This is a genomic window from Gracilibacillus dipsosauri (genome assembly GCF_003176895.1).
Lineage (GTDB): Bacteria > Bacillota > Bacilli > Bacillales > Amphibacillaceae > Gracilibacillus > Gracilibacillus dipsosauri.
This window is the reverse complement of record NZ_QGTD01000004.1, coordinates 171,907-229,577: the sequence shown is the minus strand read 5'-3', so window position 1 is coordinate 229,577 and position 57,671 is coordinate 171,907. Positions and strand designations below refer to the sequence as shown.

Below are 57,671 nucleotides of genomic sequence, written 5' to 3'. Positions count from 1 at the left end.
AGCTTCCTTCATTTGCTCGATATGTTTTCTTAAATAGTCGATTCGGTAGTCATCATGGATGGATCCATCTTCGTCGACTTTATCAAAGGCACCAAGTCCATTTTCCACAATGAATAATGGCAGGTTATAGCGGTTGTGGAAATCACGAAGCGCTACACGAAGCCCTTTAGGATCGATTTGCCAGCCCCAATCTGAGGTTTCGAGGTATTCATTTTTGACCGCACCTTTAATCATATTCCCTGCTACCTCGTCATGCTCCCCTTGAGTAGCTACCGTCATCGACATGTAATAGCTGAAGGAAATGAAATCTACGGGATATTGCTTCAAAATTTTATCATCGCCGATTTCTTTTTCAATCGTGATGTTATTTTCCGCAAAGTAGCGATTCATGTAGCTAGGGTATTCGCCTTTTGCATGAACATCCGTAAAGAAAAGGTTGAGATCATTCTGATGCTGTGCTTCCAAGATATCATCTGGATTATTCGTATGGGGATATGTCTGCATACGTGCAAGCATACAACCAACTTGTACATCAGGAATAATCTCATGAGCCAATTTCGTAGCGAGTGAACTTGCCACGAATTGATGATGTGCCGCTTGATAGGCAATTTGTTCTTTTGTTTTATCAGGGACTTTATCCACTAATATTCCGCCACCAGTGTATGGGCTATGTGTGATCACATTGATTTCATTAAAGGTCAACCAGTATTTCACTTTATCTTTATAACGAGTGAAGACTGTTTCGGCATACTTTGTAAAGAAACCAATCACGCGACGGTCATACCAGCCATTGTATTTACGAGATAGTTCAAGTGGTGTTTCATAGTGTGATAATGTCACCAATGGCTCGATATCATATTTTTTTAGTTCATCGAAGACATTATCGTAAAATTGTAGTCCTGCTTCATTCGGTTCTGCATCATCTCCATTTGGAAAAATACGTGCCCAGTTGATGGAGAGACGGAATACTTTGAAGCCGAGCTCTGCAAATAGCGCGATATCCTCTTTGTAACGGTGATAGAAGTCGATGCCGTCCCTTTTCGGGTAGCGGTCGTTTACTTTACCTGCTAAGACATCTTCAATATAGTCTGCGGTCACATCCATGGAGAAATTGTGGATGCCTCGCTCTTCTTTCGGAATATACTTTACCATATCGGCTGTGGAAAGGCCTTTTCCATCCTCATTATAGGCTCCCTCTACTTGATTGGCAGCTGTAGCACCACCCCATAAAAATTCAGGCTTGAAACCTTTGATTGCTTTTGTCATGAAATGTCACTCCTTTTATATAATTGGAGAGCACGCAAAACATGCCCCCCATTGTTCCTTATTTGACAAGGGATAATAAATGTTCTCCTTCGAAAATAGGACCATCTGCATTAATTGGTAAAACATCCAAGTACTCAGCTGTGTTGGTTACGACAATCATCGTCACGGTTTCGATCTCTTTTTGGCGGATTGCTTCACGGTCGAATTCTACTAATGGTTGTCCGACCTCGACGCGATCGCCTTCTTTAATCAATCCGTTAAAATGCTCTCCTTTTAAGGAAACTGTATCGATTCCTATGTGAATAAGAATTTCCTCGCCATGATCCCCTTTAAGCCCGATCGCATGCTGCGACTCTGGGAAAACCATGATTGTACCCGCAATTGGTGCAACTACTCGATCTTCTTCTGGCTCAATTGCAATTCCTTTTCCCATAATTTCTTGTGAAAAGGTCTGGTCAGATACTTCCGCTAGTGGCACAATGGTCCCTTTTAAGGGAGATTGAACCATGATTTCTTTTCCAGTTGCTTCTGTTGTAGTTTCTTTTGCTTTGGCTACCTCTTCCTTAGGCTGTGTACTTGCTGTAGTATCTTCTTCTATATCCTTAAAGCGGAAGATGAGTACTAGAATAAATGGTAGTACAATAGCAAGAGCAAATAGGACAATCGATACGATGAGACTTACTGATTCTCCAGCTGGATCTGCGAAGACTGGTAGGGCAAAGATACCGATAATACCACTCATTGTATATGCCTTTAATCCGTACCATCCTGCGATAGCACCGAGAATACCTGCGGAGACTAAGGCTAAAACGAATGGTTTCTTCAGCTTCATGTTCACCCCGTACATCGCTGGTTCGGTAATACCGATAGCTGCAGAGATACCACTAGATAGACCAAGCTGCTTCATTTGTCTGTTTTTCGAAATGACAGCAACCCCTAATGCTGCACCAGCCTGGGCTGCGTTACTAATAAGCATCATCGGCATGACCATATTGTCATAGCCTAAGGTCGCTAAGCTTGTAATCGCAATTGGTGCAAAGGCATAGTGCATTCCTGTCATAATAATCAATGGCATAAATCCTGCTAGTAATAGACCTGCAAATAAGCCAGAGAATTCGAATAACCAGTTGAAAATGTCAGAGACAAAGTTACCAATGTTCGTTCCTAATGGTCCAATCAGCCATAGGGATAGTGGAAGAACAATTAAAAAGGCAATCATTGGTGCGAACATTAGCTGAATCGCAGACGGCATGACTTTTTTTACGAGATCATAGACGTATTTTAATAAAATGACACTTAAAATAACTGGAATAACACTTGTATCGTAATTTAATAGAGGAATATTAATAATTCCTAGCCCTAAGAAATCTAGTGTATCAGGACCGCCACCTTCTATTGCATTAAATGCTTCGATTAAGCTTGGATACATTAGGGTACCTGCAACAATCAGTGCGAGGTATTCATTTGTACGCATTTTTCTTGCAGTGGAAACCGCAAGGGAGAACGGTAGAAAGTAAAATACACTATCTCCAATGGCGTTTAATACCATGTACGTATCGCTTTCCGTTGTCAGCCAACCGACCGTTGTAAATAATGCTAAAAAACCTTTTAATAGACCTGCTCCTGCAAGTGCTGGTAGGATCGGGGTGAAAATGCCAGATATAAAATCCATCACTAAGGAAACAACACTTTGTTTCTGCCCGGATTTTTCCCCGTCCCCACTTACGGCGCCTCCGACTAATGGTTCTACCTCGGCAAATACATCGGATACATGATTTCCAATAATGACCTGGAACTGATCTCCGGAAAATTGTGCACCCATTACGCCGTTAATTTTTTTAATTTCCTCTATTTCTACTTTGTCTTTGTCATTTAGGTTAAAGCGAAGCCGTGTGACACAATGCCATGCTTGATTTACATTTTTCGCTCCGCCGATTTTTTCGACCACCTGTTGTGCGGTCTCTTTATGTGAAGCCATTGTTTTTCCTCCTTATGTTAGTTATTTTTTAGGTTTTGTTTGCTAGCAAAAAAAATACCCAAATAGGACAAGTGCTTGGTGCACTTAACCTAATTGGGTAATGCCTAATTGATCATTTCTGATCACAAGTAACAATCCACATTGTTGCTATTCACTTTTTTGGCGGTTTGTGACGCGCCAGATATGCAAGGTTAAATATAGTTTTTCATTGGTTGAGACTGTCCAGCCATATTTTTGCTTTAATAGTGCTGCGATCTTTTCCACAGCCTGATATGCTTTTTCATATTTGGTTTTGACAACTTCTAAAAGTGTCTGGTCCATTTCCTCACTATCAACAGGATCTTGCTTGTACTGTCGGATAAAGAAATAACGCAGATGTGTAATAAAACGTGTATAGTTTAATGATTCTTCATCAAGCTTAAGTTGAAAATGGTACTGCACAATTTCTATGATGCGGTTAATCACTTCCGTCATTTTCAATGTTTCTTCGATTTGCGTTTTTTTAGACTGTTGTCCATTGACGAAGTGATAGGTTAAGAATGTTTCCTCGCTTTTAGGAAGAAGTACATCAAGACGGTCAAATACAAGACGTATGGCATCCTTTGCCGCTTTGTATTCTTTTGGATATAAATTTTTCACTTCCCAACGAGTCGTATCGGCATAGTCAATACTCTCATGTGCTCGTTTGACCGCAAAATTCAAATGGTCAGCAAGTGTTAAATAGATATTATGATTAAAGGTAACCCCTAATTGGGATTCCGTTTGCTTAATGATCTCAACGGATACATCTAAAACCTCAGAATCCATATCTTTTAATACTTGTAGTAAGGGTTTTCGCGTTGGTGATTGCTCTGCTACAAACTTTCGTCTGATGCTAGAATCATCAATTGGATCCCCTTTCTTTTTTTGAAAGCCGACCCCTGTACCCATTACAATCCACTCAAGCCCAGAGGAATCTTCTACTAAAGCCACATTGTTATTAAAGGCTTTAATATATTTCAAAGGTCATTCCCCCATCTTCTAAAACGCATTCTTATCATACGGAAGTGTATTTGGAACATGGTGATGCCTGATCGAATCAGTAACAATCCATCATAATGATATATTAATGGATAAAATGTACCATGCTTCAGGATAAATGTCAAATAAGGGTGGTAGTGAGAAAATGGTAGGAAGAGTGGATGAATAGACGAAGAAAGAAAGTTCACAAAATGTTCACTTATGAGAAAAGTTGGTTCTTGTTATACTGATGATCTGTTTGATTTAGAAAGGATGGGAACTATGCCAACAAATAAAAAAGAAAGTATCATCTTCGGTCTTATGATGTGCTTTGGGATGGTCGCTGTAATGTCTACCTACAATCTCCTCATAAGTGGGAATATCCAACATTTAACCTTACAAAATATAGTTATCGAAGTCGTTTTAGGATTTATCATCGCATTATTTTTAGATTTTTTTATTGTCGGACCATTTGCTAAGAAAATAACATTAAAGCTACCTTTTGCTCATTCCAGCAAACTATTATTTGTTCTTTGTATGTCTACATTGATGATTTTGGGTATGGTATTTTTTATGTCTATGTTTGGTTTCCTCATGTCCTATTTTGGCCAAGGTTTAGAGGGAAGAAGTATGATTAGTGCTTATGGAACTATTTTTATTCGAAATGTTGTCCTGGCACTTCCATTGCAGCTATTAGTAATGGGACCAGCTGTACGATTTATCTTTTCGAAGTATTTTCAAAAGAGAGGGGTAGAGTTGTCTAGCTAGGGGAAGTAGAAAGAGAGATAATCTGATTTTCCCTTTTTCAAGGAAAAATGTATTAGGTTGATGTTATAATGGAGCTAACTTTTGAACTTCCAGCTAAGCCTTTTTATTTCGATGAAATACGCCATGATGGTGTTTTCAAATAAATTCCTAAATCAAACATTCTTAGGAAGGAGAGAGTTGAATGGCGACCTTAGATACCCAAGAAACGATTCGTCAGTCGATTGATCATCTTTATCAAAAGAAGGATTATCTTCCGGAATTAACAGAGGAAGAGCGTGTGAAGAGGTTTGAGTCTGCTAAGGAGGTTTTGACAACTACGGATAAAGTCATCAAGGGTTACCTTCGTGTCAGAAGAGATAACAGTCAAATTGTACGGATCCCCGCATATCGTGTTCAGCATAATAATATTGCTGGTTTTTACAAAGGGGGCATCCGTTTCCACGAGGCCGTTCAAGAAGAGGAAGTAGAAAATTTAGCGGTATTGATGACATTAAAGAATGCACTTCATCGTCTGCCTTTTGGTGGTGCGAAAGGTGGGGTAGTCATTGATCCGAATTCATTTTCGGATCGTGAATTATTTAGAGTTTCTCAAAAATATGTGCAACGCTTTGCCAATGATTTAGGCCCGACACATGACATTCCGGCACCAGATATGGGAACGAATGAACGTGTCATGGATTGGATGGTAGGGGAATACAAAACGATTCATCCCGGTCAAAATTATCAAGGCTCCTTTACTGGGAAAAGTATTATCAATGGTGGTGCGAGAGGACGTAGAGAGGCGACGGGAAAAGGTACATATTTTAGCTATTGGTGGCTTGTGGAGAAATGTGCGCGTCAGTATGAAAATCGTGTGGAAGCTATCCAGAGTGATGTTGGAAGGGAGCAGATGCAATACCTTCAGTCCCTTTATGGAAAAAGTGATCGTGGGGAGTCGATTTCCTTTGCAGTACAGGGCTTTGGTAATGTTGGTGGAGTGGCTGCATTAGAAGCTTATAAATCAAGTGATCTTCATCATCGTGTGGTTTCTGTTAGTGATGAGGGTGTCATGCTCTATCATGAGAAAGGGTTGGATATTCCTCGATTAGTTGAATTTGCTCGGGTGCATAATCATTTACCGAAAACAGAACAGCAGCTACAGGATGCGGGAGTAGAAGCAGAATTACACAATCGTGATGATATTTTGACCATCGATGTAGATGTATTATTATTAGCTGCACTTGAGGACCAGATTACTTTAAACAATGTAACAGATGTTCAAGCAAGAATTCTCATTGAAGGTGCCAATGCACCTATATCTGGAGAAGCAGATCAAGTGTTGAAAAAGTCAGGCCGAATCGTTATTCCTGACATTCTAGCCAATGCTGGTGGTGTGATTGTTTCCTATCTAGAATGGAAACAGGGGCGGATTATTGAACGGTATTCAGAAAAAGCGGTTTTTGGTGAGATGTATCAGCATATGGAAGAAAGCATGCGCGAGGTTTTTGACAGCTACTTTCAAGGAGAAGATTTGAAAAGCATCCGAGACATATGCTATATCAACTCTGTGCAGAGATTATTTACCCTGCTATATCGACATGGGAAATTATATTAGAGAAATAATAACAGAACAGCTCGGCAATTGCCGGGTTTTCTTTTCGTTATATAGAGAGCTCTTATTGTGGCGCGCGAGATGGTCAGGATAGAATAGCTGTATCTAGGCGAAGTCCTCTCACAATCGCGAGATAACCAAGATATATTGTTTTGTCTAGGCGAAGCCCCCTCAAATCGCGAGATGACCAAGATAAACATCTAATAAAAAAATCCTCCTCTTCATACGACATTAGCCGATACTATACATTAAATTAAACATATACTTATAATGTATATGTTTATGTTGAGCAAAAAGGCAACCGTATGAGTTAGAGAAATTGTTCCAAGAGGCAGGGGTAGAAGTATGCGAGATAATAAAAATTTATTGCGTGACTTATTTCGTCGTGGATACAATGCATTTAAAATAAAGGACTACGAAAAAGCATATGAATTGTTCGCAGAGGCAGTTGCACTTGATCCTCAAAGTGCACAAGCGCATGCATGGCTTGCGGCTGTTTATGGACGTCAAATTGATGAAGCATGGAGTTTGGCGGATAAAATGGATCTTTTTCAAAAAATGGAACAGAAGATTACGATTGCTCTTGAAAAGGACCCGACATTGCCACTAGCTAGAAGGATGAATGGTTCTAAACTATTAAATGCACCAGATATGCTTGGAGGAGATCCTGCTGAAGCCGCTAAAGAATTCCGTTACTGTATCGAGCAAGGAATGAATGATGGAGAAATATGGGCATCCCTTGCTAAGTGTTATCTTAAAGCGGCTGACTACAGAAAAGCAGAGGAAGCTGTAAAGGAAGCCCTAGCGATCGAGCCAGATAATGAAGAGGCATTGCAAGTATGGCAAGATGTTCAAGAAAAAAAGTAAAGCCATGAAGAAATCACCACAGCCATTGTAGCTATGGTGTTTTTTTATTGTTATTGGTTGTCTGTTTTTATACAGCACGAAATAACCACATGATGTGGTGGTGACTGCTTGACCAATTTTTCGTAGGTCAACTACCTACTGGGAGGAGTCTTTCTTTAATCCATTCGACAGCATTTCCTTTCCCGATGTCACCGCACCATTGCGTAAGGTAATTGCCATCTTTCTTAAGAACATTTTCAACGACTGATCTTCATCGGTTACGACATCATCCATTTCCGTTCTTATCCGAGTGACGCCTTTCATTAATGCATCGGTAACAATCGGCTCTGAATACTCTCTTGCTTCCTTTATGACTTTTTTTACTTTATCATTTGCCATTTATCGCCTCACCTCCCTTCTAGTACGCCCTTTTGCCTAAGTTGTTTGCTGGGAATTGTCTGGGATTTGATTCTGGGCTTCATTAACAATCCTTCTGAGTAAACTAGCAAACGGTCCTTCAGGCTCTGTTCTAGTCTCAACAGCAGGCTTCCCTTCCACTAGCTTTAATTTTGATAAAAGAAGGCGTTGAAAGGCTGGGTCTTGTGTTTCATTTTTCAGCTTTCGCCAGCATATACCAGCATCCTGATTACGGCCCATTCGATAGTAAACCTCACCTAATTCATAAATGAGCTGCCAATATGCTTTCGAATTAAGAAATCCTTTGCCACGCTCATGACTTTTGATCAAAAACGTATAATCATCAATAGCTGTGTGCCCTCTGTTGAAATGCTTTTCCGGTAATTTATGGGCAGCCTTACCTCGTAATAAGCGGATCATGAAGTTTTGCGGGGAAAAAATTACCGCATCATCTAACAGCTTCAGTCCTGCCTTCGACCACCTTAATTTCTCTAGTGGATTGGTTTTGTCTCTAGCAATTAAAATCATGATGCTACCATGATAGGCATTTAATAGAGGGATGTTAGCATGGTTAGAACGCACCTGTTCGAGCGTTTGATGCAGAGCTTGCACAGCCTTTTCATCCCCATTTACGGCATCCTTGTATAGAGAATTAATTTGAGCATAAGCCGTCTTTATCTCTTCTTCACTTCTCATTGCCAATCGCTTCTCCTCCTTTCTTTAATATTCGATCGTTACTTGGAGTAGCGCTCTAGAACACGATCTGCTTCGTCAGACTTCCCCATATTCTCGTAAGCTGTTCTTAAATCCCTTTTTAAATCTTTTACCTGGTTTTTTGTAAGATAGCTAGAGTCCTTCTGATAGTGATTTAGTAGAAAGGTAATATCCTCCACCGCTGTCTTCGAGCATTGGAAAAAAGATTCCGGTAGACGTAAGCATACATTGGAGCGTAACATACGAATTTCCTTGTCTCTAGGATCCATTGAAATAGCTTGATTTAAGGCGTCTAATCCTTCTTGTGCCTTATCTGCCTTCTCAAGAGGCTGAGAGGCGTCTCTTCCCAAAAGTGCGAGAGTGCTACCATAATAGGCTTCAACTAGCGCATTATTAGAAGCAGAGTTACGTAGCTTTAAGAAAATATGATAGGCTAGCTTAACTGCCTTTTTATCTCCATCCACACCTTTCATAAAAAGCTTCTTTCCTTCTTCAAATTGCTTCATTCCCATTTACTCCTTTTTGAAAATATTTGAGCCAATGACCATTATTTGATAGACCTGTAGCGCTGGTAGTGGTATAAAGCGTGAAATTCTAAATTGAGGATCATAGACATAGATTCCTCCATCCAACGTACAATTCGAGAATTCGTGAGGAATACGTAAGATGTGTCTCATCCTACTTTGACCGATAAAGAGTGCCTTTTCTGTTATGCCTAGGCCACGAGTAAAGCCTGGAAGCTGGATCGGGGTACCACTTTCTACTACGGCACGAAAGGACATCGAGTCACAATAGGCTAATTCATTTTGATGCATCATTACTGAATGTGGCATATACAGGTCCTTTACGACGACATGATGCTCCGGAGTGAAACGAAGCTTACTGGTAGGATCAAAATCTGTTAAATCAATAGATATAATGGCACCGTTTTTCTTCATTGGCTGCATAAACCATTTGCCAAAGGGGGAAAACATCGAAACATACAATGTATGGCCATCTAACCAGATGTCATTGATATGATGGACGTCTTTATCATCTACATGAAATCGGATTTCACCTAATCGCTTTAGTGTTGCTGTATCATAGCATCCAATTGTATTGTTAGCCGTTTCTACCACTAGCACAACTTGATCATTCAACCTGACGATATCGTGGAAATCGAGCTTTGAATATTGTTTTTTCTGAATGACTTGGAACTTCTGGTCCATCACAATAAGCTCATTATTATCTGAAGCGACAAACAGCTGGTTATTTACTAGTGTCATGCCAGAACAGCTTCCGGTATAGAGTTTTTCCAGCCTGTTTTGTTCGAAATCTAGTAAAAATAGGCCACCCTGGTCAGATTCACTAGATGGACAGCTGACTAATAGACGTGTGTCAATATGTTGAAAATCTGGATCATTCTCCAATCTGTATAACAAACGGTACTACCTCCTCCTTAAAAAATAGTTTGTGCTAGATACGATATGTTGGGAACGATGAATCGTTTGGATGAAATACCTGATTTGGATTAATTGATATATTTGTCCGAGTCAAGTCTCTTCTTCTGTGCATTTAATATGGAGTATAGCAGTGATAGAAAACCAATGAGTATGTATGAAATCACTAAGGAAATTACCCTTAGACATTGGGTTGATTGTCATAGGGTATCTTTCTATGTATCTATGTGTTGGCTGTAAGTAGAGTGGAGATAAGTGTTAGAAAAGTAGACAGAATGGAGGAGAAAAATGGAGAATTTTCAAACACATAAGATGACGGTTTCTGTAGATAAACATTCATCCCATCTAGAGCAATTTAAAGATTTTTATAAAGAGCTAGATGATCAAGGGAAGACAATTGAAAACCTACCTCATGAAAAAATAGAGGAATATCAGCTCAAGGCTATCAATGCAACACTTGAGCATGTTTGGAACGAGAATGAATACTATCGTTCAAGGCTAGAAGAAGCGGGATTCACTGAACCTAAAATAGACCATTTGGAACAATTGGCAACCGTACCAATGCTGAAGAAGGACGTCATTCGGGGAGATAAAGAGAAAATCTTGTGTGTGGAACCAAAAGAAATAGGCCAAGTTCATCTTACGAGTGGTACATCTGGTAAACCCATTTATACGTCCTATACGTTGGCAGACCAATACGTATATGATTTGCTGCCAAAATACCTGGAGCTGTTCAAGGAAACAGAGGAAGATGTTGCGGCAATTGCACTTCCATATGAGTTTGCCCTACCAGGTCTTGGATTTCAACGATTATTCCAGTTTGCCTTCGGTACTGCGGTGCTTTCGTTAGGAAAAGGCGGTTACATGGCCCCAGTTGATAAGTCACTAGAATTAATGAAAGAATATCAAGCAACCGTGCTTACTACTACACCATCCTACGCATCACTGCTTGCAGAAGAAAGCGAAAAGTACGGGATTGAGATCGGTAAGGATATTAAGCTCAAGAAAATTTGGCTGACAGGGGAAGGCTGTTCCTCTACCTTCCGTCAACGATTAGAAAAATGGTGGGGATGTGAGGTTTCGTTTTTCTATGGTTCCACCGAGTGTGGAGTAATCGGGGTAGAGTGTAGCAAGCATCAAGGATATCACGTGATGGAAGGCCATATTAAATTAGAAATTATTGATCCGGATTCTGGAGAAGTACTTCCTTATGGGCAAACAGGAGAGATTGTAGTCACAACCCTCTTACGTGAAGGAATGCCGATGGTGCGCTATCGATCCGGAGATCTAGGAAAATTACAAAAATCTCAATGTGATTGTGGAATTGCGCTGGATGTTCTCGAGCTCCGGGGAAGAATGGAGCACATGCTCCGCATAGGGGATGAGGATTATTCCCCATTTATGATCGAGCATTTCCTTATGGAGCTACCAGATGTAGGTTTATGGTACCACTTGAAGCTAAATAAAGGGGAATTAACGATCGAAGCGGAAAAATTCCGAACCGATCTAAGTGATAAAAAATTGGCGAAAAAGATACGAAAGCATATGAAAGATCGTATCGGGATCGATTGCAATGTCGTCATCAGAGATGATATACCTCGTACATTTGGTAAAGCGACGAGAGTATTTAATTAGACAAAGAATAAAAGAGAGAGGAGGTGGCATATGACCGACATGGAACAAGAGAGAGCACGGAAATTTCAGGAGATGTATAAACGAATTCAACCATCACCTCTGTATAAAAAGAAGCTAGCAGATAATCCCACAGGTGAGGTAGCGTTGGATCAGATCCAATCTCTTCCCTTAACTACAAAAAAGGATTTAAGAGAAGCAGGTATTTTTGGCCACCTTGCTGTCGGCAGAAAGGAAATTGCTCAATATCATGAATCAACAGGTACGACAGGAGTGCCCGCTGCCTCTTGGTTTACGAAAGAAGATATGCAGGTCGGTGGAAGACAACTAAAGGAGTGTGGGGTGCATTTGACAGCAGAGGATCTAGTGTTGATTCGCTTTCCCTACGCACTCGCACTCCCAGCTTTCTTAATGCAGCATGCAGCGTGGCAAACAGGGGCAGGGGTTGTTCCTGCTAGCGGACGAACAGTCGTTACACCTTATCCAAGAGTTTTAAGCTTGTTGAAGGATTTATCTGTTACCGTAATGGCGGGACTCCCGCGTGAGATGGAGCTGCTAGCCGAAGTGGCAAGACTAATAGGTGCCAATCCAAGTAAGGATTTTCCTGCTCTCCGTGCCATATGTGTGGCAGGTGAATTAATGGGGGATAATCGCAGACGGCATATCGAAAAGCTATGGAATGTGCCTGTATTTAATATGTATGGTTCCACTGAAACAGCTAATATTGCCACAATGTGTGAGTATGGCAACATGCATATTGTAGAAGAGGATTTTTTCGTAGAAGTACTAAATGAGGATGGGACAGATTCCGTAGCAAATGGAGAAAGGGGCTTTGCAACAATCACCACGTTATCGCATCAAGCATCTCCACTGTTACGTTATTTTAATGAGGATATTATATCTGTAGAACCAATTACCTGTAAATGTGGCCGCACCGGTGCGAAACTCGTTCATTATGGCAGGAGCAAGGAACGCATTTATTATCAAAATACTGTCCTAGATTCGAAGGATATTCAAGAAGCCGTATATTCATTGTCTCCTGCTCCGGATGCTTGGAAGGTCATCGAGCAGGAAGCAGGATTACACGTTTTACTAGATTCTCATCATTCGGAGAATTGGGCAAAAGAGGAAATCTGTTCCTTCCTATCTTCTCAGCTTAAGGTGCCAGTCACGGTGGAAGTAACGGAAATGATGGATCGATCCGCTCTTATAGATAACACACCATCAACCAAGCCTGTCTATATTCAAAAACGAAATGATTAATGAATTATAGAGATCAATAGTTAGAAAGGGTGTTTACCTTGAGTTCTCAGTCAAAAAAGTCGCCACTTCTTGTAAGTCGTGACCATAAAAATGAGGATACCATCATTAAAGTGAAGCAAGCAGTTATTGGTGGTGACTCGCAAACACTTATTGCAGGACCTTGCTCGGTCGAATCAAAGGAGCAGCTAGAAACAGTTGGTTCCGCATTAAAAAAGGCGGGACTGACAGTGCTACGCGGGGGAGCGTTTAAACCGAGAACCTCTCCCTACAGTTTCCAAGGGCTTGGTGAAGATGGATTAAAGATAATGAAGGATGTTGCAGATGAAATGGGATTGGTGACGATTAGCGAAATTATGAGTCCTGATCAAATCGATGTTGCTTCTAAATATATCGACATCCTTCAAATAGGTGCTCGTAACATGCAGAATTTCGAATTGCTCAAAGCGGTTGGACAAACAAAAAAACCAGTGTTGCTAAAACGTGGCCTTTCCGCTACTTTAGAAGAGTTTATGCTAGCAGCAGAGTATCTTCTGCATCATGGAAATGACCAGGTAATGTTGATAGAACGTGGTATTCGTACCTTTGAGACGGCAACGCGCAATACGCTTGATATTTCTGCTGTTCCTATCTTAAAACAAGAAACCCACCTCCCTGTGCTAGTGGACGTCAGCCATTCGACTGGTCGAAAGGATATACTCCTACCTTGTGCAAAAGCAGCACTTGCTGCTGGGGCAGATGGAATAATGGTGGAAGTACACCCAGATCCAAAAAATGCTCTTTCAGACGGAAAGCAGCAGCTCACGATGGATGAGTTCCAAGCGTTCTGGGAAGGGGTTCGTGAATCCGGCTTGTACCAATAAAGAATGTTCTATTTCTGCCACTGATCCTGACACCATAGGTGACGGAGGTGAGAATATGGTAGACTCACAGTTTGAACGTAAGGCGTCCGACGTATTACAACGAATATTACTTGATCTACTTCTCGTGACGGATGGACGAACAACAGATTTGTTAGAGCTGATAATGAATGAGAAGGTGAGAGTGGAAGTGATTCGGCAAGAACAGATCACGGAAGACGCAAACATAATGGGTGAATTCTCAGGAGGGCCCTATTATGTAAGAGAGTCCGTCTTAATCGGTGAAAAGAGTGGCTTTGTCGTTTCACACAACATTGCCCTTATTTATTCAACGCATGTCCCCCCTGCTTTATTTGAAAACATTGCTCATCGGCAGCAAGGAATTGGTAAAGTGATGAGCTCACTTGGCATCCGTTCCCTTAGGGATGTTGCCGATTCCGGATTCATCATCGGAGAGGATGCAATAGATCTTTTTAAAAAGCCGATTAAGATCCGCTTTCCTGATCTACACCATCCCATACCTTACAAAAGGTACTTCATGTATTTTGGTCGTAAACCGGGGATTCAAATGCTTGAATATTACCATCCAGATCTCCTGGCACATCGTCTGCAGCAAGAGTTCAAGCAAGAATAAAGCGAAAGAGAATGACTGGCTCTTTAGGATGTGGGGCATCCTATTGTGTCAGTCCTTTACATAAGAGGAGTTTGCTTAATGACGTTTATTTTTATTAGACTTTTCTTTCATTGGATCGACTTCCTCTGCACCGAAATCGACCAATTGCTTTGCGGCAAATAATACACCTTTCTTAAAGGCCTCAAAGGATTTCCATACGATCTCTTCAAAGGGTTGATCACGATCTTCTACCGCTTTTTTGATGTCTTTCCCTGCAACGCTTGCGCCGTTCTTTACGGCTGTCTTATAGTTCTCGGTAAACATTCTAAATTTCATACGAATGAATCTTAGCATTTCTGTAAAAATTTTATTCTTCGACAATTTTATCGCCTCCTTAGGATACGTCAACGCTTGCGCACGATTCTTTTCGGGTTTTCGGAAGGGGGCTCTATTGTTTTGACGATTTCCTCCTCTTCTTCGTTCATCCACGATATAAGCAGTGCCACCATCACACCAACTACCAATACGAAAAACAACACACCACATAGGCTCATGCCTAGAATGAATAAGATTCGTTCACCGATTCTCATGCTATCTGTTTGCATTCTACTTCACCCTTGCTTTCTTAGACTAATTCAGTATATGTATACATACCCTAGATTTTCTAGGTAATAATCTATTATTCTATAAAATCCACTACAGTCTAAACAAGAATCATTTTATTTCATAAAATACATAGAGAGATAATCAACGAAATAAATGAATTCCAACTATAAAAGGAGGTTTTCAATCATGGATCAGAAGCAAGGGAAAACCCAATGTAATAAGAACGAGCAAGAAGGGCTTTTGACCGTTTCCAATCAGACAAATGACGAGGAATGGGATCAATTTATTCAACAAGAGATAGAGAAACAAACGACTTTGCTAGGAAAAGAAGACTCTAAAAAGGATTCCATACTTAATTCTATAGTTGAGAGAATTCCTGTAGAAAAGATGGTTAACTCCGCAACGGAGATGATTAAGGAAAAGGTAGAAGCGGAAATAAAGAGGAAAAAGAAAAAAAGGGAAGCGAACAAACAGGAAAAACCGTTGGAAACAGCAAAAGGTGAGGAAGTACAAGAACCGAAGAAAACCGTAGAACCAGCAAAAAGTGAGGAAGTACAGGAACCGAAGAAAACCGTAGAACCAGCAAAAAGTGAGGAAGTGCAAGAACCGAAGAAAACTGTAGAATCAGTGAAAAGTGAGGAAGTGCAAGAGCCAAAGAAAAAAGTAAAACAAAGGAAAAGAAAGAAGACAAATTATCAACAAAAGACAGTAGATAAAATCATGAAATTAAAAAATGAGAAAAATAAACCAACAGAAGATACGCTACCGAAAGAGAAAAAGCAAGGCTATAAAAGTAGACGAAAGGAACGCAGAAGGGAATTATATAGAAGAATCTACGGCTAAGAAAAAGGAGCTATCCCATCAATGAATGATACACCTTTATTTCCAAACAGCACAGCGCGGTCTGTTTTATCCATGATCTTATTCGCGACACTTCTGATCTTCCTACAATTACACAACTATCTACTAATGATCGTTTGGGGAATAGGTGTAGGGTATAGCCTAATCAATAAAAAGATGAGACCCTTTATCGCGACAACACTCACCTTTGCTATTGGATTTTTTCTATATAGCTATGTAAATTCTTTATGGATCGCTGAAATAAATGCCCAGGAAATACGGATAATTTTTAATAGGCTGTCATTGCTTGTTCTCCTACTCCCATTCATAGTTTTATCTCTTATTGATAGACAGCGTTTCATGTATGGTTGGCTGAAGCCTCAATGGACGGAAGTCGTTCGAATACCATTTATATGGTACGGCTTCCGTCAAACAACCGTTAGTGTATTTCTCGTTGTTGCGATGATCATGAATTTTCTCATGTTTTTACCGTTTGTTGTGCTCCATAGCGAGAAATTGGTTCAAGGTATTTGGGGTTTTCTGCTCCTTTTTTCTATCCTTAATGCATTGCTAGAGGAAATGATCTGGCGAGGTATTCTTCTTTATCGTTTTTCTACATTTTTTGGCAATCAATGGGCGGTATGGATAACGAGCATTGGATTTGGCCTACAGCATTATTCGTTAGGCTTCTCTTGGTGGGGCTGTCTGTTATTTAGCATCGGTGGCTATTTCTTTGGAGCTATTACGGTCCAATCGAAAAGTATCCTTCCAGCTGTAATCTGGCATATGCTATTCAATGCTATGATGGTCCTAAGTGGTATGATATTGGATTAGAAAAGAAGCGAGAGTGCACGGATAGTTTACTCTCGCTTGTTTGAATTATGCATTCCCTGATTGATCCATGTGGAATACTTCCCAAATATGCCCATCAAGATCCTGGAAACCGACCTGATACATATAGCCATAATCACGTGGCTCAGATGCATAGCTACCGCCAGCAGCAATCGCCTTTTTAATGATGGCATCTACTTGTTCTCTGCTCTCAACCGCAAAGGACACTAAACACTCTGTTTGCTTTGTTGCATTCACGATTTCCTTATCGGTAAAATTTTGAAAATGTGCTTCTGTTAGTAGCATGGAGAAGGTATTGTCATTGATGACCATAGAGGCAGCGTTTTCATCGGTGAACTGTGGATTAAACGAAAATCCAATTTGCTTGAAGAAGTTCATTGATTTTTCTAAGTCTTTAACAGGAAGGTTAATAAACGTCATGCTAGGGCTAAATGTCATTTTTTATCACTCCTTAAATTTTAACTTAACAAATGGTAAGTTAAAATAATGATAAAAGATAACTTACCTTATGTCAAGTAGTATTTAGTTAGACTAGGATTTGGCTCGTTTTATTTCTAGATTTATATACCGTTACAAAAACCCAAAATAAAAAATCCTAAAATATAGGATTTTTTGATCAAGCTCTGTTTTATATGTGATATTTGTTAGCATCCGACAAACACAGATAGAACATGAGCCATTGGTAGCTAGGCTGTTCAATGGCCATTTCTATATTACCCTGAAAACTAAAAATAATAATTTCTTAAAATTTCCCAGCACATTGATAAAAAGTTCTAATATAATCAATAAAGTCCCCTTTAAATATTTCCTATTGAGGAGTTGTCCCAATCCTAAAAGAGCGGTACTCCATAATTCATGATCTTTCTAATCCTTATTTCTTGCTAACTTGTCTCGATCAGCCGATTTCGGCGGGTGCTCCATCCAGCCGTTATCAATCATAATATTAGCCCCATCCTCGGCGTACTTTCCGATTTCAGAAGTTAGACGACCATAATGGGTCTGGATATCACGTCTTAAGGTTGTTGCCATACTTGTTCCGTAGTAACCCATTCCAATTGCAATCAAACCAGTCGTTAGGAACATCATCAGTTTGTCTGAAAATGGGGAAACAGTTGAATCTGTTACCTCCATATCCCATGACATTGGAACAGGTAAGTCATCTTCACGTAAAATGGAGCCAAATATTTCAACATGCTTCGCTGCAATTTCTTTACCTCTCACCATATATTGTCTCACCTTTTTTGAGCTAGCCACCTGGCTAAACCCTATTAGGGTTGATACACCTAATGCATTTCGCTGAATATTGTCATACAGATTCGTAACTTCTAAAGAAACTAATGGTCTACGATTACCAAACCATCCTGTAAGGAAACTTTGCTTATTCACAAATTCCACTTTATCTGGTGTTGGCAAATATGGTGGACGGATATAAAGTCCCTTATTTAATAATAAATCAGTCACCATCTTATGAAATTTTGTATATTCAGAAAGGCACTGAGAAAAGTACGTATGAATATCAGACCTTGCTGATAGTGCAACAGCCACACTAAAAGCATTAATGCCTAATTTTCCCAACTGATATAAATAGTATAGTATATAGCTATCTGAATATAATCGTGGAGCACCTACATTAACATCATTGTCGGTAAATCCTTGAGGAACAGGATAGCTTTCATTATTAAAGAAGGCAGTTAGTTGTTCAATATGGGATTCTGATAGTTCTAAACCGTGTTGTACAAGGGCTTTAATATCCTGATCTTCAACGATTGCTGAAAAATATTGAAAAAAACACTTTGAAATAGTGGCATTTTGATATGCTCCCCAAATTTGTGAAATTTCTGCTGCTGTTAACTTAATATTATTGTGTTGGGTGTCCAATATGATGACCTCCATTTTAATTGAAAATAGTTAATTTTGTGTAAAGCATCTTAACTTTATCATTCACTTTTTCTTCGCTAATTCATCACGATCACTTGCAATTGGGGGTTCCTCTAACCAGCCGTTATCAATAAGGATGTTCGCACCATCTTCCGAATATTTCAGAATTTCATGTATGAATCGATCATAGTGTGCTGTTAAATCACGCCTTAAACTAGTGGATATACTTGTACCGTAATATCCAATCCCCAATGCGATTAAGCCAGTGACGATAAATAACATTAAGCTGTCAGAGAATGGAGAGATTTTCGATTCTGTAACATAAGTATCTGAAGTCATTGGTACAGGAAGATTATCTTCCCGTAATATAGATCCGAATATCTCGTTATGCTTTGAGGCAATTTTTTTTCCTCGTATAAAGAATTGTCCAACCTTTTGTGATTTTGCTACTTGACTGAAACCAATCAAAGTAGCAGTCCCTAAATCATTACGTTGAAAATTAGCATAAAGATTAGTTATTTCCAATGATAACAGTGGCCTTCTTTCACCAAACCAACCTGTTAGAAAATTTTGTTTCTTAACAAAGTCTATTTTTTCAGGATAGGGGATATATGGTGAGCGTACATAAAGCCCCTTCTCCAATAGAATTTTTTTAACCGTTGTGTCCATATCATTCACCTCAGCCAGACATTGCCCATAAAATTGGTCAATGTCTGAACGGACAGATAAAGACTTTGAAACGCTATACGCATTGAGTGATATCTGAGCCATCTGCTTCATGAACTGTAGCATATAATTGTCGGTAAACAAGCGTGGAGCATTTACATTTAAATCTTGATCTTCTGAAAAGCCTTTTGGTAATGGGTAATTCTCTTTTGTGAAAATGGAAGTCAGTTTTTGGATATGAGTTTGAGATAACTGCAAGGCATGTTCTAAAATTGGACGAATATCCGCATCTTCAACGGTCTTCAAAAAATGCTTTAACACACATATAGAACCACTGTCATTTTGATAAGAAGCCCAAAGTTGGGAAAGTTCTGCAGAAGTTAGTTTTATGTTTTTTTCTGTTTCCACTGTTTTGACCTCCATTAAGTATTTAACTTTCCAATATTATTTGGACATATAGAATAGAATATTCATTTTTATTTTTTTTTTTGGATTTGCTTATTATTGCTTACGTTTGGTATTAATGAATTAAAATTCTATTAACTCAGTAAGGGTAGGTGTGAATAGTTGAAACGGGAAATTAAGATTTTCATTCTGTTTTCTATTGCTTATTTTGCTTTTTTGGTTATATTAGATTATATTCTTTCAGGCATGTTTAATTGGGGAGAAAATGCTATACAAGCAGTTTTTACTTTATTAATTGTAAAACTATTTATGTGGGGATTTAACTCGAATAATAAGAAATCCTAGTCGCTTTTCACTCTATTGAGTTTTCCTAATCATACATTTCTTTTCAGACTAAAGCATAGTTGACTTTTCACAAGTAGGTGATTATGATGGCATACATAAAGAGAAATTGGGTGGTGGATGACAACAATGGGTGAAATACGAAATGCGGAACGTACCCGAAAGAAAATATTGGAGGCTGCGAAGGAAGAGTTCTTCGAAAAGGGCTATAATGGTGCAAGAATCGAGTCGATTGCTAAAAGAGCGGGCGTGAAAAAGCAGCTTATTTATCATTATTTTAACGGAAAAGATGATCTGATTAACCAGATAATCGATCATTTCGTATCTGCAGTCCCTACAGGTAATTTAACCCTGCCGACGAAGCCTGAGGATATCGCGGCTTTCCGGTTAAAGGTGAATATCGATCATTTAAAAGATTTCCTGAAGTACACTGCTTGGGAGGCAGTGGAGAAGATGCCGAAGGATTCGAATGGGGATGAAACGAGAAAAAAGGTGCTACATTCCTATAATACGGACATGGTAAAAAAACAAGAGGAAGGACTAGTACCAAAAGAATTAGATCCTGCGCTTATTACCTTAATGATGTCTAGTCTTACTGTTTATCCGCTACTCTACGATAATGTCACCCAAATGATTACAGGACATACGCTAGAGGAACCAGAATTTCAGGAAAAGTGGGCAAAATTTCTTCAAGAAATAAGTGAGAGAATTTTTAGACAGGAGGAGTAAAGCTAGGGCGACTGTTATATAGTCACCCTGACTGGATCTCCTTCTGTTTTTTCTTTGGTAGTGATGGAAACACTAAGGAGTAAGATTCGTCAATAAGGTGTTGAATGAATTCAAATGTGATCTCTTGGTTCTCATAGCAGATGGAATTCCAATGGGTTTTGTTTAAGTAATATCCTGGATTAATTGCCTCATATTCAATTCGAAGTGTCTCGGACTTTTCAGGATCCCCTTTTAAGGAGATGATGGACCGCTTCTCTTTGTCCTTGCCAATTATTGCAAACATTTTTCCCCCGACTGTATAGTTCCAGGCATTCCAGTCCTTGATAAATTTCTCCTGGCAGCCTGTTTGTGCTTTGCAGTATTCTCTTAACCTTTCCTTCATACTATCACCCCTTTCTAGATTCTACACGGAAATTTATGTGCATCATTGTAAAAATCCGACATGTTTTCTTTAAAGGTTCTAGGGGTTAAGCCAATCATTTTGTGAAAGGTAGAGATCATGTGAGATTCATCAAAAAAACCTGAGGCATTGGTTAGCGAAGAGAGGGGGAGATCTTGCTTCCTTTTTAATCGATGAATCGTTTGATTGAACTGGACAATGGATGCATATTTTTTTACATTGATGCCTACATGCTGTTGAAAACTTCTCTGTAGCTGACGTTCACTAATATAGTGCTTGTGCGCAACCTCTTTTACTCGAACTGACCCTTCATGCTGTAGAATATATTCCATACTGGATAGAATAAGCGGATTTAAATTGGAATGGTGTTCATGTAGCTGGAGGAATAAATGATTCATTCTGGAAGCAAATGAGCTTAAACAGGTGGTGGATCGTAAGGCTTCCATTATCCTCACCGAAAGCTTCTTGTTGATATCTTCAAGATTCACGACTTTGTCCCTTAATTCAGCAAGGCCCATGCCGGTAAATGCCCGTAAGCCGCCTGGTAAAAATTCTACAAAAAAATAAGTGCGGTCAGCCAAGCTATTTTCTACCTTTTTCACTTCTGTTGTTGGTCCCCAAAGCAAGCCCTGCATCCGGTCCTCGTAGCAAGTGAAGACGATACAGCCACTTGCGTCGGGAATAATAGACAAGGTTGTCGTTATAACACTGTGATAAGGATTTGGCTTCATATAAAAGACATAACAGGAGATATATCTTTGTAGCAATGGATGGGGAGATAGGAACAGCCTTTGCCTATTATCTAGCTTTTCTTTCACCTTTTGGATCAAATCAGCATTCATCATAACGGACCCTCTTTTTCTACTTGTATTCTAACTCTAATATAGTAAAATTTTGTGAGGATCACAACAAAAGCTAATATTCATTTTTCCAAAGAATGTAGAGAAGAATAAACATAACAATATCTAATCTCGCTTCAAAGAGAAAGGAAAAGACGCCAGTTGGTAGAATGGGTATTTTTGTAAGAATAATGGCGGTGACGATAATGATTAGTAATGGAATGGTGGCTCTTTTTACATAATAATTTGCTAATATTAAACCACCAGCTATTAATTCTGTTATTCCTACAATCCAGACGGTTATTTCCGGAAAAGGAATTCCAAAGCTTATAAACGCACTGGTAAAGTCAGCAATGGCTAGCTTCATAATGGCAGAGACAATAAAGACAAAACCAACCATATATCTAATCAGCTGATGAGAGGATAGTTTATTTGGCATAAAAGCCCTCCTTAACTAGTCGTTATTCTAAATATATGCTAGAAGGGAGACAAGCTATGCCAATTAATTTGCTAATTTCCCCATACAATATCGAATCGATTTTCCGATGTGATAAGAAGCAATGAAAAGAAGAATAGAAACACCTAATGACAAAGGGATGCTGAACATAATCGGAAGCTCCACACTTGGCCATATGCTCATTTTGATCTGCTCAAAGCCAAATGTTCGAAATAAACCAGCAAGAATAATAAGAATCGCACTGACTAAGAGTCCTGCATAAAGAACCGATAGCACTGGAATGGAGAGTAGTAACCAAAAGCGTACGAACCATCTTAGTACTATCACTATTTCTCCCTCCTTATGACTTGGTGAACTTCTGATTTTGGTGAAATCCGATAATCTTCTGTGTAATATAACGTGTGAATACTACAATTTTTATCGATGATGACAGTGTCTCCTTCCACGATATCTGCATGAGTGTAGGAAAGGTACAGCTGTTGCCCTTTTATATATTCGCAAAGGAGTCTTTTTTTCAATAAGGAGAGCGATTTTTGGTCCTTTGATATCTGTGCTTTTTCTGTGACCAATCGTTCGATTTTGCTTTCACTTGATAGCTTTAATAGACATTGCTTTGCATGGATTTCCTTTCCGTGAATCATGCCTATAGCGCTTAAATCCTCTGTCTTGAGCAAGTACTTGATGGTTAAATTCCCTGAACTGACTACAGATGTTATGTGGCCGGTATCTAGCTTTAAGCTTCCATTATTCAACAACTGCTTGGCTTGACAGCAGTCTTCTAGGACACAAGCTCCCGAACTGTGTAGCTCCTCTACAGTAACCTGAGAGCGAAATAAACCATAACCATGGGTTGAAATGCGGTTTAAGTGAACAGCTGAAAGGATCGAAACAGACCCGCGTATTTTTAATACATCATACTCTTCTGGTAATTCGAGATTAGATCCACTTGTATAGGTTATGCTACGTAATTTGGCACTTCTCGCACTTTTCATCTACGGGCAATCTCCTTGTTTAATTAATATATATTTTAATAATTGAAATATATACTCATTAAAATATAGTTTATTTACTTTGTCAAGCGGGCTTTGATAACAGATATTTTAAGAGCTAATCAACATGGAGGTGAATTATATAATGGAAACATATAGTATAATTGAAGGGATACTTGTTTCGTTAGCGACGCTGGTTAGGGGGGGAAGAAGAGCAGCATAAAAAAATGAAGGAGGGAATGAAATGAGTAATACTACAAGAGACATTTATAATAAGTTAGCCTCTACCTATCAGAACGATATTGACGAGGGCAGTCCTTATAACGCTTATTATGAACGCCCAGCTATGATAGCAGCTTTGCCCTCTGCATTAAAGGGAAAAAGGGTGCTTGACGCTGGTTGTTCTGCTGGATGGTTTTCTTCGCAATTATGGCAACGTAAAGCGATAGTCACTGGTGTAGATATAAGTCCTGAAATGGTGAAGGCAGCGAATCGACGTTTGAGGGGGGAAGGGACATTTCTTTGTCACGATCTTCAAGAACCTGTTCCGTTTAAGGATGATTCCTTTGATGTGATTGTAAGCTCGCTCACGCTTCATTATCTAAAGGATTGGACTTCCACATTTCAAGAATTTAACCGTATTCTAAAAGCAGGCGGAACCTTTTTATTTTCCGTTCATCACCCATTTATGGACTTTACAAGATTTGATTGTGAGGATTACTTTAATACCCAATTATTATCAGATACCTGGAATAAACCTAATATTACAATTGATGTCAGCTTTTACAGAAGACCTCTAAATAGCATCGTAAATGAAACCATTCAAATTTTCGATCTCGATAAGTTGATTGAACCTAAACCACAAGAGAGAATGAAAATGGCAAATGAAGAATCTTATGACTATCTCATGACAAACCCTCACTTCCTTATAATAAAAGCTACATCAAAAAAGGTATGAACATTTTTGGTACCAAAGGAGTGTTGCAAAAATGACAATGGATAAAGATGCTCTTGGCAGAACGTTACTAGAATTGGAGCAAAGTCATTTAAAACAGGAAAATCGGACATCTAGTGAGTTTTTTGAAAAATTATTGGCAGATGACTTTTTTGAGTTCGGAAGTTCGGGGAAAGTCTTTTATAAAAAGGATTGTGTGGAAGCGGGAGGTGTTGGAGCTCGAGACTTGTCTCTTTACGATTTCGAAATTCATCCCTTATCTTCAGAGGCGGTGCTAACTACCTATCGAGTGAAAGACCTAACACAAAAAAAAGACACATTACGAAGCACCGTTTGGAAATTTATCGATGGTAGGTGGCAAATATTCTTTCATCAGGGGACGATAGTCAAATCTACCTAAATGGGCTGTATACTTTAATACAATGGAAAAGAGGATAAGTAGGATGAATATTCGTGTATTAAATGAAGCTGATGCGCTTCTCTATCAAGAATTACGATTGAATGCTTTGAAGACCGATCCTGGGGCATTTGCTTCAACATATGAGAGAGAAGTGCAATTTTCAATCGAAACAGTCATAGACAGAGTAAAACCATTAAAGGACAAATTTGTTTTAGGCGCTTTTAATCAAAAAGGTTCATTATGTGGAATGGTTACTTTTGTACGAGAAGCTAATGAAAAAATGGCTCATAAAGGAAATGTTTTCGGTATGTATGTGGACGTAGTAGTCAGGAGACAAGGAGTTGGAAAATCACTTCTTCTTGAACTTATAAAAACCGTAAAAAAGTGTGAGGGAGTAGAACAAATACATTTAACAGTTGTGTCTAATCATCAATCTGCCAAGAAACTATATGAATCGATCGGGTTTAAGGTCTATGGAACCGAGCGAAATGCAATAAAATTTAACGGGCAATACTATGATGAGGACTTAATGGTGTATTTTATATAAGTTATTTCAACTAGACGATCATCAAATGAGCGTCTCTTATCTTGGCATAAATCTAAAATGAAATAATGGAATATTATGCTAATATAGAGTGAGTGGACAACGGGCAGTTATGTTTAATAAGACAATATGAAATTTGTTTTATTGGGGGCTTTAATGTTGCTAAGGAAATTTTTAGGATCTGTTTTAACCACTTTGTTAACTGGATTATTTTTTAACTTTTATTTTGCAATAATGGATAACTACGATAAGTTTTTTGCTGCACTTGGTATTCTTCTTCTGGGTGCAGCTCCATTTATATTTTTTATTGGCTTGCCAGTATCTATCTTATCTGATTATTTAACAAAGAATTTATACGGCAAACAAAGATATAAAAAGGCACTGTTGATTCATCTTATTTTTGGTCTTATTGTTGGATTAGTTCTTTCTTTCTTTTTTGAACATCTATTTATTGTTGTAATAACATTAATAGCCTCATTTCTTTTCTGGTTAGTTGATGAAATTTTGAGAAAGACAATTAAGGAGAATAAATAATACTTGTTCAACAAACTGGTGCTTTAATTGAACAAGTATTTATTTTTGTTTGATTTAGGCAAGAAAAGGGTCCTAATCATTTTTGATGATCTTTTATAATTTTAATTGGGACAATATGTTAGAATTTAAGAGTTAACCCTTAGTTAACGGAGCAATTTAATGTAAAAACTTTTACACATAAATGAAAGCGTTATCATATGAGTTTTCTTGTTTAAAAGATTATTTATTAGGGGGAGGAGAATGATGGGTTCAAGAATAATGCATTCCATTATTGGTGATAAAATCGCAGAAGCTTTATCCATGAGAAGGAATTCATAATAATGAAGAAGAATTAATACAAGTAGAAATGGAAAATAAAAGGAGATAGTCGTTTTTATGAAATCAATAGATAAATTCACAGACAAAGCGGAAGTATATGCAAAATATCGCCCCAGCTATCCCTCTGTATATATTGAATATTTAATTTCTGAAGCTGATTTAAATGAGAATTGTATGATAGCAGATATTGGCTCGGGGACTGGAATATTAAGTAGGCAGCTTCTTGATAAAGGATTTACTGTTATCGGGGTAGAACCAAATGATGATATGAGAACACTAGCGGAACAAACTTTAAAGCCTGATTCCCATTTTATTTCGGTTGATGCCGTGGCTGAAAAAACGACCTTAAATGATAGTAGTCTAGATTTAATAACAGTAGCACAGGCATTTCACTGGTTCGATATCGAGCAGTTTAGATTAGAATGTCAACGGATTTTGAAACAGGATGCGAACGTGAATCTTGTATGGAATAGTCGGGATGGTGCAAGTGATATAAACAAGGAAAGTGCTGATATTTGCCAAAAGTACTGCCCAAATTTTAAAGGTTTTAGTGGAGGTATAGAGGAAACTCCGATTCCATTTCAGGATTTCTTTAGAGATGGAAAGTATGATTTCAAAAATTTTCGAAATGACTTGCAACTAAATTTAATTGGATTTTTAGGCAGGTATTTATCGGCCTCCTATTCCCCAAAAAAGACTGATAAGGAGTATAATCCCTTTATTTCCGCATTATCTAATTTATTTGAAAAGTATAGCAACAATGGGAATATAGTCATTCCTAATATTACAAGAAGCTATTTGGGTCAAGTGTAATTGAGAATTCACTTGTGAGAAGGGACCTGTTTGATTGTAAATAATGTAATCAATTATTAAATAATTGGGAGGAATTATAAATGGGGAAAATCGTTGGATTTGAAATGAGTAGTCAGCAACCTGAAAAAGCAATAAAATTTTACTCTAAGGTATTTGGATGGGAATTTTCTGAACCAAACTGGGATTATTGGGGTGTATCTACAGATAAAGGCATAACAGACACGGGAATTAACGGTGGAATAAGTAAGGGTCCAAGTGATTATCCACACGGCACACGTATCCAAATAGAAGTTGATTCAATAGATGTTACTATTTCTAAGGCAAAGGAGAATGGTGCTCTAGTAGTTAGAGAAAAAATGGAGTTCAGTGATTTTTTTCTTGCCTATTTAGTTGATCCTACGGGAATTGGTTTTGGGCTTATACAAAAAAAATAAAAGCAGTTCTTCAATCTATTAATAATAAACCGAAGAAGTTATTTTAGAACTTCTATCTATTCAAGTAACGGCTTCCACTACTCTAGTATCCATTAATATTTTTAACTAAAGGCCGCAATCAGTGGGAATAGCTTTTGGGCAATGTTGGATTCTGTGTAGGAAATAACCTACTCTTCCAGTCTTTTATCATGCATAGAGCTAAAATGAATGGACGGAATTAATTGGACAGCCCCTAGTAAGTTGTCATTATAGCTTCCTTAAATTAAAAGGAATTTGTGAGTCAAGGCCACAGCAAACGATGTCCCCAATGTTCATCATTACGCTGATATTGTACCCTAACGTGTTTTCGCTCTGAATCCGCTTGCCAGAATTCAACTTCGTCTGCAGCGACTGAGTACAACTTCCAATTAGCGCTTACTGTATCAGGAGCTCCTTTTACAAGTTTCTTTATTTTTGATAAAGCATCATCTAAAGTCTGGCGTTTTATTAATTCTTTACTCTGGTATTCGATTAAAGCGACTGCCCTAGCCTCATCCGATCTTTCCAAAAAATCCTTTGCACTCGCATCTGCTGACATTTCAGAAGTTACACCACGTATCCGAACCTGTCTGCCAATTTCCGACCAATAAAAAGTTAAGGCAACATTTGGGTTTCGTTTCAGTTGCTCCCCTTTTCTACTTGTGGCCGATGTTGCAAAATACCATCTATTACGGCTCACATCCTTTAGGATCAATACTCTGGCGTCAGGAGCACCCTTCTCGTTAACAGTGGATAATGTCATCGCATGAGGTTCATGAACCCCTTCCTCAATGGCGATGTTCAACCATTCTATGAATAAGTCTGACGGGTATTCGGGCAAATTTTTTGGATAAAATTTTGGAAAAGGGCCGACTAATGATTTTAAGTCTTTTAATAAATCCTTTGTTATCTTCTTCATCCTACTCCCACCTTTACGAATAGTAGCTTCTTATTCTAAAATAAAGGAAATCATTCAATAAATCTAATATATATTTTTTGTTTAATCATCAATATTATTTATGAATGGAGTGGGTCAAGATGAATCTCCATGCGTTGCGTATATTCACGCAAGTAGCTAAATTCGGTAGTGTTACACGTGCAGCAGAGAGTCTCTTAATTAGTCAGCCTGCTGTGACAGCTCAGCTCCGCAAATTAGAACAGGAATTGGGAATGAAGCTGATTACCTCGAGTGGACGATCCATTCAATTAACGGAGGCAGGTGAATTACTTGCTAATCATTCAAAACGCCTCTTCGCTCTGGAGGCAGAAATTGAAACAAAGATGGCTGATTATTCCACTGGAAAACGAGGAAGTTTGCGTATATGTTCAACCCAATTACCTGCAAGCACAGTCCTACCACGTTGGATTGTGAAATTTAAGCAAAAATACCCTTTAGTAGATGTTCAAGTGTATAAAGGAAACACGGATTGGACTTTTGAACGACTACTGGACTATTCTGTAGATGTGGCCTTTGTTTATAGTGAACAGAAGGGAGAAGGGGTTAAATCGCACACTTTACTTGACGATGAGCTTATTTTTATTGTGCCGAGTGAACATCGATTAGCAGGAAAAGAAGTTACACTTGAGGAGCTTATGAACGAACCTTTTATTTTACGTGAAAAAGGAAGTGCTACAAGAAGAAGTGTCATCAATTTATGTGAAGCAGTTAACCTTGAAATGCCGAAATCCTTCATCCAAATGGAGGGACTGAGAGAATCGATTGAAGCTGTCAAAACAGGCTACGGAGCTGCACTAGTTTCTGCACTTGCAGTGGATAATGACCTGTACAACGGTAAGCTTGGAAGAGTTTTTGTTAAAAATCTTTTTATTAAGCATCCGATAAGACTTTGTACGAGAAGTGATGAAGAATATTTAACAACCACCACTAACTTTATTTCACTGATAAAAGATGAACTAGCAAATACCTGATCAATAATTATAGCTGAATCAATTTCTTGTTAGATCATTATATAGGAAAAAGCCTCTATACTAAAAAAAGCCCCTAATACAAGAAATCAAATTAATATTAATAATATTTTATGATAAATAAACTGTGAATGAGGAGACAATTAACCATGAATATACACGCTGCTTTTTACGATAGGGAGGTACTATCGGAAGTGACGTTAGGATGGCATATTCAGAAGAATTTGAACCTATTACAAAACCAATTAAGTGATCATTAAGTGAAATAAAATTGAAGGGGTTGGGAACAGAAAATGGAGATAAGAATGGAGAAAAAAGGCCTTTTTACGATTGCTGGAGTGTCCGTTTCGACCACATTAGAAGATACCAAAACAAATTCGACTATTTCAAAATTAATGAATGATTTTTTTGAAAACAGGGTAAGTGAATTGGCGGGGATAATGAGTGGAAAAGGTGGTTTTGGAATGTTTATTGATCCACCTAATTACAATCCCACAACTGATGAATTTCAATGGATCGCTGGGGTAGAAGTAAATAGTCACGGGGAACTTCCCGAAGATTTTGTACGAAAGACAATACCTGCACATACTTATGCTGTAATTACCTACACGGGTCATGTGGCTGGACTCGGAGAAGCGTACAACCATTTTTATCAAACATGGCTACCAAACTCAAGCTATGAACTAGCAGATTCGTTTGGTTTTGAATATACCGATGAAAGTTTCAAAGGTACTAATGCCACCGACAATGTTGTTGAACTTTATTTCCCTGTAAAGAAAAAATAAACAAGGGGTTAGGGTTCATTGTATGTGAAGAAGCAATTAGATATAGATCCGTAATGCCATCATATATAAACTTGTACGTGATATTGATTTTTACAATTACTTCTTACACTAAAGCAATAAATTTTAACTGACATAATAGAATGGAGTCACGAGGATGATAGTCGAACTTGGGCTGCAGCTTCATTAAAACATTTTATTGAAGGTTGGATAACCGATAAGATTAGTATTTAGTTGAATTGAAAAAATAGAGTTTGAAAAAAACTATACTTAAGCAAACGAAGTCGAATATTATGTGTCGAATAATATGTTAACGTTATAAGATAATTAGAAAATTATTCAACATTACTGGTTGAAAAAGGAGGGATTTTTGTTGGATAAAAGAGAACCAATTATTACACCACCAAAACACATTGTTTCAGCTGCAACAATTGTACTCAATGATGATAAGGAAATTCTATTAATCAAAGGACCCAAGAGGGGATGGGAAATGCCAGGTGGACAAGTGGAGGAAGGCGAGTCTTTAAGAGAGGCTGCAATAAGGGAAACTAAAGAGGAGTCAGGTATTGATATTGCAGATTTAAGGTTTTGTGGAATTTTTCAGAATGTAAAAAAATCGATTTGTAATACATTATTTTTAGCTAAGCCAGTAGGAGGGAAATTAACAACCTCATCAGAAAGTTTGGAAGTTGGATTTTACCCGATTGAACAAGCATTAGAAATGGTGACTGTAGGAAATTTTAGGCAAAGAATTGAATACTGTCTGGATGAAAATAGTCACCCATTCTATAAGGAGTTTTAACATTTCTAGATCCTGATATACAACCAGCCAAAGAACATAGATGATAAGAGGAGCAAGTTCTCCTCTACTTTTTTAGAATGCAAGGAGGCATTTATGGAGATTAAATTAAGATATTTTAAACGATCAGATTTTCAACAATTAATTAATTGGGTGGAGAACCCGCAATTCTTGCTCCAATGGGGAGGTCCTAATTTTAACTTCCCCTTAACGGAACAACAATTGGAGAATTACCTCAAAGATGCAAACAAGGAAAGTTCGCATGCTTTAATTTGTAGTGTGATAAATACGGAAACAGGGTCTGTTATAGGCCATATCTCATTGGGGAACATTGACAGAAACAACAAGTCGGCAAGGGTAGGAAAAGTGTTAGTTGGTGACAAAAATGGAAGAGGTAGAGGAATCGGTGTACGAATGATGAAAGAAATTCTTAGAGTTGCATTTGATGAACTTCATTTACATAGAGTTAGCCTCGGTGTTTTTGATTTTAATACTTCAGCAATCGCTTGCTATGAAAAGGCTGGATTTAAAAAAGAAGGGTTATTAAGAGAAATCAGAAAAATAGGTGACGAGTACTGGAGTTTGTGGGAAATGAGCATTTTAGAAGATGAATGGCAGGTAATGAACAAGGGTTAACACATTTCAAGAAAAATACGAAATGTAATCATGTTGAAAGTCATCAATGCTACTAAAAACTATGTCGAAATTCTCTATTTAGATTTCTAACATGTTATAATAGATTTATCGATAGATCGACTTCATATGAGGGGTGGCGCATCTGTAATACCTTCTTTGAACTATGTTCAAGAAGGGAGGTGACGCCTGTGACAGTTTTCGAAAGCCTAGTGCTTTGCATATCTTTTGCATCACTTGTTGTGGCTATACTGTCGTTTTCACATAAAAAATAACCCCTCATATGCCTGGTAGCTATTAGGGGTTATTTCCACTCTTAATGCGCCGCCCCTCTTATCGGGGTTCGGTCTATTGTAACCGTAGACGTTGGAGCGTCTGCGGTTTTTCATAGTATATGATTTTCTAAATATATTATACCCGATTATAGGGTTTTTAACAAATGTCTTATATACTATGAATAGTGTTCAACGTTTTGTTACTTCATTGACTATCCCTTTAACTTAAACAGTTATATACTTTCTATGGAGGTAATATTAAACACTTATACTAAGCTCACATGTAATGAATCTTTACATACAAGGAACAGAGGTGAAGGAATGCCAGCTACAGCAATAGTATTACTTTTACTACTATACCATTCCTTAAAACACACTACTCAATAAATGACTCACTTCTAACAGCACCTTCTTTATCTCCGCCAATTCCTCTTGAGGAAATTTCAAGAATAGCTCGTGAACCTTTGCTTCACCATCTTCTGTTAGCATCATCTTGACAACGCGTCTATCTTCGCTTTCTCTGACTCGTTGGATGAGCTGAAGCTTTTCTAATTTATCGCAAATAGAAGTAACTGCTCCGGGGGTAACCCCTAAAAACTCTGCAATTTCGAAGGCCTTCATCCCATTATTAATTTTCATTTGGATCAGGAGAATGAGTTGAGTTTGGGCTAGTGATTCACCTTCACATAGCATGTCAGCAAAACGTCGAGATTTCTGTTGGATTGCGAGCATTTCTCTCATGATAACTTCTATATTATTTTCGGGCATTTTATCACAACCTACGTTTTTTCAAGATATGTTAAGTATATAACGAAAACAGCCTACTGCCAATATTGTTACTCCTTTGAATGCTTGAAGGAGACGAGATGATAGGCAGTGATCGCTGCAGCAATAGGAATCACTAATGCTACTCCGATGCCTGCTGTAAGAATCGTGATCATCTCCTCACTAAACACTTTGGAATTGACGATTTCTCCCATGGAGTAGGACAAGTCCTTGAACCAAATAATTAGCCCCATATATCCACCGAAAAAGGCAAAGAACAAGGTGTTACTACTTGTCCCAAGAATATCTCTGCCAATCCGGATTCCCGACATAAAAAGGTCTTTTCTTGTAATATCAGGGTTTTGCTCGTGGATTTCTCGCATTGGCGAAGTGATGGAAATGGCCGTATCGACAATCGCTCCAATGGTACTCATAATAATAACGGAAGTAGCAACCTTAACAAAATCAATTCCGATACGTGATGAAAAAATCGTCAAGGAATCCGATTCTTCTTCGCTAAACCCATAAATCATCGATTTTTCTGTTATGAAAAAAATAAAGGTTAGTAATAACAAGCTTGTTATAATCGTCGCCAGAAAAGCCATTTTTGTTTTACTATTGATCTCATTGATATAGAATAAGCTGATTGCACTAATGATTCCACAGGCAACTAATGTAAGTAAAATAGGGTTCGCATTAGGATCATTCATCATTAGGACAGTTGCAATGACGACGGCAAAGTTTAATAACAATGCGATAAAGGATTTGATCCCTTTTTTCCCACCAACAACCGCCATCAGAATAAATAAAATTGTTGCTAATAGAATTAATACATTCATAGCTTCGCCTGCTTTCTTTTAATAAAGAAAATCGAAATATAAAGCGTAATCGGAATCGTTAATACGATCCCAATCCCTCCAGCTAGCGCGCGAGCTAGTTCCACAGATAGGTTCATGGATAAGGTGAACCCGAGTGGAGATGCATTCTTGAAATACAACAGTAATGCTGGGATGGTTCCACTGACATAGGCAAAGAACAAAATGTTCGTCATCGTGCCCATGATATCTTTTCCAATCTCAAGACCGGATTTTTTTAATATACTTAGCTTAATCTCGTTATTCTTTTCGAATAATTCAAAGATAGAGGAAGACATGGTGATTGCCACATCCATAACTGCCCCTAATGAACCAATTAACAATCCACCCATAAAGATGATTTGCGGGTTTCTTGTGAGAAAAGCCATCTCTTCATAGCGAATACCTTGCTCCTTCGTTACTAATAATGCGACATAGGCAATTAATAGAGAGGCAAAAGTACTAAGCAATGTCGCTATAATCGCGGTATAGGTTTTTTCGTTCAGTCCACTAGCCATGATTAAGGAAAGGACAGTAAAGAGAATAATACTTATTCCACAAATGATCAGTAGGCTATTATCAGAATTGCGGATATAAATATCTAGTGCTACCGATAAAATAACGGCATTCACTGCAAGGCTGACAACAGATAATGCACCTTGCTTTTTACCGACAAGGAGCAGGATGATAATGAATAGCCATGCAACTAATACGAGATATTTATCCCTTTTTATGTCACCAACAGAGCTACCATCCTTTGCTAGAAAAAACTCCGTTCCTTCTTTTAGTTGGAAATGGGTGGCCTGTGATCCCGAATATTGATTTTCTAGCTCTATCGTCTTCCCTTTATCTTCCCCGTTTTGGATAACCGCCGTAATTTTTTGGGTAACGAGATAGTCTTTATTTTCATAGTTGTCGGTTATTTCTATACGGTCTGTCTCGATTGTTTCGGTTACTTTAAGTATCGTCCGTTCATAGAAATCATGGTTATGATAGACGAATAGCATGGAACCAATAAAGCCGAGGAAGACAAGTAAATAGAGAAGGTATTTCTTCTGGAAGCCTTTATTCATAACATTCAACTCCAACACTTAGATTCTATTATGATATCATGATTCGCTTCTTGGCTAAAACGAAAAGAGATCCCTCTTCTTACGAGGCATCTCTTTTTACTAGCATTTATTTTGTATAATTATCAAAATATCCTTGAATATAAACGATTGGCGTTCCTTTGTCCCCACTACCTGAGGTCAAATCGGATAACGAACCAATCAAATCTGTTAATTTCCTAGGAGTAGTGCCCTGTGCTTCCATCGCGCCTACGAGATCTTCATTCTTGTTCTCGATATATTCTGAGATAGCTTGCTTTAACGCATCTCCCTTAAGGTCTGCGAAGTTGTTGTCCGCAAGGTATTTTAGCTTGACTTCATTTGGTGTACCGTCTAATCCTTTAGTGTATGCTGGTGATACAACCGGATCAGCAAGCTCCCAAATTTTACCGACAGGATCCTTGAATGCCCCATCGCCGTATACCATGACCTCGATCGTTTTCCCTGTTTCATTTTTGATTTTGGCTTGAATGCCATCTACTATAGGCTGACAGTTATTCGGAAATAGTTTCACACTTTCCTCTGTTGCTTTATTGGAGCCTAAGAGGCCATACTCTGTATTAAAGCCACTGCCATTAATCGATTTTGCAAGGATATCATCAAGACCATATACGTTCTGTGCACCATTATCTGTTAGAATGCGTTTTGTTCGAGAGCGTGAGTGGATATCACAGGTTAATACGTTCTTCGTATAGTCTAGGATTGTTTTCGGATTGTTGGAGAAAATTACTTTACATGTTGCTTTTTCGGCTTCGATTAGGCTTTTGTAATAGTCAATATAATCAACACCAGTAAATGGATGCTTCTTATGACCAAAGTGTTTGCGAAATTCTTCTTCTGTTAAGACGTCAGTCCATGGGTTAATTCCTTTTTCATCTAATTCATCGAGGTCTACAAGATGGTTACCTACTTCATCAGATGGGTAGCTCAGCATCAAGACAACATTTTTAGCTCCTCTTGCAATGCCTCTTAAGCAATTCGCAAATCGATTACGACTAAGAATAGGAAAAATAACCCCAACGGTTTCCTCTTGGAATTTTTCTCTGACATCTGTTGCGATATCGTCAATTGTCGCATAGTTCCCTTGCGCACGAGCTACGATAGACTCTGTGATCGTTACAATGTCTCGATTTTCTATCGAGATCCCTTCAGCTTCTGCGGAATGTAATACGGTATTCACGACAATATCCTCGATGTTATCTCCTTTATGAATAATGGGTCCACGAAGACCACGTACAACTGTTCCAAGTGTTCTTTCCAATCTAATCTCTCCTCTAAGTGTTCAAATATTTTCTATTTGTTCATCCCTATGCTACTATACCTTGTGAAGCGATATTAGTAAAATTAAGATTAATAATAGATGGTATAAGGAGAAGTTATATGATTGGCAAATTGGATTTATATCGTATTTTTCATGTGGTAAGTCGTAACAAAAGCTTTTCTAAAGCAGCAGAGGAACTATATATGACACAGTCTGCCGTTAGTCAGTCGATTTCAAAGCTCGAAAAGGAATTAGACATAAAACTGTTTAACAGAACGTCTAAGGGTGTAGTCTTAACGAGTGAAGGAGAGCTGTTACATGACCATGTGGACTCAGCGTTATCAATGATTCATGTCGCTGAGGATAAGATGCTAGAATTTAAAACATTGAAAACAGGGGAGCTACGGATTGGAGTGGGAGATACGATTTCTCGTTATTTTTTACTGCCCTATTTGGAGGATTTCCATGCAAGGTATCCAGGCATTAAATTAAATATCATTAATGGTACGACAACAGAGATTTGTAGCTTTATTAAATCAGGTAAGGCAGATGTTGGCATTTGTAATTTGCCAATCCAGGATGAGCAGCTTCAAGTGATGCCATGTAAGGAGATTCAGGATATCTTCGTTTGTGGAGAGAAATACAAAAAAATTACGGAAAAACCAATTAGCTTAGAGTTTTTAATGAGATTGCCTTTAATCTTTTTAGAGAAGAAGTCCAATTCGCGTATGTATATCGAGCATTTTTTTGAAAAAAGGGGTTATCAGGTATCGCCAGTATTTGAACTAGGGTCCTATGATCTCGTCTTGGAATTCACTAAAATTAATCTCGGGATTTCCTGTATCATTAAGGAATTTTCCAATGATTATTTAGAAAGAGGCGATCTGTATGAGGTGATGCTGGAGGAGCAAATCCCGAAAAGGAGTATTGGTATTTGCTATTTAAAGAATGTCCCCTTATCACGTGCGGCGAGGAAGTTTGTGGAGAGTGTTAATCGTTGATCGTTAAAGGAAGTGGCTGGGACAAAAGAGTAATAAATTAGGGAAAATTCGAACATTGAGATTTCTGCACTATAACCACCACCGTCAAAATACTCCGCTTTCCGTGGGCACGGCGATCTGCTAACTTTGCAAAGAAAACCACTTTACAAAGTGGATCTTCAGCTCGTGCTGTTCCTACTGGAGTCTCCGTATTATGACTACGCTAGGTCAGAATATTGTTCGGATTGTCATTCTATCTATTTAGTTTTGTCCCACTCTCTTTTCGTTTACTCCCCCAACGCCCCCCTCAAATGCTGATTAACCTGATAACTATTTAATAATCCAATATGAGAGACGCCATAAACCGCAATATTCTCTGCTCCTGATAGAATAGAAAGATATGGTCGAACAATTAAATCATTGGTGGAATAGATCGATGTAGTGTCAATCCCGCTCGGGGCAAAGCTTGTTGTGAGTCGATTTGCACCACCTAATGTGACTAGCTTGTCTACCTTGGAGTCGCCACCTTTATGTAAGATGTAATATAAACTGTTGGCTCCTCCCATGCTATGACCGACTAAGTTAACCTTATCACTACCTGTTTCATTTCGAACATTATCAACAAAATTTCTAATGGCAGCGGAATTAAGTTCTTGATTTCCTTGCTTGCTTGGAAGGTCAATGCCATAAAGGTTATCACTATCCCAGCCTTGTGTTCTTAAATAGCGTTTGATAAGGGCAAAATTCGTATCGGAACCACCTAAGCCATGAACGAATACAACCGGGGTATCTGTTGCGGCTTCGACTTTAGAAGCTTGTCCAAATGTCGAAATGGTAAGGATAAATGCAATACTAACGAATAATACAGATAAAAATTTTTTCATCATTTTCTCCTCCTATAAAATGAAATTTCGATCCATTTTTGCTCATTCAAACTGATTGTTTTCTTATTACAATTACCCCCTTCATTACCAAAAATAACCTATAAATCTATCATAATAAGAAGTGGAACAAAATGTCAAAGAATAGTAGAAAAATGATGAATGAAGCCTAGCTAATTAGTAAAATAGCCCTTATAAAAACAGAAGTAATATGTCAACCTTTTATAACAAAAGGTTGACATATTTAACTTGATTGCTTAAGATAAAACCGAAAAGAATACATCAGAATAGTTAGGAGATTAACAAGTGAAAATTAAAGAAATTACCTTAGTAGCAGTGTTTGCTGCCGTAATGGGAGCTATGGGACTAGTTCCGCCGATTACACTCTCTTTCACACCCGTTCCGATTACCCTACAAACACTAGGTGTCCTACTTTCAGGAGGAATATTAGGTGCTAGATTAGGAGCGATGAGCCAGCTGGTCTTTTTATGCATGGTAGCTGTAGGAATGCCACTACTATCTGGAGGACGAGGGGGACTAAGTGTATTTGCCGGGCCAAGTGTTGGTTATATCCTTTCATGGCCAATTACAGCTTGGTGTATTGGATATCTATTATCACACTTTCGAACGATGAAATTACAATATGTGCTATGGATCAATCTCACAGTGGGGATTCTTCTCATCTACTTAGTAGGAACTCCGATTCAAGCATACATGATGGACATACCTGTATTAAAGGCAGTAAATCTAAGCTTAGTATTTATACCGGGAGATGTGATAAAAGCCATTTTTGCTTCCGTTTTGGTATACAGACTAAGAAAACATCCAGCACTATCTCACTTTGCTCAAAAAGCTAACACAGGTTTCCAATCGAAGAAGGCACTCTGATGTTAAAGTATGTTAGGCTAGTTTTAGAATAAAGAAAGACATAGTAGTAAAATAAAATATGTGAATTCGATTTTTTTTAGTAGGTGATCCGTTATGGGAAATATTACAGCAACTTATCCAACTTTCGCCACATTAACTCCAGAAAAAGTTGCGATACATACGAAAAATCAACAGATCCGTTATCAAAAATGGGATGTAATGGTCAATCAAACAGCAAACTGGCTAAACTCCTTACCAACAGTTAATAAAACGCTAGGAATTCTCCTTCCAAACGGAATTCCATTTCTACAATTATTCGCAGGAGCAGCTAGAGCAGGATGGGTTGTCGTTCCTTATGATAGGAAATGGAATCTGAGGGAATTAGAGAATAAAGTGAAGCTTTCTAGACCTTCTGTTATAGTGACAACGAAAGAGGAATACGCGCAGTCAAATCATATGAAAGCTAATGTAAGAATAGTGGATGAAATTTTACAGGAAATTTCTCTATTTAGCTCGGAATTTCACGAAGTAGAAGGAAATCCTCTTTTTTATATTGGTTTTACTTCTGGTACAACTGGGAATCCAAAAGCATTTGTTCGTGCCCATGATTCATGGGTGGCAAGCTTTGATTGTTCTCGCTTTGATTTCGAGTTAGAAGATACAGACAACGTGCTTATTCCTGGTTCTTTTATCCATTCTCATTTTTTATATGGAGCAATCAGTACATTGTATTTAGGTGGAACCGTTTATTTGTTAGAAAAATTTACACCGACTGAGGGAATGTTATGGCTAGAAACACACCCGATTACAGCCTTGTATGTGGTTCCGACAATGGTTGATGCCTTCTTAAAAGTAGGAATTCCCATAGATAAACCTCTAAAAGTCATTTCATCTGGTGCGAAGTGGTCGGAAAAATCGAAGAAGGCTATTCGTCAGCTTTTAATGGATGTGAAGATATATGAGTTCTATGGAGCTGGAGAGATGAGCTTTGTTACGGTTCTTGCTGATAGAGATGGGAGACGGAAGGTAGGAACTGTTGGCAGACCTTGCCGTGGTGTGGAGGTACAAATAAGACGTTCCAATCAAGAATTAGCACAACCAAATGAGACCGGAAAAATATATGTCAAAAGTAAACTGCTAATCGACGGATATTTCGAACAACCAGAAGGACCTATTCACACCATTCAAGATGAACAAGGATGGGCAACTGTTGATGATATCGGGTATTTTGACGAGGATGGCTTTCTATATATTGCTGGGCGGGAGCATAATATGATTTTATATGGAGGTATCAATATTTTCCCGGAAGAAATAGAAAAAGTGCTATCCTTGCATCCAGATGTAGAGGAGGTTGCGGTGATGGGAATAGCTAATGATTACTGGGGTCAGATGGTAGCTGCTGTAGTGAAAGGAAAGAGCAGCTCGCTTGAATTAAAAAGATTTTGTAAGAAGCATTTATCCTCTTACAAAATCCCGCGTAAGTGGTTTTTTCGATCCGAAATGCCGTATACCACCAGTGGTAAAATCGCTCGTGCGAAATTGAGGAAACAAATAGAAAGCGAGTTGACCTGTAATGAATCGAGCGGTAATCGTTAATGCGAAACGAACTCCTATCGGAAAAAAGGGAGGGCTTTTGCAAAGTGTGGAGCCTCATGAACTTGTTGCTCCTATTCTCCAACATTTATCAAGTGGCATAGAAGGAAAGATCGATGATGTTATTTTAGGAAATGTGGTTGGACCAGGAGGAAATGTAGCTAGGCTTGCAGCACTGGAAGCAGAACTTCCGCTCACTATACCTGGTGTCACCATTGATCGCCAATGTAGTGCAGGGCTAGAAGCGATTCGTATGGCAAGTTATTTTGTTCAGGGTGGTGCTGGCCAATGTTATATCGCTGGGGGTGTGGAAAGTACGAGTACTTCTCCATTTCCATCTAGGGCAAGATTTTCACCTGACAAAATAGGTGATCCCGAAATGGGGATTGCGGCAGAATATGTCGCAGAGAAATATTCTGTTTCTAAAAAGCTTCAGGATGAGTATGCCTTATTAAGCTATAACCGTAGCTGGGAGGCCTTTGAACAAGGGTATTTAAAAGACGAGTTACTTCCAATTGAAGGAAAAAGTCAAGATGAGGAGCTTTTGAAGAAAAGAAAAATGGACGTTCTTCTCCAAAGGGCACAACCGATATTCAAAAAGAATGGAACAGTGACAGTAGCCAATAGCTGTGGAATCCATGATGGGGCTTCGGCTGTACTGGTCATGGAGGAGACCATGGCATTAAACCATGGCTTCCAACCTATTTTTCGATTTGTAGATAGTGAGGTAACTAGTATTGATCCTCATTATCCGGGTGCAGCTCCAATCCCAGCCATTCAAGCCTTATTAGCTCGGAATGGGTTAACGATTGCGGAGATAGATTTGATCGAGATTAATGAAGCTTTTTCTTCTAAGATAGTTGCTTGTGCTAAAGAGCTTTCCATTCCTTATGAAAAGCTAAATGTGCTCGGTGGTGCGTTAACATTAGGACATCCTTATGGTGCCTCGGGAAGTATGATGATTACAAGACTTTTTTACGAGGTGCAGAGAAGAGCGGATATTCAATATGTTTTAGCAGCCATGGGAAGTGGTGGTGGTATCGGTAGTGCTATTTTATTCAAAGTAGTAGCTTGAATTTTCACGAAAGAATTTCTAGCAATAGATGATTAAACTTGTCACGCTCCTCCCAGAAGCCACCATGTCCACTATAATAGAATGGAATAAGATGGGAATGTTTTATTTTCTCGTGAAGCTTCTGTGCTTGTGTAAAAGGAATCACTTGATCATGTACACCATGAATAATGATAGTAGGGGTATTTATGGCCGAAAGGTCAGCGGCAACGTTTTCGTCTCTCAATAAAATAATGACAGATGCAGTAGACCAGCTCGCTGCCTGTAATCCTAATTGTTTAAACCATTCAGCAAAAGAATGGGTGATATATTGAAAGAAGAATTCATTCGTTATCCCTTGTAGCATGTTTGGACGATCATTGTATGTCTCCTTGAGAAGTTTGTCTGCAGTTTCAGCGGTAAAGCCTGTTGGAGCTGCTGCATCTACAAGGATGAGGTTAGATACACCCTTGCCATTATACCTAGACATATATCTAATTGCTATTGCTCCACCAGTAGAATGCCCAACAAGTACGAAATCATCGAGTTGAAGAGCATCTATTACCATGCGAATATCATCAGCAAGACGATTATAAGTATAGCCACTAATAGGCTTATCTGATTTTCCAAATCCCCTCCAATCAATTCCGATACAGCGATAACCCATGGCAGGCAGCACATTATATTGATATTCAAACTGTTTATGATTTAATGGCCAACCATGGATAAATACAATGGTTTTCCTACCATTTGGATTTATATCCTCGACATATAAATTTACCCCTTGTTCGACAGGAATATAGTAACCCATGAAAATTCCTCCCCTTAGTTAATCACCTTAGAATATTCAATAAGGTAGACATAGGTGAATATCTACTTTTAGCATTCAGAACATAAAGCACAATCTATCCTCTAAACTCTGCCCTTGACTATGGTGTCACTCCATACTTTAGGATATTCTATATCGCTTTAAAATATAGGAGATGACATACATGGTAGCAAGAGAATTAAATAAACCATACACACTGAAATCACTATTAGGATACGCTGCTCCTACAATTGCGGTAATGTTATTTGTTTCTATCTATACGATGGTTGATGGTATTTTTGTTGCAAGATATGTAAATGCAACAGCGTTGTCCGCAATTAATATTTTCCTACCGATTTATACAGTGATATTTGCCATTGCTTTGATGATTGGTACTGGAGGAAGTGCGATTATCGCTAAGAAAATGGGGGAAAACAAATATGGGGAAGCAAGGAGTAACTTTACCTTTATTGTACTATGTGGGATTTTCATTGGTCTACTAATCTCGGTTTTGGGATTAATATTTATTAGGCCATTGTTAGAATTTCTTGGAGCTGGATTAAGTGAACAGCTTTTTGAATATACGTTAACCTATGGGAAAATAATATTACTATTCAGTCCGTTTCTTATTGTACAGATGATGTTTGAAAACTTTTTTGTCACATCAGGAAAGCCAAAATTAAGTTTGGTCATTACCCTATTTGGTGGGATAGTCAATATTGTTTTAGATTACTTTTTTATTGTAATCTTAGACATGGAGATCAAAGGAGCTGCTATTGCAACGGTTATTGGAATAGTTATTCCATCATCTATAGGGATTGCGTACTTTATTTTATCGAAAAATAGAGGGTTATATTTTGTTAAGCCACGGATCGATGGTAAGGTTTTTCTGAACACTTGTCTTAATGGTTCATCTGAGATGGTAACGAATCTTTCTTCTTCTGTTGTAACGTTAGCTTTTAATCTTCTCATGCTACATTATATAGGAGTAGATGGAGTTGCTGCTGTAACAATAATGCTATACTTGATGATGTTTCTTACTCCAGTTTTCATGGGGTACTCAGTTGGAATAGCACCTATTATTAGCTATAAATATGGAAGCCAGCAAATTAATCAGTTACAATTTATAGTCAAGAAAAGCTTGTTTATTATCGGCATAAGCTCGTTTGCCATAGTTGGACTTTCCTATGTATTAGGACCAGTACTCATTGAGGTTATGGTTGGTAAAGGAAGTAATGTATATTCTATCGCAATAGATGGCTTTCGCATCTTTTGCATCAGTTTTTTATTTATGGGCTTGAATATTTTTACATCGATGTTATTTACGGCACTTTCGAATGGGAAAATATCAGCAATTATATCATTTCTAAGAACATTAGTATTTGTTCTAATTGGTTTACTGTTGCTCCCCTTAATCTTTGGGGTTAAGGGCATCTGGATAGCCATCCCATTAGCTGAATCTCTATCAATAATAGTTTGCATCTACTTTTTAATAAGAAAGAGAAAAGTGTATGATTACTTTTAAGAATTAAGAGAGGACAAGCGTTTTATGGACACAAATCCACAAATTCATTTAACGACTGGGCAGTTTGCGAAATTAATGAATGTAAGTAAGGATACTTTATTTTATTACGATAAAATTGGGATATTTTCACCAGAAATTATTACTTCAAACGGCTATCGGTATTATTCTGTTTATCAATCGGATGTTTTTAATGTAATTTCTACACTTAAAGAATTAGATATGCCACTGAAGGATATTAAAACATACCTTAATAACCGCTCCCCAGAAAAACTGATTCATTTACTGGAAGAGGAAGAGAAGGCACTTACGGTGAAAATTAATCAACTCGAAAAAATGAAGAAATTAGTAGTAGAAAAAATAAATATTACACAAGATGCAAGAGAAGTAAATACTTCCGAAATTACGATAGAATATAAAGAAATGGATGAATATATTGTTGTAACGGATTCAAAACCATTAACTAATGAAAAAAATATCTATGACTCTATACAGCGTCACTATAAGTATTTAGAAGAATTAAACATTTTAACATCCGTAACTGAGGGATGGATGATACATGTAAAGAATATTCTGAATGGAGAAAATGTTAAGTATGACTATCTTTATTCGAAAGTAGACCATTCTAATCATGCTAATTATAAAAAGGAAAAAGGACATTATTTGACCGCCTATCATGCTCAAGGATATACAAGGATTGAGCAAACCTATAATAAATTAGTAAAATATGCGAAAGATAATGATCTAGTCTTGAAAGGCTATTTTTATGAAGATATAATACTAGACGAGCTATCTGTAAAAGGATTTGATAAATATTTAATAAAACTTTCTGTGCAGGTACTTGAGTAATGTTATCAAATGGTAATAGGTAAGTATTTATTTACCTAGCCTTATACCATTATGAATAAATATGTTTGAGAATCATAAAATACCTCATTATTCAAGTAGGAAGCGGATCAGTTACTTATTACCGGGATTGGTTCGGTGAAAGAAAACACTAAAATTATTATTAATTCAAATAAAGCGGGCTAAAATACTTGGGGCAGTGATGAAAGTATTATCATTGCCCTTTATCTTTCATTCGAGTCTTCAACTACTTTAAGTCCTCACCATATCCCTCCCTTTAGTATAAATACATATTTATACTAAAATACCAATAAATATTCCGTGATTAGACTCCCGTGTTACAAGCATCTGAGAAATTTGATAAGATCATAGTGATCATTATTTTAAGCATAAGTAGAAGAAGGTGTAATAAACATGTCAGAACATCAAGAATTTAGAGTAGTAGAAGGTTTGCAGAAATATGAACGAGATATTTCCTATCATGAATTAAAATATCACCATAAGCGAGTTCTTGTCAGTAAAGAATTCACATTTGATGCCTCTCATCATCTCCATGCATATGAAGGGAAATGTAAGAACCTTCATGGGCACACCTATAAAGTGATCTTTGGTATTAGCGGATTTGTGAATGATATCGGAATTGTCATCGATTTTGGAGATATCAAGAAAATCTGGAAGAACGAGATAGAGATCCATTTAGATCACAGATACCTCAACGAAACCTTGCCAAAAATGAATACGACAGCAGAAAATATGGTCGTATGGTTATATGAAAAAATGGAGGAATCTATCAAATGTAAGGAATACGCTCTGTCCGAAGTTAGAGTGGAATTCGTCCGACTCTATGAAACTCCAACAAGTTATGCCGAAGTGAAAAGGGAGTGGATGGAGCATGAGTAAGATCCCTGTTTTAGAGATATTTGGCCCAACGATTCAAGGAGAGGGGATGGTCGTCGGAAGAAAGACGATGTTTGTTAGGACAGCTGGTTGTGACTACCAATGTTCCTGGTGTGACTCTGCCTTCACATGGGATGGCTCGGCTAAAGAGGAAATTCGCCAAATGACGGCTGATGAGATAATGGATGGGCTCCATCAGATTGGCAAGGATTGCTTTGATCATGTAACGATTTCAGGGGGGAACCCTGCACTTCTTGCTTCCATTGGTGAATTAGTAGCATTATTGAATCAGAAAGGGATAGAAATAGCTTTAGAAACCCAAGGGTCTAGATGGCAGGATTGGATGAAGGATATTGATGATTTAACGATTTCCCCTAAGCCGCCAAGCTCTGGTATGAAGACAAATTTTGAAATACTAGACCAAATCATTGAAAAACTAACCAATTCACAAAAATCCACTGGCTTATTAAGCTTAAAAATCGTAATCTTTGAGGAGGACGATTTTGAATATGCCATAGGTATTCATGAAAGATATAGAAATATACCCTTATTCCTTCAAGTAGGAAATGATGATACGATGTGTCAAAGTGATCAACAATTGGCTTTGATGCTATTAGAAAAATATGAGTGGTTAATAAATAAAACGACGTCTTCGTCCAAATTGAATAATGTACGTGTATTGCCTCAACTACATACTTTGGTTTGGGGAAACAAGAGAGGTTACTAGAGTGATAGGCTCTGCATTAGATTGCAGGGCCACTCCTAATCGGTTTAACTCCGCACATTTTAAGGATATAAACCATCGCTAAAGGAATAACACTCATATTTTTTAAAAAGAATAAATAGGCATCATGTGCGTGGCTATACTCATAAGCTTGTAAGCCGATCATTCCCATTAAAGGATCTAAGGTTTGGTTAACTATTAGGCTAATTAGAAAATTACCTAATCCAAATAATAAAACAACAAAAACAATGATTTGAGCGATAAATCTATAGGGCCAATTTCTTTTCACTTGAATAGTGCAGATTTCTACAAGGTTATCCCAGAAGCTTCTTTGCCTTAACCGTCGGAAGCTACTTTTTGACATAAGTCTAATCATCAATAGGATAAGGACAACTCGTGTTAATTCCACAATGATTTCTAACCAAATAGGTGTTTGGTCATTCCACATTTGATAAGTGCGGAATAATGCCGGTATGAGGGAGAGCGATAGTAGGGATAAATGACTGTAGAAGAATTGGAGAGATAATAAAAATGTTTTCAGCCCAGTTTTTCCATAGCGCCAAATCGTCGAAAGCTCCATCGAACCACTCCTTTTTATTTGTTAAGACTTTGCATAATTGATATCTTTCTATTTAATCGTATATAATCTTATTTAGACTAGATTGCCGAATATCTCTAAAATAAAGCATCTCTAATTTAGAGATAATTAAATCATAATGGGGAGTAGGTAAAATGTCAACAGTAAATCATCATTCGGAACAACAGGATTCTATGCATTTAGGAAAAGAGTTCAGTTTGGCTTTAATTATGTTTCACCAAACTGCAGCAGAAAAAGTCGGCTTAAATTTAACAGACTATAAAGTTTTAGGTTTAATACCATCAGAAGGAATGACTGCCGGTGAGATAGCTTCGAAAACTGGCTTATCAACAGGAATGGTAACAACCGTTGTCGACCGACTTGCAAGGAAAGGTTTTGTGTTTAGAGAAAGGCCTACAGAGGATCGAAGAAAAGTTATCATTAAAGCAAATGTCAAAAAAGTAGGTTCAGAATTAGGAGCGGTTTTTCAATCATTTGGACAGGAAATGGGGAAAGTGGTTGCTAATTACAGCCCGGAAGAGATAAAAGTGATTAATGATTATATCGAGAAAAGTATGGAAGTTTTTAAACAAGAGATAGAGAAAATGAAGTAAAAATTAGTGTGGTTGTTTATGCAATGGTAAGATAAACAAATTGTTTGCCTTTTATTTGATGTTTCTTTATAATCTATTACAGACATTAAAGGTCTATAATAGATTTTTGTAGGAGAATGCGTGATGAAATATTCAAGAGCAACAAATTATGCGTTACACACCATGGTATATTTGACGTTAACCGAGAAGAGGGAGTCCGTTGGAGTAGAGCAATTGGCTAAAATCCAAAACCTTTCCCCAACCTACCTCTCTAAGATATTAACGAAGCTTGTCAAAGCAGGTCTGATTGAATCAACCCCAGGTGTTAAGGGAGGATACCGTATTGTAAGAAACTATCAGGAAATTTCCTTCCTTGATGTGATCTATGCGATAGAAGGGAAAACCACCTTATTTAGCTGTTCATTGGATCATGAGGAACAAAGAAATGAAGATTGCCTCATTGAAAGGGAAATGATTAATGCAGAGAAAAAGATGAAAGATCAATTAGACAAGACGTATATTATCAATATTGCGAAAAAAATGGAAGAGACAAGCAAATAAAAAAGGTGATGCATCATCACTATCCCCTTATCAATACGCTAACCATTAGTGGGGAGAATGCAACACTCCACTGATGGCAATCTCCCTTTAATCCAATTATAGATATTAAGAGTCTTTAATGTATTTTATTTAAGGAGGTAATAGAAATGCTGTATGATTGTATCATTATTGGTGGTGGCCCAGCTGGTTTAAATGCTGCGTTAGTTTTAGGAAGAGCAAGAAAGAAGGTTATCTTATTTGATGAGGGCAAGCCTAGAAATGCTGTCACAAATGAATCTCATGGTTTTATAACAAGAGATGGAATCAAGCCTTCAGAATTTAAACAATTAGCAGTACAGGATTTAAAGAAATACCCCAACATATCTATTCATAAAGAGCGAGTGAAGGATATGAAGAAGGAGGGTCTGTCTTTTCAAATTCAAACAGATAACGGGCAATCCTTTTACGCAAGAAAGGTAATTTTGTCGACAGGACTTAGAGATGGCATGCCAAATATAGAAGGTATTCACCATTTTTATGGAAAGAGCGTCTTCACCTGTCCCTTTTGTGATGGTTGGGAATTAAGAGATCGCCCATTAGTAGTCATTTCAGAAGACGAACGAATCTTTCATTATACGAAAATGATCTTCAATTGGAGTAAGGATTTGGTTGTTTGTACAAACGGGAAAAATCACTTTACTGATGAACAAAGACAATTATTAGCAAAAAATGAGATAAAAGTGATAGAGGATGGAATTAAGAGTTTACAAGGAGAAAATGGACAGCTGCAAAGGGTTATCTTTCAAAATGGGCAGGAAATCGAAAGAGAAGGGGGCTTTGTTGCAACAAGGCTCGAGCAAGCATCAACATTAGGACAGACGATAGGTTGTGAGATCAATGAGATGGGTGGCATCCAAACAGATAAGGTCGGACGCACGAACATAGAAGGAGTCTATGCATGTGGTGACCTATCTTTACAAGCGCCTCCTCAACTAATTACTGCTGCTGCTCAGGGCAGTATAGCGGCAAGTACGATAGTGGGAGACCTTGTAAATGAGGATTTTTAAAGAAAAGGGAGGAAGACAGGATGGAAGGAAAAAAGCATTTTATGAAAAAGGTTGAATTTCTCGAAAATCCGGAAAAAAGAGGAGGTATATTGCCAGAAGAGCTTTTAGATATGCTACCTATTCAACAAACTGATACTTTTTTAGACCTTGGTGCAGGGACAGGATATTTGACAATTCCAGCAGCTAAGAGGGTAAAAGGGTCTGTGTTTGCACTGGATATAGATGACCAAATGCTAGCATTGATCCATTCCAAAGCAAAAAAAGAGCATCTCACCAACATTCAAACAATTAATAGCCGAATCGAAGATATTTCATTACCAAGCCATTCTATTGATTTCTCGATAGCTTCTTTAGTACTTCATGAAATTGAGCCATTATCTGAATCACTTCAGCAAATTAAGCGAGTGCTTAAATCAGGTGGATATTTTGTCTGTGTAGAATTCGAAAAAAAGGACAGCCCTGCTCCTCATCATCCGAGAATTTCCTCCACCATGATGGAAGAAAAAATACGAAATACTGGACTCGAAGTAATAGAAAGATATCCGAAAGAAGAAATCTACATTATCGTTGCGCAAAAGCCTTAACATGAAAGAGAGGGTAGAGCTATCCTCTCTTTATTATTTATTGTGAATATAATCACAATAAATGTTAATTATATTCCTACTATCACATCACTTAAAACACGATAAATGTAAGTGTTTACTAATAAAATGCTTATAATCAAAAAAACAAAGTTCACAAATTTCTCACAAATATTGTGAAATATTTCACAAATAACATGTTATACTAATGTTGTAGAAAATAATTCATTTTTGGCCATTATGATCATGATAGAAGATTTGACTGAAGGGAGAAATTCATTATGTTTAACGAAAAAATCAATCGTGTCGTCTTAATTGGTGCTGGAGCAGTAGGCTGTAGCTATGCTTATTCAATGATTAATCAAGGGGTAGCGGAGGAGTTAGTTCTTATTGATGTTAATGAAGCAAAAGCAGAAGGGGAAGTAAGAGACCTCAATCATGGCATGGCCTTCTCTCCTTCTCCATTAAAGGTTTGGAATGGGAGCTATAAGGATTGCAAGGATGCCGATCTCGTTGTGATCACGGCAGGCTTAGCCCAAAAGCCAGGGGAAACTCGCCTGCAATTAGTCCAAAAAAACACGAGGATTTTTAAGGAAATCGTCCAAAATGTCATGGGAAATGGATTTGATGGGATCTTTCTAGTCGCCACAAATCCTGTGGATATTTTAACTTACGTCACGTGGAAGGAATCTGGACTTCCTAAAGAGCGGGTCATCGGATCTGGAACCGTACTAGATTCTGCTCGTCTTCGCTTCAGTCTTGGAGAGTATTTCAATGTTGATACGAGAAATGTTCATGCCTATATTATTGGTGAACATGGAGATACAGAATTACCAGTATGGAGCAGTGCCATGATAGGTGCTGAAAGATTAGAAACAATGATTGCAAAGAGAGAGGAAAATCAAGCTTGCTTAGACGAAATCTTTACGAATGTACGTGATGCGGCATATCACATTATTGAACGAAAAGGAGCCACGAACTACGGGATCGGGATGTCCCTTATGCGCATCACCAAAGCGATTTTGCACAATGAGAATTCTATCTTAACTGTATCTGCTTATCTAGACGGAGAATACGGTCAAAAGGATGTATATATAGGTGTCCCTGCTGTTATTAATCGAAGTGGGATTCGAGAAGTGATGGAGATTGAGCTAAGCGATAAGGAAAGAGAACAATTGGAGCACTCTACAGCTGTATTAAAGGAGACCATCGCACCACTAGAATAGTAAAAAGTTAGAAGGGTGAAGAAATGAAAATGAAGAAAAATGCCCGAAATGGTTATTTTATGATGGCTGTATTATGGCTAGCCTATGTGACATTTGCAATGAATTGGGTAGCGGGGTCTTCTTTAACCCCGCAAATTACCCAAACTTTTTTTAATGGCCCAGTTGATCCGCTGATAGCTGAGTTAGTCAATTATTCCATCACAACCGCTCGTGTTTTTGCCAATATATTAGCAGCTGTCGTCTTAATGAAATTAGGTCCAAAAAAAGCTGCAGGCATAGCGATTGCTTTGTTGACGATGGGGCTTGTTGCTATTTATTTGCCAAACTATTGGGCTTATACCATTGCTAGAATGATAATGGCTGTAGGTGGATCCATGGTTATCATTTATATGAATCCAGTAGTAGCACACTATATTACTAACCCGAAAACAAAGCTCCGTATCAATGCAGCAAATACGGTTGCTTATAATGCGGGTGCCTTTATCGTGGCGATGTTATTTACTCTATTTTCCAATCAAATGATTGCGAATTGGCGCCTTACACTTACCTTTTTTGCCTCACTAACACTCGTATTTTTTATTGGTTGGCTAATCAAGGCAGAAAACTTTGAAACAAAAGAGGCATTCCAAGGCGACAGCTATGGATATAAAGATGCACTGAAGGATAGTTTTATTTGGCGTTATGGCTTAGCCTTTGCTGCGTTTTTAACCTTATATGTTTCCTCTCTTGTAAGCTTTAAAACGATTTTTGATCAATATACATTATTAAATGGCTCTCTTACGAACCTATTAATCTCTGGTTTTGGAATAATGGGGACATTTGCTGGAATCCGAATTGGAAATAAAGATATCGAGAGAAAACCGGTGCTTGCTATTTGTGGAGTTGTCATGGTTGGTGCATTCGGCTTGGCATTAATGCTAGCGAATAGTGTACCAGTACTAGCCTATATCTTAATTGCTGGATCCGGGTTTGCGATGTATATTCAGTATCCAATTTTTTTAAACCTTCCCCATGAATTAGCGGGGATGACGCCACAGAAATTAACGATTATGTTCGGTCTGTTTTGGGCATTAGCCTATGCAGGACAGACAATTGCTACGATTATTTGGAGCTTTCTTTTAGGCCATGCGGGCTACGCACCTGCTATGATTTTCTTTATTGCGGTAGCTAGTCTTTATATTGTTTTAGTGGCTACCTTCCCAGAAACGAAGAAAAAGGTAGAGGTACTAGCCGTGGAAAAAGCAGTGTAGTGCCAAGGATGATGGGTGCCCACCCTATTTCGCGCTGAGCACCCAATTTACCGTCTTGAACTCACATTTCATTTTGTGAGCTTACATAATATTGGGCTGAGCTCACCATTTAATAACAGGACCGCACAATATAAGAATAGGATATCACAACCACATATCCCTCTCACCTGTCTAATAAAAATGTAATCGTTATCACTGTAATAGCCTAAAAAATGTAATGTTCCCCTTGTTAAAATGAGGATTAGGAGGTGGCATTTTCACCTAAAGCCCCCCTAGAAATGGAGGAATATAGATGAAAAAAATTTGGTTATGTCTTTTGGTTTTTGTATTAGTACTATCCTCTATACCATTTACAGCATGGGCAACCCCATCACAAGACCCACCTTTTATCGATGATCACTTTGAAGACCTAGATTTGAATAAAGCACCAGAGGATTATCAGATTGGACCAGACCCACAAAATGATATAAATAAAGTGATGGTTGCGGAGGTGCCGCCAACATCAATCGGCAATGATTCCGAGAAGGCAATGAAGCTACATGATGAAGGTGGGACAAATGTGACAGCACAGAAAGTTTTTCAGCAACAAAATGGTACGATAACTACAGAATTTGATTTTATGCAGCCAAGGATGGCAGGGACCTCCAAGTTTTTTCAACTAAAAAATGCTGAAGGGAATAAAACAGCTCTATCCTTAGAATTACGAAAGCCGGCTGGTGAAGAGGAGTATACCTTTGTTTATTCCGATAATGGTGCCTATGTAAAATTAACCGATCCCCCTATAGATCATCAGTGGTATCATTTCAAAATTATCGCTAATACCGTTACGTCAACAGTAGATATATACATAGATGGGGAGCTTGTAGCAGAGGAGGTTGCTTTTTTAGATGACTTTTCAGAAGACGGGATTGCGCGGATTGCTTCTGCAACTCCTGGCAGTGGGGGAGGCCATCTTTATTTTGACAATATAAAAGTGTACCCTGCTCCCACCACTGCACCCGAAGGATTGAGAGCTATTAGTGGTAATGAGAAAGTACAGCTGTTTTGGGAGGTAGGTGATGGTGCGCTTTCCTATAATGTAAAACGGCGGGAAGCAAGTGGAGAGGCCTTTGTGACCATTGCATCCGATATTAACGATACAACGTACGTTGATACCGAACTTGTCAATGGGACAACCTATTATTATGTGGTTACGAGTAATGGGGAAAAGGGAGAGAGTGAATTTCCAGAAGAAATCGAGGTTACACCTACAGATACACCAGAGTTACCTGGGACTCCAGAAAATATAACAAGTGTGGCTAGAGACACCCAAGTCAATCTTCAGTGGGAGCCTGTCGAAAATGCCAATTCGTATGTTCTAAGGCGGGCAACTAAGCCTAGTGGTCCTTATCAAGTGATTAATGAGAAAATTACGAAAACAAGTTATACAGACACAGGCTTAGTCAATGGTAGGACGTATTATTATGTTCTATCTGCCAAACACATTGGTGGGGAAAGCCTCCCTTCCGAAGAATTAGCCGTTACTCCAATCAATTCCCTATCAATGCCTGTAGATGTAACAGCAAAAGAAAAGGATCGTAGCGTGGCATTGAGCTGGGAAGCAGTAGAAGGTGCTACAGTATATGAGGTGAAACGGAAAGATAGTGATCAGGGTACTTTTCAATTGCTGAAAACGGTGAAGGGTACCACCTATGAAGATAAGGAATTAGTTAATGGTAAACCTTATTATTATGTCATCACTGCGAAAAATAAAGCAACACAAAGCCTAGAGAGTCAAGCGATTGCAGTAAAACCAAAAGCAGATGATGGGAAACCTAACATGCCAAAGCAAGTAAATATCCATAATATCGAAGATGGGGAGCTTCAATTGAATTGGCAGGCAGTAGAAAATGCGGATTATTATATCGTAAAGCGTCGTGACGCCTCTGATCAACCATATACCATTGTGGGTGAGGAACTGACAGAGCCAGTTTTCACAGACAAATCTTTACAAAATGGCAAGGAGTATGATTATGTCATTCATGCGGTGAATGAATCTGGGATTGGTTATTCCTCGATTCAAGTGAAGGGAACAGCGGCCGAAGTTATCAAGGTAGCAAAGGATGGCTCTGGTGACTATCAGACCGTTCAGGCAGCGATTGATGCCGTACCAGATCACAATCGATCACGTATCGTCATCCAAATTGGAGCAGGTGTTTATCGCGAAAAGATTAAGATTCCTAACAAAAAGACGAATATTAGCTTAATTGGTCAAGGTAATGGACCAGAGGATACCATATTAATTTATGATGACAATGCGAAAACAATCGGACCAGATGGCGAGGAAATTGGTACCTCAGATAGTTATAGTGTATTAGTACAAGCCGATGACTTTATCGCAGAAAATCTAACAATAGAAAATGATTCAGGAAATGATACGGCCCAAGCAGTCGCCCTGTCAGCAAGGGGGGACCGTCAGATTTATCGAAATGTCCGATTAATAGGATGGCAGGACACCTTATTGGCAACAGACGATGTCAGACAATATTACGTCGATAGTTATATTTCAGGCGATGTCGATTTTATTTTTGGTGACGCCACTGCCGTGTTTGATCATTCTATCATCCATAGTCGCGATGCTGGTTATGTCACAGCAGCTTCTACGAAGAAGACGAACATTGGCTATGTTTTCTATAACAGTAAATTAACCGCAGAGGAAGGCATGATTGATAGTGTCGAATTAGGTAGACCTTGGCGTCCTTATTCAAATGTTGTTTATATCCAGACATGGATGGGTGAGCATATTAAACCACACGGGTGGAATAACTGGGGTAATAGCGAGAATGAATCAACAGCAAGATATGGTGAGTTCGCTAACAGTGGTCCTAGTGGAGAGGCGATGGAGCGTTATTCATGGACGAAACAGCTGACATTAGAGGAAGCTATGGCATATATGCCTGAAAAGGTGCTAGCAGGGGATGATAACTGGAACCCAGTGGAAAAAGAGATTCTTCTCGATAGTAATGCGATACTCTCTAGCCTAACATTAGACGGAAAATCCCTAGAAAACTTTGATCCAAACCAAAAAGAGTATGTCGTGACATTACCTGCAAATGAAGATCTACCAGCTATTGCCGCAGAAGCCATGAGTGAAAAGAGTATCGTCACTATTTCGCAAGAAGGAACAGAAGCAAAGATAGAAGTTACCGCAGAGGACGGACTGAAACAAATCTATCACATTCAGTTTGTTACCACTGATGACTTTGGCATAGTCTTGGAAGAATTAATTTCATCAGGAGAGATAAGACACCCATTAGCCAAGCAGCTAACCAATGCCTACAAGCTATATCAGTATCATGATGAAAAAGGAGCAGAGCAACAGGCGACAAAATTTCTTCAAAAATTCAAAGCACAAATGGAGAAAAAGCCAGCTCTAATCTCTGATCAAGCCTATCAAACGTTAAAGCAAATCATTCTCAAGTTAATCCAAAAATAAAGAAACATTCACGGAGCCAGTTTAATCTAGCTCCGTGTTCTTATAGGAACTAACCCCACCATCTAATCACCTGAATCCGCAATACCTCTAAATGATGACACCTCATCCTCTATATAACTCACCTTCCTTCACTCGACTACACCATTACTAATAGAATACATAAAATAGAATTAAACACACATTAAATAGACGAATAACCTACAATTACATTAAATATGATGCACTTTTTAAAAATAAATCTAGATATATGTTGCATTTATTGTTACAATATAACATAAATTGTACAAGATAAGTGCTGAAGGGAGTTCGAATCACATTGCATGCAAAATATTTAGATCTATTAGCGGAAAAATACGACTGTGAGGAAAAAGTCGTTACGGAAATTATAAATTTAGAAGCAATTCTTGATTTGCCGAAGGGAACAGAACATTTTGTTAGTGACCTCCATGGAGAGTTCCATGCCTTTCAACATGTGCTCAGAAACGGTTCAGGTAAAGTCAAAGAGAAGATTCATGATATTTTCAAAGGCACGATGACAGAACAACAAATTAACGATTTCGCCACATTAGTTTATTACCCAGAAGCAAAACTAAAACAAATCCGAAACACCTTTTCAAATGAGGTGGAGCTAAATGCGTGGTATCAACAAACGATTTATGACATGATCACACTTCTTCCGTATGCTTCATCCAAATATACGAGATCAAAGCTGCGAAAAGCATTGCCAGAGCAATTTGTTTATGTGATCGAGGAATTATTATATAAATCTGATAAATATTCTAATAAAAAAACATACTATGAAAAAATTATGCAACAGATTATTACCCTTAGACAGTCAGAAAAATTGATTATCGGCTTAGCGTATACCATTCAGCGACTCATTGTGGATCACCTACATGTTGTAGGAGATATTTATGATCGTGGCCCAGACCCTGATAAAATCATGGATACATTGATTAACTACCACTCCTTAGATATCCAATGGGGAAACCATGACGTACTTTGGCTAGGCGCATATGCTGGATCGAAGGTATGTCTGGCAAATATTATTCGTATTTGTGCTCGCTATGATAATCTCGACATTATTGAAGATGCTTATGGCATTAATCTTCGCCCACTCCTTAATTTAGCGGAGAAATATTACGAGGACAATCCAGCATTTCGTCCAAAGGAGCATAAAGATAAGCCATTGTCTGAGCATGAAGCTTTACAGATCACAAAAATTCACCAAGCGATGGCGATGATTCAATTTAAACTAGAGAGCCCGATTATCAAACGTCGACCCTTTTTTAATATGGAGGATCGTTTAGTACTGGAGAAAATTGATTATAAAAAAAAGGAAATCACGATCTATGGGAAGACATATCCACTAGAAAATACATGCTTTCGGACGATTAATCCAGCTAATCCGGCACAATTGCTACCGGAAGAAGAAGAGGTGATCGATAAGTTATTAGTCTCTGTTCAACATTCTGAGAAATTAGCCCGCCATATGAAGTTTTTAATGAAAAAAGGTAGTCTTTATTTGAGATATAATGGAAACCTACTAATCCATGGCTGTATTCCAGTTAATGAGGACGGGGAAATGGAACAGATGGAGATCGAAGGAGAGGTATATAAAGGTCGGGCCTTATTAGATCAATTTGAAGAATATTTGCGTTATGCCTTTACTCATCGTGGCCTATCCGATGATTTAGCGACAGATATGGTTTGGTATTTATGGACAGGGGAGTATTCGTCTTTATTTGGGAAGCGAGCAATGACGACCTTCGAGCGTTATTTTATAAAGGATAAAGCTTCCCATAAGGAGGATAAAAACCCCTATTATTATTTGCGAGAAAGTGAAGAGATTTGCCGTAAAATGCTAGAAGAGTTTGAACTCGATCCTGATCAAGGGCATATCATCAATGGACATACACCAGTAAAAGAAATTGAAGGGGAGAACCCGATCAAGGCAAATGGCAAAATGATCGTAATTGATGGCGGCTTTTCGAAGGCCTATCAATCGACAACGGGCATTGCAGGATACACGCTTTTATACAATTCATTTGGCATGCAGCTCGTAGCACACCAGCAGTTTAATTCAAAGGAAGAAGTAATCCAAAATGGAGCCGACGTCCTTTCGGTGAAGCGTGTAGTGGATAAGGAGCTAGAGCGAAAAAAGGTCCGTGAAACAAATGTAGGCAAGGAATTACAAGAAGAGATCGGTCGCTTAAAACAATTAATGGAATATCGCTATATGCAATAAAAATGGGGAGCGCTAATCGCTCTCCTTTTTAAATGGTGAAGAAAACGGGTATAGGGGGATAGAAAGGAGTCTCACCAATGGATATTTATACGATTGGTCATTCCACACACACAAGGGAGCATTTTCTCGAAATGCTTGG

63 protein-coding genes (2 of these 63 only partly in view) are annotated in these 57,671 nt (G+C 38.3%); 38 read left to right on the top strand and 25 right to left on the bottom strand.

Going from position 1 to position 57,671, the window contains the following annotated elements; translation table 11 throughout:
- The 3 genes from DLJ74_RS02875 to DLJ74_RS02865 form a co-directional block, all read right to left on the bottom strand.
- A protein-coding gene (locus tag DLJ74_RS02875; RefSeq protein ID WP_109983278.1) for a glycoside hydrolase family 1 protein crosses the window boundary here: on the bottom strand, positions 1–1,266 show its 5' portion. Its footprint begins 204 nt before the window's first position; only the first 1,266 of its 1,470 coding nucleotides appear in the window; the start codon lies at positions 1,264–1,266; the stop codon falls past the left edge of the window.
- Between the two features lie 58 nt (positions 1,267–1,324).
- Entirely contained in the window at positions 1,325–3,244 is a 1,920-nt protein-coding gene (locus tag DLJ74_RS02870) for a beta-glucoside-specific PTS transporter subunit IIABC (RefSeq protein WP_109983277.1), read from the bottom strand.
- A 147-nt stretch (positions 3,245–3,391) separates the two neighbouring features.
- Positions 3,392–4,246: a PRD domain-containing protein gene (locus DLJ74_RS02865; RefSeq protein ID WP_109983276.1), complete on the bottom strand. Its 855-nt coding sequence runs from the start codon at positions 4,244–4,246 to the stop codon at positions 3,392–3,394.
- 279 nt (positions 4,247–4,525) lie between these two features.
- Here DLJ74_RS02865 and DLJ74_RS02860 point away from each other — a divergent pair, with 279 nt between their 5' ends.
- From DLJ74_RS02860 to DLJ74_RS02850, 3 genes are all read left to right on the top strand, one after another.
- Positions 4,526–5,011, top strand: coding sequence for a DUF2798 domain-containing protein (locus tag DLJ74_RS02860; RefSeq protein WP_109983275.1), 486 nt, complete (start codon positions 4,526–4,528; stop codon positions 5,009–5,011).
- A 181-nt stretch (positions 5,012–5,192) separates the two neighbouring features.
- Positions 5,193–6,605 (top strand): Glu/Leu/Phe/Val family dehydrogenase, encoded by a 1,413-nt coding sequence (locus DLJ74_RS02855; RefSeq protein WP_109983274.1) that lies wholly within the window; start codon positions 5,193–5,195, stop codon positions 6,603–6,605.
- 342 nt (positions 6,606–6,947) lie between these two features.
- On the top strand, positions 6,948–7,469 hold the full coding sequence (locus DLJ74_RS02850; RefSeq protein WP_054860004.1) for a tetratricopeptide repeat protein: 522 nt from the start codon (positions 6,948–6,950) through the stop codon (positions 7,467–7,469).
- Positions 7,470–7,604: 135 nt separating this feature from the next.
- On the opposite strand, the gene DLJ74_RS02845 is transcribed toward DLJ74_RS02850, so the two are convergent.
- Genes DLJ74_RS02845 through DLJ74_RS02830 form a run of 4 tightly spaced genes read right to left on the bottom strand, consistent with a single transcriptional unit; the run spans position 7,605 to position 10,000 of the window.
- The gene (locus DLJ74_RS02845; protein WP_054860005.1) at positions 7,605–7,847 is read right to left on the bottom strand and encodes a hypothetical protein; all 243 of its coding nucleotides are present in this window, start codon (positions 7,845–7,847) and stop codon (positions 7,605–7,607) included.
- A 36-nt stretch (positions 7,848–7,883) separates the two neighbouring features.
- Entirely contained in the window at positions 7,884–8,567 is a 684-nt protein-coding gene (locus DLJ74_RS02840) for a hypothetical protein (RefSeq protein ID WP_109983273.1), read from the bottom strand.
- A gap of 32 nt (positions 8,568–8,599) precedes the next feature.
- Positions 8,600–9,085 (bottom strand): hypothetical protein, encoded by a 486-nt coding sequence (locus DLJ74_RS02835; protein WP_245902246.1) that lies wholly within the window; start codon positions 9,083–9,085, stop codon positions 8,600–8,602.
- Between the two features lie 6 nt (positions 9,086–9,091).
- On the bottom strand, positions 9,092–10,000 hold the full coding sequence (locus DLJ74_RS02830) for a DUF4915 domain-containing protein (RefSeq protein WP_109983272.1): 909 nt from the start codon (positions 9,998–10,000) through the stop codon (positions 9,092–9,094).
- Positions 10,001–10,306: 306 nt separating this feature from the next.
- Between DLJ74_RS02830 and DLJ74_RS02825 the strand changes: the two genes are divergently transcribed.
- Genes DLJ74_RS02825 through DLJ74_RS02810 form a run of 4 tightly spaced genes read left to right on the top strand, consistent with a single transcriptional unit; the run spans position 10,307 to position 14,404 of the window.
- Positions 10,307–11,653 carry a phenylacetate--CoA ligase family protein gene (locus DLJ74_RS02825; protein WP_109983271.1) on the top strand — a complete coding sequence of 449 codons (1,347 nt, stop codon included), beginning with the start codon at positions 10,307–10,309 and terminating at the stop codon, positions 11,651–11,653.
- A 30-nt stretch (positions 11,654–11,683) separates the two neighbouring features.
- The gene (locus DLJ74_RS02820) at positions 11,684–12,913 is read left to right on the top strand and encodes a phenylacetate--CoA ligase family protein (protein ID WP_109983270.1); all 1,230 of its coding nucleotides are present in this window, start codon (positions 11,684–11,686) and stop codon (positions 12,911–12,913) included.
- A 38-nt stretch (positions 12,914–12,951) separates the two neighbouring features.
- Entirely contained in the window at positions 12,952–13,773 is an 822-nt protein-coding gene (locus tag DLJ74_RS02815) for a bifunctional 3-deoxy-7-phosphoheptulonate synthase/chorismate mutase (RefSeq protein WP_109983269.1), read from the top strand.
- A complete protein-coding gene (locus DLJ74_RS02810) occupies positions 13,751–14,404 on the top strand; it encodes a 4-hydroxybenzoate synthetase (protein ID WP_245902245.1) in 654 nt (217 codons plus the stop codon). The genes DLJ74_RS02815 and DLJ74_RS02810 overlap by 23 nt, the downstream gene beginning before the upstream one ends.
- Positions 14,405–14,479: 75 nt before the next feature.
- On the opposite strand, the gene DLJ74_RS02805 is transcribed toward DLJ74_RS02810, so the two are convergent.
- Positions 14,480–14,764 carry a hypothetical protein gene (locus tag DLJ74_RS02805; RefSeq protein ID WP_054860011.1) on the bottom strand — a complete coding sequence of 95 codons (285 nt, stop codon included), beginning with the start codon at positions 14,762–14,764 and terminating at the stop codon, positions 14,480–14,482.
- A gap of 23 nt (positions 14,765–14,787) precedes the next feature.
- On the bottom strand, positions 14,788–14,988 hold the full coding sequence (locus tag DLJ74_RS02800; RefSeq protein ID WP_109983268.1) for a hypothetical protein: 201 nt from the start codon (positions 14,986–14,988) through the stop codon (positions 14,788–14,790).
- Between the two features lie 187 nt (positions 14,989–15,175).
- Between DLJ74_RS02800 and DLJ74_RS02795 the strand changes: the two genes are divergently transcribed.
- Both DLJ74_RS02795 and DLJ74_RS02790 read left to right on the top strand, forming a co-directional pair.
- On the top strand, positions 15,176–15,832 hold the full coding sequence (locus DLJ74_RS02795) for a hypothetical protein (protein ID WP_054860012.1): 657 nt from the start codon (positions 15,176–15,178) through the stop codon (positions 15,830–15,832).
- Between the two features lie 21 nt (positions 15,833–15,853).
- Positions 15,854–16,663 (top strand): CPBP family intramembrane glutamic endopeptidase, encoded by an 810-nt coding sequence (locus DLJ74_RS02790; protein ID WP_109983267.1) that lies wholly within the window; start codon positions 15,854–15,856, stop codon positions 16,661–16,663.
- 45 nt (positions 16,664–16,708) lie between these two features.
- Here DLJ74_RS02790 and DLJ74_RS02785 read toward each other — a convergent pair whose 3' ends face one another.
- The 3 genes from DLJ74_RS02785 to DLJ74_RS02775 all read right to left on the bottom strand — a co-directional run bounded on the left by DLJ74_RS02785 (position 16,709) and on the right by DLJ74_RS02775 (position 19,633).
- Positions 16,709–17,119 (bottom strand): VOC family protein, encoded by a 411-nt coding sequence (locus DLJ74_RS02785; protein ID WP_109983266.1) that lies wholly within the window; start codon positions 17,117–17,119, stop codon positions 16,709–16,711.
- 426 nt (positions 17,120–17,545) lie between these two features.
- Positions 17,546–18,559, bottom strand: coding sequence for a DUF3231 family protein (locus DLJ74_RS02780; RefSeq protein ID WP_245902244.1), 1,014 nt, complete (start codon positions 18,557–18,559; stop codon positions 17,546–17,548).
- A gap of 63 nt (positions 18,560–18,622) precedes the next feature.
- Positions 18,623–19,633 (bottom strand): DUF3231 family protein, encoded by a 1,011-nt coding sequence (locus tag DLJ74_RS02775; protein ID WP_245902243.1) that lies wholly within the window; start codon positions 19,631–19,633, stop codon positions 18,623–18,625.
- Positions 19,634–19,792: 159 nt separating this feature from the next.
- Here DLJ74_RS02775 and DLJ74_RS02770 point away from each other — a divergent pair, with 159 nt between their 5' ends.
- Together DLJ74_RS02770 and DLJ74_RS02765 are read left to right on the top strand one after the other, a co-directional pair.
- Positions 19,793–19,975, top strand: a complete 183-nt coding sequence (locus DLJ74_RS02770; RefSeq protein WP_109983263.1) for a hypothetical protein — start codon at positions 19,793–19,795, stop codon at positions 19,973–19,975.
- A 126-nt stretch (positions 19,976–20,101) separates the two neighbouring features.
- Positions 20,102–20,701, top strand: a complete 600-nt coding sequence (locus tag DLJ74_RS02765) for a TetR/AcrR family transcriptional regulator (RefSeq protein ID WP_109983262.1) — start codon at positions 20,102–20,104, stop codon at positions 20,699–20,701.
- 22 nt (positions 20,702–20,723) lie between these two features.
- Here the strand turns inward: DLJ74_RS02765 and DLJ74_RS02760 are convergent, their stop codons facing one another.
- The 5 genes from DLJ74_RS02760 to DLJ74_RS02740 form a co-directional block, all read right to left on the bottom strand.
- Positions 20,724–21,083 (bottom strand): MmcQ/YjbR family DNA-binding protein, encoded by a 360-nt coding sequence (locus DLJ74_RS02760; RefSeq protein ID WP_109983261.1) that lies wholly within the window; start codon positions 21,081–21,083, stop codon positions 20,724–20,726.
- A gap of 14 nt (positions 21,084–21,097) precedes the next feature.
- A complete protein-coding gene (locus DLJ74_RS02755) occupies positions 21,098–21,946 on the bottom strand; it encodes a helix-turn-helix domain-containing protein (RefSeq protein WP_109983260.1) in 849 nt (282 codons plus the stop codon).
- 70 nt (positions 21,947–22,016) lie between these two features.
- Positions 22,017–22,379 carry a DoxX family protein gene (locus DLJ74_RS02750; RefSeq protein WP_054860021.1) on the bottom strand — a complete coding sequence of 121 codons (363 nt, stop codon included), beginning with the start codon at positions 22,377–22,379 and terminating at the stop codon, positions 22,017–22,019.
- Positions 22,380–22,442: 63 nt separating this feature from the next.
- A complete protein-coding gene (locus DLJ74_RS02745) occupies positions 22,443–22,724 on the bottom strand; it encodes a hypothetical protein (protein WP_054860022.1) in 282 nt (93 codons plus the stop codon).
- Positions 22,724–23,389 (bottom strand): hypothetical protein, encoded by a 666-nt coding sequence (locus DLJ74_RS02740; protein ID WP_109983259.1) that lies wholly within the window; start codon positions 23,387–23,389, stop codon positions 22,724–22,726. The genes DLJ74_RS02745 and DLJ74_RS02740 overlap by 1 nt, the downstream gene beginning before the upstream one ends.
- Positions 23,390–23,630: 241 nt before the next feature.
- Between DLJ74_RS02740 and DLJ74_RS02735 the strand changes: the two genes are divergently transcribed.
- From DLJ74_RS02735 to DLJ74_RS02710, 6 genes are all read left to right on the top strand, one after another.
- Complete coding sequence (locus DLJ74_RS02735) at positions 23,631–24,344, top strand: class I SAM-dependent methyltransferase (protein ID WP_109983258.1); 714 nt, start codon at positions 23,631–23,633, stop codon at positions 24,342–24,344.
- Positions 24,345–24,375: 31 nt separating this feature from the next.
- Positions 24,376–24,741, top strand: a complete 366-nt coding sequence (locus tag DLJ74_RS02730; protein WP_425454560.1) for a nuclear transport factor 2 family protein — start codon at positions 24,376–24,378, stop codon at positions 24,739–24,741.
- Positions 24,742–24,784: 43 nt separating this feature from the next.
- A complete protein-coding gene (locus tag DLJ74_RS02725) occupies positions 24,785–25,288 on the top strand; it encodes a GNAT family N-acetyltransferase (protein WP_109983257.1) in 504 nt (167 codons plus the stop codon).
- Between the two features lie 156 nt (positions 25,289–25,444).
- On the top strand, positions 25,445–25,819 hold the full coding sequence (locus DLJ74_RS02720) for a hypothetical protein (RefSeq protein WP_146202421.1): 375 nt from the start codon (positions 25,445–25,447) through the stop codon (positions 25,817–25,819).
- Between the two features lie 375 nt (positions 25,820–26,194).
- Positions 26,195–26,950, top strand: coding sequence for a class I SAM-dependent methyltransferase (locus DLJ74_RS02715; RefSeq protein WP_109983255.1), 756 nt, complete (start codon positions 26,195–26,197; stop codon positions 26,948–26,950).
- An 80-nt stretch (positions 26,951–27,030) separates the two neighbouring features.
- Positions 27,031–27,384: a VOC family protein gene (locus DLJ74_RS02710; protein ID WP_109983254.1), complete on the top strand. Its 354-nt coding sequence runs from the start codon at positions 27,031–27,033 to the stop codon at positions 27,382–27,384.
- 280 nt (positions 27,385–27,664) lie between these two features.
- Here DLJ74_RS02710 and DLJ74_RS02705 read toward each other — a convergent pair whose 3' ends face one another.
- Positions 27,665–28,321: a pyridoxine/pyridoxamine 5'-phosphate oxidase gene (locus tag DLJ74_RS02705; RefSeq protein ID WP_109983253.1), complete on the bottom strand. Its 657-nt coding sequence runs from the start codon at positions 28,319–28,321 to the stop codon at positions 27,665–27,667.
- 119 nt (positions 28,322–28,440) lie between these two features.
- On the opposite strand from DLJ74_RS02705, the gene DLJ74_RS02700 reads away from it, so the two are divergent.
- The 4 genes from DLJ74_RS02700 (at position 28,441) to DLJ74_RS02680 (ending at position 31,545) form a co-directional block, all read left to right on the top strand.
- Positions 28,441–29,331, top strand: a complete 891-nt coding sequence (locus tag DLJ74_RS02700) for a LysR family transcriptional regulator (protein WP_181397415.1) — start codon at positions 28,441–28,443, stop codon at positions 29,329–29,331.
- 302 nt (positions 29,332–29,633) lie between these two features.
- Positions 29,634–30,113 (top strand): GyrI-like domain-containing protein, encoded by a 480-nt coding sequence (locus tag DLJ74_RS02695; RefSeq protein ID WP_181397414.1) that lies wholly within the window; start codon positions 29,634–29,636, stop codon positions 30,111–30,113.
- Positions 30,114–30,483: 370 nt separating this feature from the next.
- Entirely contained in the window at positions 30,484–30,912 is a 429-nt protein-coding gene (locus tag DLJ74_RS02685) for an NUDIX hydrolase (protein WP_109983250.1), read from the top strand.
- Between the two features lie 93 nt (positions 30,913–31,005).
- The gene (locus tag DLJ74_RS02680; protein ID WP_109983249.1) at positions 31,006–31,545 is read left to right on the top strand and encodes a GNAT family N-acetyltransferase; all 540 of its coding nucleotides are present in this window, start codon (positions 31,006–31,008) and stop codon (positions 31,543–31,545) included.
- Between the two features lie 638 nt (positions 31,546–32,183).
- On the opposite strand, the gene DLJ74_RS02675 is transcribed toward DLJ74_RS02680, so the two are convergent.
- From DLJ74_RS02675 to DLJ74_RS02660, 4 genes are all read right to left on the bottom strand, one after another.
- Positions 32,184–32,585, bottom strand: coding sequence for a MarR family winged helix-turn-helix transcriptional regulator (locus DLJ74_RS02675; RefSeq protein WP_109983248.1), 402 nt, complete (start codon positions 32,583–32,585; stop codon positions 32,184–32,186).
- Positions 32,586–32,653: 68 nt separating this feature from the next.
- Entirely contained in the window at positions 32,654–33,421 is a 768-nt protein-coding gene (locus tag DLJ74_RS02670; RefSeq protein ID WP_109983247.1) for a YibE/F family protein, read from the bottom strand.
- On the bottom strand, positions 33,418–34,509 hold the full coding sequence (locus tag DLJ74_RS02665) for a YibE/F family protein (RefSeq protein ID WP_109983246.1): 1,092 nt from the start codon (positions 34,507–34,509) through the stop codon (positions 33,418–33,420). Before DLJ74_RS02665 ends, DLJ74_RS02670 begins: the two co-directional genes overlap by 4 nt.
- A gap of 106 nt (positions 34,510–34,615) precedes the next feature.
- The gene (locus tag DLJ74_RS02660) at positions 34,616–35,806 is read right to left on the bottom strand and encodes a coenzyme F420-0:L-glutamate ligase (RefSeq protein ID WP_054788150.1); all 1,191 of its coding nucleotides are present in this window, start codon (positions 35,804–35,806) and stop codon (positions 34,616–34,618) included.
- Positions 35,807–35,925: 119 nt separating this feature from the next.
- Here DLJ74_RS02660 and DLJ74_RS02655 point away from each other — a divergent pair, with 119 nt between their 5' ends.
- Complete coding sequence (locus tag DLJ74_RS02655) at positions 35,926–36,807, top strand: LysR family transcriptional regulator (protein ID WP_109983245.1); 882 nt, start codon at positions 35,926–35,928, stop codon at positions 36,805–36,807.
- A gap of 266 nt (positions 36,808–37,073) precedes the next feature.
- Here the strand turns inward: DLJ74_RS02655 and DLJ74_RS02650 are convergent, their stop codons facing one another.
- Positions 37,074–37,670, bottom strand: coding sequence for an esterase/lipase family protein (locus DLJ74_RS02650; protein WP_245902242.1), 597 nt, complete (start codon positions 37,668–37,670; stop codon positions 37,074–37,076).
- A 303-nt stretch (positions 37,671–37,973) separates the two neighbouring features.
- Between DLJ74_RS02650 and DLJ74_RS02645 the strand changes: the two genes are divergently transcribed.
- The 3 genes from DLJ74_RS02645 (at position 37,974) to DLJ74_RS02635 (ending at position 41,202) form a co-directional block, all read left to right on the top strand.
- On the top strand, positions 37,974–38,555 hold the full coding sequence (locus DLJ74_RS02645) for a biotin transporter BioY (RefSeq protein WP_054788149.1): 582 nt from the start codon (positions 37,974–37,976) through the stop codon (positions 38,553–38,555).
- A gap of 93 nt (positions 38,556–38,648) precedes the next feature.
- A complete protein-coding gene (locus DLJ74_RS02640) occupies positions 38,649–40,130 on the top strand; it encodes an AMP-binding protein (RefSeq protein ID WP_109983243.1) in 1,482 nt (493 codons plus the stop codon).
- Positions 40,108–41,202 (top strand): acetyl-CoA C-acyltransferase, encoded by a 1,095-nt coding sequence (locus tag DLJ74_RS02635; protein ID WP_109983242.1) that lies wholly within the window; start codon positions 40,108–40,110, stop codon positions 41,200–41,202. Before DLJ74_RS02640 ends, DLJ74_RS02635 begins: the two co-directional genes overlap by 23 nt.
- A gap of 4 nt (positions 41,203–41,206) precedes the next feature.
- Here the strand turns inward: DLJ74_RS02635 and DLJ74_RS02630 are convergent, their stop codons facing one another.
- Positions 41,207–41,989, bottom strand: a complete 783-nt coding sequence (locus DLJ74_RS02630) for an alpha/beta fold hydrolase (RefSeq protein WP_109983241.1) — start codon at positions 41,987–41,989, stop codon at positions 41,207–41,209.
- Between the two features lie 181 nt (positions 41,990–42,170).
- Between DLJ74_RS02630 and DLJ74_RS02625 the strand changes: the two genes are divergently transcribed.
- The 4 genes from DLJ74_RS02625 to queE all read left to right on the top strand — a co-directional run bounded on the left by DLJ74_RS02625 (position 42,171) and on the right by queE (position 45,978).
- On the top strand, positions 42,171–43,511 hold the full coding sequence (locus DLJ74_RS02625; protein WP_109983240.1) for an MATE family efflux transporter: 1,341 nt from the start codon (positions 42,171–42,173) through the stop codon (positions 43,509–43,511).
- Between the two features lie 24 nt (positions 43,512–43,535).
- Positions 43,536–44,357, top strand: coding sequence for a MerR family transcriptional regulator (locus DLJ74_RS02620; protein WP_109983239.1), 822 nt, complete (start codon positions 43,536–43,538; stop codon positions 44,355–44,357).
- A 411-nt stretch (positions 44,358–44,768) separates the two neighbouring features.
- The gene (queD, locus tag DLJ74_RS02615; RefSeq protein ID WP_054860038.1) at positions 44,769–45,254 is read left to right on the top strand and encodes a 6-carboxytetrahydropterin synthase QueD; all 486 of its coding nucleotides are present in this window, start codon (positions 44,769–44,771) and stop codon (positions 45,252–45,254) included.
- Positions 45,247–45,978 carry a 7-carboxy-7-deazaguanine synthase QueE gene (gene queE, locus DLJ74_RS02610; protein WP_109983238.1) on the top strand — a complete coding sequence of 244 codons (732 nt, stop codon included), beginning with the start codon at positions 45,247–45,249 and terminating at the stop codon, positions 45,976–45,978. The genes queD and queE overlap by 8 nt, the downstream gene beginning before the upstream one ends.
- 16 nt (positions 45,979–45,994) lie before the next feature.
- On the opposite strand, the gene DLJ74_RS02605 is transcribed toward queE, so the two are convergent.
- Positions 45,995–46,555 (bottom strand): hypothetical protein, encoded by a 561-nt coding sequence (locus DLJ74_RS02605; protein ID WP_054860040.1) that lies wholly within the window; start codon positions 46,553–46,555, stop codon positions 45,995–45,997.
- A gap of 152 nt (positions 46,556–46,707) precedes the next feature.
- On the opposite strand from DLJ74_RS02605, the gene DLJ74_RS02600 reads away from it, so the two are divergent.
- The 9 genes from DLJ74_RS02600 to DLJ74_RS02560 all read left to right on the top strand — a co-directional run.
- Complete coding sequence (locus DLJ74_RS02600) at positions 46,708–47,166, top strand: MarR family winged helix-turn-helix transcriptional regulator (RefSeq protein ID WP_109983237.1); 459 nt, start codon at positions 46,708–46,710, stop codon at positions 47,164–47,166.
- A 123-nt stretch (positions 47,167–47,289) separates the two neighbouring features.
- Positions 47,290–47,706 (top strand): Rrf2 family transcriptional regulator, encoded by a 417-nt coding sequence (locus DLJ74_RS02595; RefSeq protein WP_109983236.1) that lies wholly within the window; start codon positions 47,290–47,292, stop codon positions 47,704–47,706.
- Between the two features lie 146 nt (positions 47,707–47,852).
- On the top strand, positions 47,853–48,752 hold the full coding sequence (locus DLJ74_RS02590; RefSeq protein WP_109983235.1) for an NAD(P)/FAD-dependent oxidoreductase: 900 nt from the start codon (positions 47,853–47,855) through the stop codon (positions 48,750–48,752).
- Between the two features lie 20 nt (positions 48,753–48,772).
- A complete protein-coding gene (locus tag DLJ74_RS02585) occupies positions 48,773–49,336 on the top strand; it encodes a class I SAM-dependent methyltransferase (RefSeq protein ID WP_054860042.1) in 564 nt (187 codons plus the stop codon).
- Positions 49,337–49,614: 278 nt separating this feature from the next.
- Positions 49,615–50,559, top strand: a complete 945-nt coding sequence (locus DLJ74_RS02580; RefSeq protein WP_109983234.1) for an L-lactate dehydrogenase — start codon at positions 49,615–49,617, stop codon at positions 50,557–50,559.
- 23 nt (positions 50,560–50,582) lie between these two features.
- Positions 50,583–51,809: an MFS transporter gene (locus DLJ74_RS02575; protein ID WP_109983233.1), complete on the top strand. Its 1,227-nt coding sequence runs from the start codon at positions 50,583–50,585 to the stop codon at positions 51,807–51,809.
- A 292-nt stretch (positions 51,810–52,101) separates the two neighbouring features.
- Complete coding sequence (locus DLJ74_RS02570) at positions 52,102–55,284, top strand: pectinesterase family protein (RefSeq protein ID WP_109983232.1); 3,183 nt, start codon at positions 52,102–52,104, stop codon at positions 55,282–55,284.
- Between the two features lie 316 nt (positions 55,285–55,600).
- Positions 55,601–57,532, top strand: coding sequence for a fructose-1,6-bisphosphatase (locus DLJ74_RS02565; protein ID WP_109983231.1), 1,932 nt, complete (start codon positions 55,601–55,603; stop codon positions 57,530–57,532).
- 77 nt (positions 57,533–57,609) lie between these two features.
- Positions 57,610–57,671: the 5' end (the start) of a DUF488 domain-containing protein gene (locus tag DLJ74_RS02560; protein WP_342767704.1), read on the top strand. 385 nt of this gene lie beyond the right edge of the window; 62 of the gene's 447 nt are visible here — the first part of the coding sequence; the start codon lies at positions 57,610–57,612; the stop codon falls past the right edge of the window.

Bases quoted from the DNA above. Each gene is read 5' to 3' on its own strand.
- DLJ74_RS02870 (WP_109983277.1), bottom strand. From the start codon at position 3,244: ATGGCTTCACATAAAGAGACCGCACAACAGGTGGTCGAAAAAATCGGC.
- DLJ74_RS02860 (WP_109983275.1), top strand. From the start codon at position 4,526: ATGCCAACAAATAAAAAAGAAAGTATCATCTTCGGTCTTATGATGTGC.
- DLJ74_RS02855 (WP_109983274.1), top strand. From the start codon at position 5,193: ATGGCGACCTTAGATACCCAAGAAACGATTCGTCAGTCGATTGATCAT.
- DLJ74_RS02850 (WP_054860004.1), top strand. From the start codon at position 6,948: ATGCGAGATAATAAAAATTTATTGCGTGACTTATTTCGTCGTGGATAC.
- DLJ74_RS02845 (WP_054860005.1), bottom strand. From the start codon at position 7,847: ATGGCAAATGATAAAGTAAAAAAAGTCATAAAGGAAGCAAGAGAGTAT.
- DLJ74_RS02835 (WP_245902246.1), bottom strand. From the start codon at position 9,085: ATGAAGCAATTTGAAGAAGGAAAGAAGCTTTTTATGAAAGGTGTGGAT.
- DLJ74_RS02825 (WP_109983271.1), top strand. From the start codon at position 10,307: ATGGAGAATTTTCAAACACATAAGATGACGGTTTCTGTAGATAAACAT.
- DLJ74_RS02820 (WP_109983270.1), top strand. From the start codon at position 11,684: ATGACCGACATGGAACAAGAGAGAGCACGGAAATTTCAGGAGATGTAT.
- DLJ74_RS02800 (WP_109983268.1), bottom strand. From the start codon at position 14,988: ATGCAAACAGATAGCATGAGAATCGGTGAACGAATCTTATTCATTCTA.
- DLJ74_RS02795 (WP_054860012.1), top strand. From the start codon at position 15,176: ATGGATCAGAAGCAAGGGAAAACCCAATGTAATAAGAACGAGCAAGAA.
- DLJ74_RS02790 (WP_109983267.1), top strand. From the start codon at position 15,854: ATGAATGATACACCTTTATTTCCAAACAGCACAGCGCGGTCTGTTTTA.
- DLJ74_RS02785 (WP_109983266.1), bottom strand. From the start codon at position 17,119: ATGACATTTAGCCCTAGCATGACGTTTATTAACCTTCCTGTTAAAGAC.
- DLJ74_RS02765 (WP_109983262.1), top strand. From the start codon at position 20,102: ATGGGTGAAATACGAAATGCGGAACGTACCCGAAAGAAAATATTGGAG.
- DLJ74_RS02760 (WP_109983261.1), bottom strand. From the start codon at position 21,083: ATGAAGGAAAGGTTAAGAGAATACTGCAAAGCACAAACAGGCTGCCAG.
- DLJ74_RS02755 (WP_109983260.1), bottom strand. From the start codon at position 21,946: ATGATGAATGCTGATTTGATCCAAAAGGTGAAAGAAAAGCTAGATAAT.
- DLJ74_RS02750 (WP_054860021.1), bottom strand. From the start codon at position 22,379: ATGCCAAATAAACTATCCTCTCATCAGCTGATTAGATATATGGTTGGT.
- DLJ74_RS02740 (WP_109983259.1), bottom strand. From the start codon at position 23,389: ATGAAAAGTGCGAGAAGTGCCAAATTACGTAGCATAACCTATACAAGT.
- DLJ74_RS02735 (WP_109983258.1), top strand. From the start codon at position 23,631: ATGAGTAATACTACAAGAGACATTTATAATAAGTTAGCCTCTACCTAT.
- DLJ74_RS02730 (WP_425454560.1), top strand. From the start codon at position 24,376: ATGACAATGGATAAAGATGCTCTTGGCAGAACGTTACTAGAATTGGAG.
- DLJ74_RS02725 (WP_109983257.1), top strand. From the start codon at position 24,785: ATGAATATTCGTGTATTAAATGAAGCTGATGCGCTTCTCTATCAAGAA.
- DLJ74_RS02715 (WP_109983255.1), top strand. From the start codon at position 26,195: ATGAAATCAATAGATAAATTCACAGACAAAGCGGAAGTATATGCAAAA.
- DLJ74_RS02710 (WP_109983254.1), top strand. From the start codon at position 27,031: ATGGGGAAAATCGTTGGATTTGAAATGAGTAGTCAGCAACCTGAAAAA.
- DLJ74_RS02705 (WP_109983253.1), bottom strand. From the start codon at position 28,321: ATGAAGAAGATAACAAAGGATTTATTAAAAGACTTAAAATCATTAGTC.
- DLJ74_RS02700 (WP_181397415.1), top strand. From the start codon at position 28,441: ATGAATCTCCATGCGTTGCGTATATTCACGCAAGTAGCTAAATTCGGT.
- DLJ74_RS02695 (WP_181397414.1), top strand. From the start codon at position 29,634: ATGGAGAAAAAAGGCCTTTTTACGATTGCTGGAGTGTCCGTTTCGACC.
- DLJ74_RS02680 (WP_109983249.1), top strand. From the start codon at position 31,006: ATGGAGATTAAATTAAGATATTTTAAACGATCAGATTTTCAACAATTA.
- DLJ74_RS02675 (WP_109983248.1), bottom strand. From the start codon at position 32,585: ATGCCCGAAAATAATATAGAAGTTATCATGAGAGAAATGCTCGCAATC.
- DLJ74_RS02670 (WP_109983247.1), bottom strand. From the start codon at position 33,421: ATGAATGTATTAATTCTATTAGCAACAATTTTATTTATTCTGATGGCG.
- DLJ74_RS02665 (WP_109983246.1), bottom strand. From the start codon at position 34,509: ATGAATAAAGGCTTCCAGAAGAAATACCTTCTCTATTTACTTGTCTTC.
- DLJ74_RS02655 (WP_109983245.1), top strand. From the start codon at position 35,926: ATGATTGGCAAATTGGATTTATATCGTATTTTTCATGTGGTAAGTCGT.
- DLJ74_RS02650 (WP_245902242.1), bottom strand. From the start codon at position 37,670: ATGAAAAAATTTTTATCTGTATTATTCGTTAGTATTGCATTTATCCTT.
- DLJ74_RS02640 (WP_109983243.1), top strand. From the start codon at position 38,649: ATGGGAAATATTACAGCAACTTATCCAACTTTCGCCACATTAACTCCA.
- DLJ74_RS02635 (WP_109983242.1), top strand. From the start codon at position 40,108: ATGAATCGAGCGGTAATCGTTAATGCGAAACGAACTCCTATCGGAAAA.
- DLJ74_RS02630 (WP_109983241.1), bottom strand. From the start codon at position 41,989: ATGGGTTACTATATTCCTGTCGAACAAGGGGTAAATTTATATGTCGAG.
- DLJ74_RS02625 (WP_109983240.1), top strand. From the start codon at position 42,171: ATGGTAGCAAGAGAATTAAATAAACCATACACACTGAAATCACTATTA.
- DLJ74_RS02620 (WP_109983239.1), top strand. From the start codon at position 43,536: ATGGACACAAATCCACAAATTCATTTAACGACTGGGCAGTTTGCGAAA.
- queD (WP_054860038.1), top strand. From the start codon at position 44,769: ATGTCAGAACATCAAGAATTTAGAGTAGTAGAAGGTTTGCAGAAATAT.
- queE (WP_109983238.1), top strand. From the start codon at position 45,247: ATGAGTAAGATCCCTGTTTTAGAGATATTTGGCCCAACGATTCAAGGA.
- DLJ74_RS02605 (WP_054860040.1), bottom strand. From the start codon at position 46,555: ATGGAGCTTTCGACGATTTGGCGCTATGGAAAAACTGGGCTGAAAACA.
- DLJ74_RS02600 (WP_109983237.1), top strand. From the start codon at position 46,708: ATGTCAACAGTAAATCATCATTCGGAACAACAGGATTCTATGCATTTA.
- DLJ74_RS02595 (WP_109983236.1), top strand. From the start codon at position 47,290: ATGAAATATTCAAGAGCAACAAATTATGCGTTACACACCATGGTATAT.
- DLJ74_RS02590 (WP_109983235.1), top strand. From the start codon at position 47,853: ATGCTGTATGATTGTATCATTATTGGTGGTGGCCCAGCTGGTTTAAAT.
- DLJ74_RS02585 (WP_054860042.1), top strand. From the start codon at position 48,773: ATGGAAGGAAAAAAGCATTTTATGAAAAAGGTTGAATTTCTCGAAAAT.
- DLJ74_RS02580 (WP_109983234.1), top strand. From the start codon at position 49,615: ATGTTTAACGAAAAAATCAATCGTGTCGTCTTAATTGGTGCTGGAGCA.
- DLJ74_RS02575 (WP_109983233.1), top strand. From the start codon at position 50,583: ATGAAAATGAAGAAAAATGCCCGAAATGGTTATTTTATGATGGCTGTA.
- DLJ74_RS02570 (WP_109983232.1), top strand. From the start codon at position 52,102: ATGAAAAAAATTTGGTTATGTCTTTTGGTTTTTGTATTAGTACTATCC.